The organism is Cedecea sp. P7760 (assembly GCF_013386425.1).
GTDB classification, from domain to species: Bacteria; Pseudomonadota; Gammaproteobacteria; order Enterobacterales; family Enterobacteriaceae; genus Cedecea; species Cedecea selenatireducens.
Map to the genome: position 1 here is coordinate 57,672 of NZ_JACARU010000010.1, position 57,022 is coordinate 114,693.

Below are 57,022 nucleotides of genomic sequence, written 5' to 3' on the forward strand. Positions count from 1 at the left end.
CGGGACATTGGCGAGGGCGCTTATCAGTGCGCACAGTTCCGCCATCGAGGCGCTATCGCCGTCTACTTCGCTGTAAGACTGCTCAAAAGTGATCGATGCAGAGAACGGGATCTGCTGGTCGAGCTGTAGCTCAGCCATCAGAAATGCCTGCATGATCATCATGCCTTTGGCATGAATGTTACCGCCAAGTTCCGCCTTACGCTCAACGTCGGTGAACTCACCGTCGCCTACGTGAACTACGCAGCTAATGCGCGAAGGTTCACCAAAGGCACGCGGGTGACCCGGGAACTCAATCACCGACAGGGCGTTAATCTGGCCGATCGTTTCACCTTCGGTTTCAATCAGGATCTGCTCCATCAGGATTTCATCCTGCATGCGCTCGGCCAGGAAACCTTCACGCCATTCACGCTGTTCGAGCATCTGCTGGAGCTGTTCGGCGTTGAAGCTGTTTTCTTCGGTAAATGGCGCAACTTCACGCAGCTGGCGTGAAATCCAGGATGGGCACAGCGGTAATGTTTCCTGATCGCCCGTGTAGCGCACCGCTTCGCGAATCAGCGGTTGCCAGGCATCTGCAGCGGGGGCTGGCAGAGACTTCTTTTCGGCAATGGCGTAGATCCACTGGCACCAAAGCGCCATCTCGTCTGCAGAGGCGATTTGCAGATTGTCTTCAAATTCACTGTAGATAGCGGCAGAGGCGAGGTCCATTTCCATTTCCTGGAAATCGGCCAGCGAATCGCGCTCGCCAACCAGCACCAATTTAAAGTCGAGCGCCAGAGAAGGAATTTTGACCGGCAGCGGGCGGGTTTCGTCTGGTGAAATCCAGTCAAAACGGCCCTGGATCATCATCTGCTTAAGGCGCAGCCACAGCAGGGGTTGCGCAAGGACGCTGCGCAGGGACAGCACGAGCACGCCACCGTTGGCACGGTGAATCAGTCCGGGTTCAAGGGTGACCGCGCCAGCAAACTGGCGCACGCAGCCGAACAGCTGCTCTGCTTCAATCCAGTCGGCAGCGACAACTTCTCCGCGGGAAGCGAAATTGTCGTCGGCGTGCTCAGCAGGGCGCAGCGTCACCTGGTTTCCTTCAATGAGGTAATGTCCGCCGGTGAGCACTTCGGCTTCACCGCACGTTTCTTCAACGGCTGCTGCGATAAGGTCCAGGTATTCTTGCTCTTCTGGTGCTTTCACCAGCATCAAATCGACAGAAGAGACGGAAAGGTTGAGTTGCTCAATCCCGTAAAGTAAACGAGGTTGAACCGCAGAAAGAGGGGCAGAGTCGGTATCATAAGGCTGTGCAAAAATTTCCTGATAGCTTTCGGTATCAGGCACAAGGGCACGCCAGTCAAGTCGATTAGTCGTCAAAGTCGCTATATTTTTTAATGAGATGTCAAAGGCGCGATTATACAAGAATCGTCCGGGTAGCACACGGATAAAGCAGTATCACAGTTTTATCCCCCTCACAGCTTTGATTTTCAGTTCAGCGAATGGCGGAAAAACTGTTATTCTGAACTAAGTTACGCGGTCACACTGAGATCACAATGAAATATCAACAGTTGGAAAATCTCGAGAGCGGCTGGAAGTGGAAGTATCTGGTGAAGAAGCATCGCGAAGGAGAGTTAATCACGCGATACATCGAAGCCAGTGCAGCACAAGAGGCTGTGGAGCAGCTCCTGACGCTTGAGAACGTGCCTGTTTTGGTTCAGAGCTGGATCGATCAGCATATGAACCCAGCGCTGCATAACCGCATGAAGCAGACGATTCGTGCCCGGCGTAAAAGACATTTTAACGCCGAGCATCAGCATACCCGTAAGAAATCCATCGATCTTGAATACCTTGTCTGGCAGCGTCTGGCCGCGCTGGCACAGCGCCGGGGCAATACGCTTTCAGAAACCGTTGTTCAACTGATTGAAGACGCGGAACGTAAAGAGAAGGTGGAAAATAAGATGTCGACGCTTAAGCAGGATTTGCAGGCAATGCTAAGCAAAAAGTGACGTCGTGAAGAAAGGGGGGCGATAAAGTTCCCGCGGTATTCCAGCCAATAAAAAACCCCGCCTTGGCGGGGTTTTTGTTCAAGGAAGGGTAACTTATGCCGCAGGCTGAGTTACAACTTCTTTGATACCTTTAACTTCGATCTCAACGCGACGATCTGGAGCCAGGCAGTCGATCAGTTTAGCTTTAGGCGCTACTTTGTCACAGGTGTTGCCTGTAACTGGGTTAGATTTGCCCATGCCACGTGGAGAGATTTTGTTCGCCGGGATACCTTTAGAGATCAGGTAATCAACAACGCTCTGTGCACGTTTTTCAGACAGTTTCAGGTTGTACTGCTCAGAACCGATACGGTCGGTGTAACCCAGAACAACGACGGAACCGTCTTTCGGATCCAGGTTGCTCAGCTGGGTGTACAGCTGATCCAGTGCCTGCTGACCTTCTGGTTTCAGGGTTGCTTTGTTGAAGTTGAACAGAACGTCAGACTTCAGAGTGAAGTGCTTGGTCTGTACTTCTGGCGCTGGAGCCGGAGCTGGCGCTACAACTGGAGCAGCAGCTTCCTGCTGGCCGAAGCGGTAGGAAACACCTACGCTCAGCATGCCGTTGTCTGGACGAGTACCAACGGTCTGTGCATCACCGATGTTGTTAACCCACTGGTATTCCAGACGGGTAGCGATGTCACGGGTAACAGCCCACTCAACACCACCAGCGAATACTGGAGAAACACCGGTGTCGTGGTCTTTCAGACGCTCACCAGCCGCGTTGTTTGCGGTGGAGTCTGCACGCCATACCATGCCGCCCAGACGGGTGTAGATGTCCAGATCGTCAGTGATTGGGTAACCCAGTTTAGCGGTCAGCTGCACGCCCTGAGCTTTGAAAGCACCGTTTTCTGGAGTGCCTTTGTAAGGCATACGGCCCAGCCAGTCATAACCCATTTCGAAACCAACGTACGGGTTAACCTGGTAACCACCGAATGCGCCAGCACCCAGTTGGCTTTCGTGGGTCGGACCACTGCCGATACCACGGTCGTAGCCGTTACCGTAGAAACCGGTGTCGTGGTACTGGGACCAGCCCAGTTTAGCACCAGTATACCAGGTGTTATCTTTCGGTGCGGCCTGCGCTACGGTAGCGAAGCCAGCCAGTGCCACTGCAATCGCGATAGCTGTCTTTTTCATTTTTTGCGCCTCATTATCATCCAAAAGGCCATGAGCTCTAAACCAATTTAAAGCCCAGGGTTAAATCCTTCGCCCGGGTTTACGCTCAATTGTTACTCTACCGATATATCGGTGTTATGAAGAGCAACCCTGGCGAGGTAAAGTCTACAACGTAGTTGAAAAGTTACAAGTGTGAAGTCCGTCAGGCATATGAAAAAAAACGACTTGCATACATATCTTTTTACAAATTGGATGCTTTTTTAAGCAAGTACTTTATCCCTTGAACCCCGTCAAACCGCCATATGGCGGGTATTCTTGAATCATGACAGCGGATTATATGGCATGAGTAAAAAAATCCAGGATTTCTCCTAAATTTACTTAATGATACAAACTAGAATGAATTTTTAGGCCGTTTCGTGGTCTTGGACCGGATGTCATGTTGCTGGTTGGGCGCATAATGAACCCCATCGCACTCCCGGTTTCGGCTGCGATCGTTAGCCGTAAATGTTCTTCATCTGTTAATTCTTCCGTTAACCAGCCGATGACAACGCTGTAATTTCCCGTCTGCAAAGCTTTCACCATCGCGTCTACGGTGCATAAAGGATCTAACTGACTTGCCTGCATCACTTTTGCCAGCGGCAACCCCGCTGCCTGCAGCCATTCACGGCTGAGCTTCTGCTGCGGCGTGAGCCAGAGCTGCCAGCGAGATTGTTGTCCCAACTGCTGTAATAAAGGTAGCAGAATAAACTGCGTAACCCATGGGTTGTCTTCACTGTAGACCATTTCACTGATTAACCCCGGTGCGCTGTTATCAGAGGATGACTGAGCAGGGGAGTGCGCAGCAACTGCAACATGACGAAAGTGAGTTTGAAGGTTATGTGAGTGCATAGTGAGTCCCGCCTAATGGGTTACTGTATGAATATACAGTAATGCCTGTACGAACAAAGATCAACCGAAATTTCGGAAAGTGTCTCGCAATTTCTTCATGCAATACCGCTCCGGATGAAATTGTCGTTGCCATTACCTTTAACCTTACTTATTTTCTGGTGTTAGGAGGGAAAGTAACTACAGTAGCTATTTAACAGTTGATATATAAGGACATATTATGAAGGATGTTACGTTTCTTAGAATTCATAAATCACAGGAATATCTTTCTTCGCTGGGTAAAATTGGTTGTCGGCCGCTATTTGGTGGTTACAGCCTGACTGTCGAAGGGGTCGTCTTTGCTATGGTGGCGAAAGGCGAGCTTTATTTGCGTGCCTGTGAACAGTGTGCAGATTATTTCAGCCAAAAATCGTCATCACCTCTCATGTACAGGAAAAGAGGACTTCCTGTGGCATTAAATTACTATCATGTGGATGAAGAACTCTGGGAGAACCCGGACAAACTTGTCGAGCTTTCCATTCTGGCATTACGAAACGCCCAGCGTGAGAAAACGCAGATAAAGATACGTTCCCGGCGGCTTAAAGATCTCCCTAATCTTTCTTTAAATATAGAAGTCATGCTTTGCGAAGTGGGGATCAAAGATCCGCAAACTCTGCAGCTTTTCGGTGCCAAAAGGTCATGGTTAAAAATACGCAGCACGAGGGCAACTGTGGGTATTAAAGTACTGCTTGCACTCGCGGGAGCCATTCAAGGTGTCCATGAGGCGGTACTCCCTTTAGAGGTTCGAAATGAATTGACGGAGTGGTGGCGCCGCTATGAGCAGCGCCAGCCTTCCTATTCGGAGCACTGAGAGATTTGCTGCTGAAGGCGAGAGATTTCTGGCAGCAGAGCAATCAAAAGTCCGACTTGCTGCAGAACAAGGGGTTCTTTTGTTTCTGCTCGGGCCTCAAGATGTGAGATGCGGGCAGAAAGACCCCCGAGAGCTCTCTGAACGCGTTCTTCATCAACCGGTAGGTGATGAAGAGCATCATCCACATAGCAAACGGCATCATCAAGCAGCATGAGCGTATCACCGTGGCTGAGTTTTTCCCTGTGCGCGCCTAACGCAGAGATGTAGCTATTAAAGGAGTGATTCAGACAGAGCAGGCGGAATGCCGCTTCTCGCATCTCTTTTGATACGTGAGGTTCAGAGGACATATTTGAAACCACTGAAGCCAGCTCGGCATCTTTGTTGTGCGCATCTCGCCGGGCTATACGGTATTCAAGACGATTATCCCGCCCCTGGTGATACTGCTCGAGAATGGCATCGAGATAGCGGCAGTTGGCGTTGAATGCACGTTCAACGACCAGCGATAACCGACGGAATCGCCAGTCTGGCCAAATGAAACTTACCGCGGCCCAGGCTATAGCACAGCCCAGTAACGTATCAAAAACGCGAGGGAGAGCGACTTCGAAACCTTCGCCCAGCAGGTTAAAGCACAGCAGTACCAGCAGCGTAATAAACATGGTGGCATGAGCGTACTGGACGTTGCGGAACGCGAAGAACAGCACGCCGGTAATGACAATCAGTATTAGCTGGCCTTCCAGGGATGGGACCAGCCAGAGTAAAGGCAGGCCAATCGCCACGCCGACTAACGTGCCGATGATACGCAACGCTAAGCGCCGCCGGGTAGCGCTGTAGTTCGGCTGGCAGACAAAGAGGCTGGTCAGCAGTATCCAATATCCGTGCTGCAGGCCAGTAAATTGAATAAAGGCATAGCCAACGCACAACACCAGCGACATGCGCACCGCGTGACGGAAGAGCGCGGACTCCGGCGTGAGGTTCAGCTTTAGCCGCTGCCATATATCATCGAAGCCCGTCAGCCTGTCGTCGGCAAGGCGGTTTTCCGGATCGTTTTGCGGCTCGGCAATGGCCTGTTCAGACTCAATGTTTGCCAGTTGGGCATCAATCGCCCGCAGGTTTGTAATCAGAAATCCCAGCGCTTTTATTTCTGCAGCGGTTGCGTGGCCTGCTCGAATACGATCCAGAGCGGAATCAAGATGGGTAAAAGCGCGCTCAAAACGAGGATCGTGCTGATAAGGGATGCGCAGCAGGATAGAACGCGAGAGTTGCTGGCAGGCCTGAGATTGCATCGTTAGCAGGCGTTGGAAACGGAACATCACATCGCTGTAGCGAAATTTATCGCGCAGAGCCTGGTATTGAATATGGGATGAGCTGGCTCTCTCATGAATATCCTGGGCTACAAAATAATAGTGCAGCGTGCGGCGAGTCCCCCTCTGACCACGGTCCCCGCGAAGGCGCGTCAGCAATGAGCTCTTGGTCTGATTCAGGGTGGTAACCAGCTGACTGTTCGCCATGGCCAGCTGCAGCATCGGGGCCTGGGTTTCATCTTCAATGTCGGGGTCAAACAGCGTCGCTTTAATTTCCAGAAAGCTCGCAAGGCTTTCATAGCAGCGCGCCAGATTGTCCTGTAGCGGGCGAATAGGGAAAATTAAGTGGCCTGCCAGCGTCAGCAGGTTGTACCACACCGCGCCTGCCAGGAGGAACAGCGGCTGCTGATACCAGTGCTCATAGAGGGAAATTCCGAGCATGGTATAAATGGCTATCAGCAGCGCACCAAAGGCAATAGTGGCATAGCGTTGACCCAATCCACCGAGGAGGATAAACCCGCTGGTTGAAACCGTTAAACCTAATGCAAACAGCCATGGCCAGGGGAACAGCAGTTCGACAGATACCGAGGCGATAAAAAAGCTGACCAGGGTTATCAGTAAATTGCGTAACCTTCCGCTTACGCGGTCGTCAAGATCGGCCAGCGCCGCAGCAACAACGCCAAGCGTGAGCGGAATGGTCAGCTTCACTTCACCGAGCCACCACGGCAGCGCCACGGTGCCCGTAAGAGCAATAAATATGCGCAAGTTATAAAGCCAGGCGCTGTTCCAGGTATAACGGCGTACAAGTGGGCTTAGGGTCAGCACGAATGCTCCTTACTGGAAACGGCGACGTGCGTTAGCTTCACGCGCGGCTCGCGCCACTTCAACTGGCACAACACGGCGGCCAACGGGCCATAATGCAATGGCCGCAATCTTGAAATTAGCAATGCCTACCGGGATCCCAATAATCGTGATGCACTGCGCGATCCCTGCCAGAATGTGCATAATGCACAGCCACCAGCCGAAGAAGATCAGCCACAGTATATTCAGCACCGTGCCGCCGGTATTCAGCAGCGCATTTTTACCCTGTGGATTAAGCTCATCGACGTGAACGGCTTCGTTTCCGTAAGGCACAAAGGAAAGCTTGGTGATTTCCCAGCAGGAACGGGTCAGCGGCAGGGTGAAAATCAGCACAATGCTGACCAACGTGGCAAATAACCATGAAAGGGTGGTCAAAAAACCCCCCAGCACGAAGTTCAGAACATTTAATACGGTACGCATAGTGACGCTTCCCTGGCAGAAAATAACAGAATGATTAACCACAGCAATTGTAACGCGTTTTTACTCTGGAGCGTCATTCCATCGGCAGTTAAACTTGGGCCACAACCTCCTCATCGGATCGGGCAACGTAATGGAACTCAAAGCAACTTCTCTCGGCAAGCATTTAGCACAGCACCCTTATAACCGGGTCAGGCTGCTGTCGGCCGGCGTTGAGGTCAAAGGCGATCGCCACGAATATCTTATCCCATTCAACCAGTTAATCGCGATCAACTGCAAGCGCGGGCTGGTATGGGGCGAACTGGAGTTCGTGCTCCCTGATGACAAAGTCGTTCGCCTGCACGGCACCGAATGGGCTGAAACCCAGCGCTTTTTCCACCATCTGAATTCGCTCTGGTTTAACTGGAGTACGGAGATGAGCGAGGTTGCCGCTGAAGTGCTTGCCGCTCAGCGAGAGGAGATAGAGAAGCGCACCCGCAAAGAGGTGTGGTTCAGGCACAGCGATATGCAAGCGCTACAGGATAATCTGCGCGCCGCCATCGCAGCGCTTCCGCTTCCGCACGCCAGGTTGGGTGAATTTGAAAATTGCCGCGAAGCGTGGGCAATATGCAAAGCCTGGCTTGAACAAGGTGAGGAACGCCGTCATCAGCGGAATAGCGCTTATACCGACCGTATGCTGGAAAAATACGCCACTTTCTTTGAGCAGGTAGAAAGCTCGCCGTTAAACCCTTCCCAGGCACGTGCCGTGGTTAATGGGGAAGATTCGCTGCTGGTATTGGCCGGGGCAGGCAGCGGTAAAACCTCGGTGCTGGTGGCTCGTGCAGGCTGGCTATTACAGCGTGGCGAAGCCACCGAAGATCAAATCCTGCTGCTGGCCTTTGGCCGCCAGGCCGCACAGGAAATGGATGAGCGTATCGCGAGCCGCCTGCATACCGAGGCTATTTCCGCCAGAACGTTCCACTCATTAGCGCTGCATATTATTCAGCAGGGCAGCAAAAAAGTGCCTCGGGTGAGCGAGCTTGAGAGCGACACCGCCGCTCGCCATCAGCTGTTGATTGACAGCTGGCAACAGCAGTGTCGCGAGAAAAAGGCGATGGCGAAAGGCTGGCGGCAATGGCTCAGCGAAGAGCTTGAGTGGGATATCCCTGAGGGCGAGTACTGGCAGGATAAACGCCTGGCGAAGCGGCTTGCCAGTCGCCTGGATCGTTGGCTTGGCCTGATGCGAATGCACGGCGGTTCACAGGCGGAAATGATAGAAAGCGCCCCTGAACAGGTTCGTGAACTTTTCACTAAGAGAATCAAGCTGATGGCCCCGCTGCTGAAAAGCTGGAAAGCCGCCCTTAAAGCCGAAGAGGCGGTTGATTTCTCCGGGTTGATTCACCAGGCGATCAATGTGCTTGAAAAGGGGCGGTTTATCAGTCCGTGGAAGCATATTTTAGTGGATGAGTTCCAGGACATTTCTCCGCAGCGGGCGGCCTTGTTAGCGGCTTTGCGGCGGCAAAACTCGCATACTTCTCTGTACGCCGTGGGTGACGACTGGCAGGCCATTTACCGCTTTAGCGGGGCAGAAATGACGTTAACCACCGCATTTAACCAGCATTTCGGTGAGGGGGACAACTGCGCGCTGGATACCACCTATCGCTTCAACGATCGTATCGGTGAGATAGCCAACGGGTTTGTGCAGCAGAACCCTTACCAGCTACGTAAGCCACTGAACAGCCTTTCAAAAGGTGATAAAAAGGCCGTTACCCTGCTTGCCGATGACCGGCTGGACGATTTGCTGGACAAGCTTAGCGGCTATGTACTGCCGGAACAGCGCATTCTGGTCCTGGCGCGCTATCACCATTTAAGGCCAGACAGCCTGGAAAAAGCCGCCACTCGCTGGCCAAAGCTCAATATCGATTTTATGACCATCCATGCCAGCAAAGGGCAGCAGGCGGACTACGTCATTATTCTTGGGTTGCAGGAAGGAAAAGAAGGTTTCCCTGCCCCTGCCCGGGAGTCAATCATGGAACAGGCGCTCCTGCCGCAGCCCGAGGATTTTCCGGATGCAGAGGAGCGGCGTTTGCTTTATGTGGCGCTGACCCGGGCACGCCACCGCGTCTGGCTTATGTTTAATAAACAGGAGCCTTCAGTCTTTGTTGACGCGCTCAGGCGGCTCGGCGTGCCGGCAGCGAATCGCCCCTGATTACTTCAGGCGTTCGCTAAGATAGCGTTGGTAGTCTGGAATCAGAATATCAACGCTTTCGTTAAAGCCCGGGGAGTGAATGATAAAGTCCGCGGTGGAGAGGTTGGTGGCGACCGGAATGTTCCAGACGGTCGCCAGGCGCAGCAGGGCTTTAACGTCGGGATCGTGAGGAACGGCATTGAGCGGATCCCAGAAGAAAATCAGTACGTCAATTTTGCCTTCAGAAATTAAGGCTCCTACCTGTTGATCGCCCCCCATAGGGCCGCTGAGCATGGCATTGACCTCAAGGCCCGTCGCTCGCTGAATCAAATTACCCGTTGTCCCGGTGGCATATAATGTGTGCCTGGCAAGGGTTGCTTTATGACGCTGTACCCACTTTAAAAGTGCATCCTTACAGTGATCGTGGGCAACCAGTGCGATATGTTTATTTACCGCAAGGGTGCGGGTTGTTAATTCCATTGTCTTTTCCTGGGCAGTTTTAGGCTGCGGACAGATTACTAAAAGTGCCCGATGCTGCAAGAGTACGGCATCAAAAAAGCGAACTGGCTCGTCGGTTTATTACGGCGCGGGCGTCTCGTTTGCCCAGCGTAAAAAGCGCGCTCGCGTCGGCTTGTCGGCCTGGCTAAACCAATACTTCAGCCGCTGTTCGGTCAATGTTTCGGGCTGAGCTGACGGGAAGTCTGGCTGAGCTGCGGCAAAGCGCTGCGCCTCGTCACCGGCTTTTAGCACGGCGAATTCCGGCATTGACGCCTTTTTTCCTGATTTATTATAGCGTTGAGTCTCTTCTTCGTAATCCTTCCCGGTTGATTCTGGTTTAGTGTTCAGGGAATCGGTGCGAACGGGAACAGGCTGCGCATGGCCATCAAGAAGCCTAATTTGAGGAGAAGTGACGGGATGCACGGCGTCTTTGGGCGACAGAACAATGTTTACCTGGTCTATCTCTTTGGTGTCAAAGCTTATAATTAACGGTGAAGACAGCCCCGGAAACCTGCCGCGAGGAGGGGGGCTGAATCTTTTTTCTAGTTTCAGGACTAGCTGGTGCGGGCCATTGTCTATTTCAATGCTGTCTGCGCCTTTTAATAGAGAACTGGAAACTCTTTTTCCGTCCAGAACCAGTAAGTCGACCTCGGCCGAAAGGCGCAGCGTGGTCCCCCATACCAGGGCTGGCATCATCAATATTAACGCTGCAATTGGCAGACCGACTCTCATTTCACTCTCCCTGATGAGCATGCTGAGCGGATGTTTCAACGTTTTTCCAGAATACCGTCTATTAACATATAGACATATTTCCAGAAATTGCCCTCCTGAGTTTCCAGTTCAAAGATGGCCGGGTGGCCGGCTTTGACATACACTTCAAACAACAATTTAGGGGGCGCTATGAAACAAAGTGATATCGAAAATATCCTGAAAACAACTCGCACCATTGCGCTGGTGGGGGCAAGTGACAAGCCCGATCGCCCGAGCTATCGGGTTATGGATTACCTGCTAAAACAGGGTTATGAAGTGATTCCTGTCTCGCCAAAGGTGGCGGGGAAAACGCTGCTGGGGCAGCAGGGCTACGCCACGCTAGCTGACGTGCCGAAGAAAATTGATATGGTTGATGTGTTCCGCAACTCCGAGGCGGCCTGGGGCGTGGCGCAGGAAGCGATAGCCGTTGGGGCGAAAACGCTGTGGATGCAGCTGGGCGTGATTAACGAGCAGGCCGCGGTGCTGGCGCAGAATGCAGGGTTAAGCGTCGTGATGGATAAATGTCCGGCGATTGAAATACCGCGGCTTGGACTGGCGAAATAAGAAAAACCCCGCTTCGGCGGGGTTTTTAATCAGTTACGCAGGCGTGGAGCCTGAAGCTGCTGGCGTATCGAGGCAGCCAGTTCATCCATAGACGGCTGTTCAGGGTGCTCGTCGTCATCCTCAGAACTGAGCTGAGCTTCTGCGAGATAGGTATGAATCGCCTGGCCATCGTCATCTTCCATCACCACGTGGTACCAGGGCGCCGCGCGAAGTGCGCTATTGTCGGCCAGGTCATCTTCCTGCGGCTCATCGAGCGAATACTCAGGGTCAATGTCGACCACTACGCCCAGATAGCCCAGTAAAGAATGACGAACCTGCTGGCCAATACCGTATTTGCTGGCAATCATAGTCACCTCCCGGGAATATTACTCTGCATAGGGATATGCGGGCAATTTCCCCTTTTTCAAGCTACATGACTCGACAGGCAAACCCTTTCAGATACAGCCCTTCCGGGTAGGTTGCGATCACCGGGTGATCGGCCGCCTGACGGAACTGCTCTATAAATTGTACATCACGTCCGGCATCTACGGCGGCGTCGGCGATGATTTTCTGGAATAAATCTGTGGTCATCAGCCCGGAGCAGGAGAAGGTCATCAGAATGCCGCCGGGATTCAATAACTGAATGGCTAACATATTGATATCTTTGTAACCCCGGCAGGCACCCGCCAGCTGGTTTTTGTTTTCAACAAACTTTGGCGGATCCATGACGATAACGTCGAACTTTTCGCCCTGGTCGCGGTATTTGCGCAGCAGTTTGAATACGTCGTCACGCAGGAACTCTGCTTTGCTGAGGTCAAGTTTGTTTAGCTCAACGTTTTGTCTGGCGATGTCTAATGCGTCCTGGGAGGTATCCACGCTCACCACCTGGCTGCAATTCCCCATCAGCGCAGAAACGGCAAAACCGCCGGTGTAGGAGAAGCAGTTCAGCACCCGCTTATTATCGACGTAGCGGCGAGTTGCAAAGCGGCTGTCGCGCTGATCGAGGTAATAGCCGGTTTTATGCCCGCCCTGAATATCAACCAGCAGCTTCATGCCGTGCTCTTCAATCGGCAGCAGGGCAGGTGGCAGCTCACCGCTCACCGGTCCCTGAGTCAGCTCCATACCTTCTTTCTTACGCACCGTCACGTCAGAGCGATCGTAAATAGAACACTCTGGATAGAGAGACTGCAGGGCCGCAACCAGTGCCGGGCGCTGGTACTCTGCGCCTGCAGACAGCAGTTGCAGAACCAGGAAGTTACCGAAACGGTCGATGGTCACGCCAGGCAAACCGTCTGATTCACCGGCAATCAGACGGTAGCTGTCCAGACCGTCACGTTTAGCCAGCCAGTCACGCCACTGCTGCGCCTGCTGCAGGCGGCGGGTGAAGAAGGCGATGTCGATGCTTTCATCCTGGTTAAAGGTCCAGACGCGGGCGCGAATTTGTGACTCGGGTGAAAACGCAGCGCGAGCTAACCATTTCCCCTGGCTGTCTACCACATCAACCGTTTCGCCGAGACTGGCCTTACCTTCCAGACGCGCAACCGCGCCGGAGAAAACCCATGGATGACGGCGCAATAACGATTTCTCACGCCCTTTGGCTAACACTAAACGTACGCTCATAATTTTTTTGCTGCTTTGCTAAGAAATGGGCGCCATTTTCAGGTTTAGGGCGGGTAATTGCAATGGAATAACGCGAAAAGTACCGCCGGACTGCAACAGAATATCCTGTGATTATAATTGAATATATATGCTTAATTTCGGTATTTATATTTATTGTGATATTTTTAATTGGTTGATGAGCATGGCATTTTGTTTTTATAAATGTGGGTATAAATGTTCTGCGTATTATTCGAACCGTTCATTTCTCAAGGAGAGACACCATGTCTATTTTTTGTGCGCGTCGCCTGGCATTAACGGCTGGCTCGCTGCTGCTGACAAGCCTGCCTGTTTTGGCAGCACTGCCTCAGGCACCTGGTTATGTTGACGACGCAGGCGCAACGGCAGCGGCGAAAACCCGCATTCTACCTCCGATGTTTGAGCAGGCTCTGACCAGCACTAAATTCCTCGCAGACGCTAAAAACCCGCTAATTACGCTTGCTGAGAGCAGTGATTTTCATAAAACCAGCAACTATCTGCAAACCGTGGAGTACATGAACAAAATTGCGGACGCCTCTGGTGGCCTCATCAGGCTGGAGTGGCTGCCGGAAAAAAGCGCGGAAGGTTATCAGATGATGCTGGCGGTAGCCTCGACTTCGCAGGATAAAAGTGCCGCAGGATTAAGGGCCTCAGGAAAACCAACGGTGCTGATTGAGGCGGAAATTCACCCCGGCGAAGCTAACGGCAAAGATGCTATGTTCATGCTGTTGCGGGATATGAGCACCGGCGACAAGCCGCTGGCAGCGCTGCTCGACAAGGTCAATATTCTGTTTATTCCGACGGTGAATATTGATGGTGATATGCGCACCAGCGCGTATGGCAGAATTAACCAGAACGGCCCGGACATCACCGGCTGGCGGGTTAATGGCCAAAACCTTAACCTGAACCGTGATTTCACTAAACTCGACAGCGCCGAAATTCGCAATATCGCCTGGGTGTTCAATCAATATGACCTGAGCTTTTTCGCCGACACGCATTCTACCGACGGCGCTATGTATCCCTATGACAGCTCATACTGCAACAACGGTCAGGGCTGGTCACCCGCCGCTACGCGCTGGATGGACAGCGTGATGCAGCCTCATGTTTACCAGCAAGTACAAAGCTACGGGCATCACATTCATGAATGCATCAGCCTGAACAGCAACCAGGACCCGACCCAGGGCTATTACCCGTATCGCACCGACCTCGCTCGTTTTTCTAACCAATATGGCGATATTCGTAGTGTGCCTTCTATCCTGATTGAGCAGCATGCGCTCCATCCCTACAAAACTCAGGTGCTGGGCAATTACGTCATGCTAAAAGCGATGTTTGAGTCCATCGGCGATAATGCTGATTCGCTGAAAAAAGCTATCGCAGCGGACAAGGAAAAAGCGCTGACCGACAAAGACGTCATCCTGACATGGAAGCCGGGAGCGCCAACGCAGGTGCCGTTTATTGTGGGTGACTGGCACTACGAAGTCTCTCCGATAACCGGGCAAAAGACGATTAAATGGAGTAATAAACCAAAAACTATAACCGTGCCGGTGACCGCCAATGACGTACCTGATTTAACCCTTTCACGCCCGACTGAGTACATCGTTCCGGCCCAATGGGGAACGGTGATTGAACGGCTTCGGGCCCACGGCATTCAGATGAAAACTCTGGAGAAGGCTACGCCTGTTGAGGTGACTTTGTATCGCATGAATAACGTGAAACTTGCGGATGGCTTTGAGCCAGATCGTGCGGCAAAAGGGCAGATCCCGGGTTATGAAGGGCATCTGTTAGTGAGCGGTGAGGCTGAGCCTTTCAAACGTCTGCAAACCTTCCCTGCGGGATCGGTTGTTATCTCTACCCATCAGCCGTTAGGCGTTCTGGCGATGGACCTGCTTGAGCCAGCCAGCCCTGACTCCTTCTGGGCCTGGGGATTCTTTAACGCCACGCTGGTTTCTGCCGAAGAGCCGGAAGAGTATGTTATGGAGCCGATGGCCCGCAGGATGCTGGAGCAGGACCCGAAACTGAAAGCCGAATTCGAGCAGAAGCTGAAATCGGATAAGGCGTTTGCCGCCGACGGCAGCGCGCGGCTGGAGTGGTTTTATAAACATACGCCGTTTTACGATGCCAATGCCTGGGTCTATCCGGTAGGACGAGTCGAGGTAAAATAGCTTTCCGTCTCGCAAAATGGCCGTGCCGGTGGCGCGGCCGTTCCTATTACGGATGAAAAAACCTTACGGGCTGTTAGACTTGAGTCAGGTTTATGTGCGGGAGTAAATGATGGCAAACGACTCACAAAAGCAGTGCATAAAGTGCTGGGTTCACGGAATGGTGCAGGGCGTGGGCTTTCGCTACAGCACGCAGCGGGAAGGCGAGAAACTTGGCTTAACCGGGTACGCCCGTAACCTTGACGACGGCAGCGTCGAAGTGGTGGCCTGCGGAGAGACGGAGCAGGTTGAAAAGCTGCTGGCCTGGCTGAAAGCCGGCGGGCCACGTAGCGCCAGGGTTGATAAAGTCCTCGTTGAGCCTCACCAACCCGAGCGTGAATGGGTCAACTTTGGTATCCGCTATTAGATGCACTTCACTGGTTTAGGTAATCCCGCGATTTTGGTGGCCTGCTTCGCCGGGCCCTTCGGGAACAGGCGATAGAGATAACGGCTATTGCCTTTCTCTTCGCCAAATTTATTTGCCATGGCTTTAACCAGCATGCGAATGGCCGGGGAGGTATTAAACTCCAGGTAAAATTCGCGCACAAAACGCACCACTTCCCAGTGCTCCACCGCGAGGGTAATGCCTTCTCCGGCGGCAATCACTTCCGCCAGCGGCTCGCTCCACTCCTGGCTATTTTTCAGGTAGCCATCGGCGTCTGTCTCTATTTCTCTGCCTTCAAAGGTCAACATAGTTATCCGCTATTTACGTCAAATCGGGCGAAGTGTAGCAAATTTTCTCCGTGGGCTTAAGGATGGAATGTGGTGGAATTGAGGGCAAAAAAAAGAGAATGCGCAGGGCATTCTCTTTTTTGGTAAAGCCGTATTAGTTAGTCGCGGCTGGCAAAACCAAGGATGCTCAGCAGGCTAACGAAGATGTTGTAAAGAGAAACATACAGGCTTACGGTCGCGCGGATGTAGTTGGTTTCACCGCCGCGAATGATGTTGCTGGTCTCAAACAGGATGGCACCTGAGGAAATCAGGATAAACACCGCGCTAATCGCCAGGTGCAGAGCAGGCAGCTGCAGGAAGATGTTAGCCACCATACCAATCAGCACCACCACCACGCCCGCCATCAGCATACCGCCGAGGAAGGACATGTCTTTGCGGGTCGTCAGCACATACGCCGAGCAGCTAAAGAACACCAGCGCGGTACCGCCCAGCGCCATGCCAATAACGTCGCCCATGCCGGCGGACAGATAGGCATTCAGCATTGGTCCCAGGATATAGCCCAGGAAGCCGGTAAAGGCGAATGCAGATAAAATGCCTACCGGTTTATCCGCGGTTTTATAGGTCAGGAACATCAGGCCGTACATACCAACCAGCGTCAGAATCAACCCTGGAGAAGGCAGCATCAGCACGGTGCTGGCCGTTGCAGTCAACGCGGAAAATGCCAGCGTTAAACTCAGCAGGAAATAGGTATTACGTAGCACCTTGTGGGTGCTGAGCAGTGACGAACGGTCACGCGAGGAGGTAATAATGCGATCCATTCTAAAACTCTCTCTTTTACAGGTGTTTTATGGTCATGAGCATAATGCCCGCCTTTATTAGACAAAAGCCTTTTTACCCATCTTTACCTCGTGCACTTTATCACATTGTACAAAATTAATGCCATAACACCCACTTATAGGTGGCTGAAAAATATTGCTTTATTACCTAAAGCCGACTAAGAGTGTTAGCCGTACCGTCGTTAAATAACATCAATAAGGCGTAGGTCATGAAAGCAAACAACAACACATTTTCAAAATCATTGGTCGCTCTGGGTCTGCTCAGCGCTATTTCTGGCGCATGGGCAGCAGACGTTCCGCCAGGAACCGAGCTTGCAGCCAAACAGGAGCTGGTACGTAACAACGGCAGTGAACCCGCATCGCTGGATCCCCATAAAGTAGAGAGCGACGTTGAGGCTAACATCATTGGTGACTTCTTTGACGGCCTGATTCGCGTCAAAAACGATGGCACCATCGAACCTCATCTGGCGGCAAAGTGGGACAATCAGGACAATAAAGTCTGGACGTTCCATCTGCGCCCGGGCCTTAAATGGTCCAATGGCGAGCCCATTACCGCGCAGGACGTGGTCTGGAGCTGGAAGCGCTTAGTTGATCCTAAAACGGGTTCCCCTTATGCCACTTATCCCGGCACGATGCACATTGAAAATGCCAACGATATTGCCGAGGGTAAGAAGCCGGTAGACAGCCTTGGCGTGAAGGCGCTGGATGCCAACACCGTGCAGGTCACGCTCGATCAACCAACCTCGGCCTTCCTGCTGATGCTCGGCCACACGTCAATGGTACCCGTGAGCGAAGCGGCTGTAGAAAAATTTGGCGATAAATGGACCCAGCCGGCCAATTTCGTGAGCAGCGGCCCGTATAAGCTGTCGCAGTGGGTAGTAAATGAGAAAGTCGTCGGCGAGCGTAATAAACAGTACTGGGACGACGCTCACACGGTGATTAATAAGGTGACTTACCTGCCGGTCACTTCTGGTACATCGGATATCAACCGCTACAAGGCGGGTGAAATTGATATCACCTATACCGTGCCGGAAACGCTCTTTGCCTCACTTAAAAAATCTATTCCGGATCAGGTCCATATCACGCCTTACCTGTCCACCTACTATTACGAATTCAATACCACCAAAGCGCCGTTCAATGACCCACGTGTCAGGCTCGCGCTGAATTTGGCGCTGGATAAAGACATCATTGCCGAGAAAGTATTAGGACAGGGGCAAAAGCCTGCGTGGCTGGTTAGTCAGCCTAAAATTGGCGGCATTGAGCTTAAACCAGCCGAGTACGGCAGCTGGAGCCACGATAAGCGCATTGCGGAAGCGAAAAAATTACTGGCAGAGGCGGGCTTCAACGAGAAACACCCGCTGCAGTTCAACCTGCTTTACAACACCTCTGAATCTCACCAGCGCATTGCCATTGCTGCCAGCTCGATGTGGAAGAAAAACGTTGGCGTCGAGGCTAAGCTGCAAAACCAGGAATGGAAAACCATGCTGGACACCAAGCGTACCGGTAATTACGAGCTGGTGCGTTATGGCTGGATTGCCGACTACGATGATGCGGCTACCTACCTGAACAACTTCCGTACCGGCGACAGCCAGAACAGTTCTAAGTACAGCAACCCGGCCTATGACGAGATTATTGCCAAAGCCTCTCAGGCCAGCAGCCAGGAAGAACGCGCCAGATACTATCAGCAGGCTGAAGATATCCTTGCTAAAGACGTGCCGACCATTCCTATTTACCACTATGTGAAGGTCCAACTGGTAAAACCTTACGTTGGGGGTTATGCACCGAGCACGCTGGGTAAATATCTAACCCAGGATCTCTACATCAAAAAACACTAATGCCAATGCTGCCCTCCACCCGGGGGCAGCAAAAGCGGTTTTAAACTGAGCATGTTGCTGCTGTTTCAGGCAAATAACACAAATGTGATGAAATTTCAGGCGATTGAACAAAATCGTGCTTTACATGAAGTATGGCTATGTTTATAGTTCGCCTCGTTGGAAGTGTGGCCGAGCGGTTGAAGGCACCGGTCTTGAAAACCGGCGACCCGAAAGGGTTCCAGAGTTCGAATCTCTGCGCTTCCGCCAACATTCGAAGGGGTTGCCGAAAGGCAGCCCCTTTTGCTTATGTGCGGGGCAATCTGCGCGGCAAAATTGGCACCAAACATCCCCCCCCCTCATAAACTCTTTTTCTTTCGGTAGTTTCCGGGAGACATCTTGAAGCTTCGGGTAAAAAGTCGGTTAAAACTCTGCTGCGAATCAAAGCCGTACTTTACTGAAATGTCTACGATCCGCTCTTTGGTGTTTTTGAGATCCTGCGCGGCAAGCTGTAACTTTCTGCTCCTGATGTACCGGCCTATGCTTTCGCCTTTATAATGTAAAAATATTCTCTGAAAGTGCCATTTGGAATAACCCGAGTAGCGGGCCACATCTTCGATACGCAATCGGCGGTGAATATTATTGTCAATCCAATATGAGATGGTTTCTATTACCTTTGCAGAAAGGTTCACGTAGTTATCCTTCATTGTTGACAAGCATTTCTATGCGAGAGTTAGTGGGTAAGTGATTTTATTAAATAACGCAGGTGGCGAGCTGAAACATAACGATCGATCCGCGTTATCTTCGGTGAATGACAGTGTTTGTGCTTTGCCAGGATGGTTCTATTTTGACATTGCACATTCATCTTTTTCACGCATGAAATGTTACAGATATTAAATTCATGTTTAGCATAAAAACACATTTTAAAGTCATGGGTACACCTGGGCGAAAAAAATGCCGCAAAAATGAAAGTCATCACAAGTGCGATCTTCATAGCTGTGCTTTATTTCTGCAAGTCAATCATGATGTTGTCAGATATCAGGTTAACGGTCAGAAAGTATAATTGACGGCGAGCGTGCCCGTTGTGCCGTCCCGTCGCATCACAATAGGGCTATTGGCGGCATTCTTGTTCAGCCAGGCATAGCTCAGGCTGAGCCATGCTCCCCAGTGCTCGCTGAACTGATGGGTTAGCGTCAGGCTGGTATCCGTGCCGTAAAACCCACCGGCGCTGCGGTAGTGCGAGAAACCGGAACGGCTGTGCTGCTGCTCATTGACCCCATACCAGGTATTCATGTAACGGGCATCGCCGAATAACGCGCTGGCCTGAAACGTAATAGAATTATCTTCATTCATAATGGGGATGTAATCAACTGAAGTGGAATAAGACACGCCCTGGCCATCGTTCAGCGGCAGCGTTGTTTTTCCTTCTATTACCAGCCAGGGGGCCAGCGCCCAGCCGAGTGCAATACCCGAATTAACCGTGGATGAAATATTACCCATGCCTTTAAGTTTATCGGACCCTTTGCGCCAGCCTGAATTTTTATCCGTGCGGCCGGAGTCATAACCCAGCGTCGGCTCTATATATAAACCATTATCGTTTTGAAGATGTATGCCAAGCCCATTCATCGAATCAAAGAAAATATTGTTCTTCTGGATATGAATTAGCGGAATAACAGTAGAGCTCTGCTCATTGGCACCGCTATAGCGCGGAGAAGACACGGCGCCAAGACCAAAAGTAATAGCGGTTTCATCAGCATTAAATTCACTTGCATATACAGATGAAATACCTGAGATTAGCAGCAGTGCGATTATGTATTTTGTGCTTTTCTTCGTTAACATTATGATTCTCATTGTCAGGTGTTTATATTTTCGTGCATGCTTAACTCAGTAAGTAAAAGGATTATGCTGAGGGCTTATCAATGAACTGCCAGGGATTTGTGAAGAAACTGTCAAGGTAACATTAAATGAAAAATAAACGGGTCCTGGTCATTGAAGATGATGCCGATGCGGCAAATGTGTTAGAGGCCTATCTCACGCGTGAAGGGTATAGCGTCTCGGTGGCGGGTGACGGCCTGGCGGGCATGAATACGGTGTTAACGTGGAAGCCCGATCTTATCCTGCTGGACGTCATGCTACCCGGCATGAACGGCACAGAAATCCTTGCCGCCGTGCGGCGAAGGGGCAACACGCCGGTCATTATGATAACGGCGATGGGCGAGCCCTACGACAAGATTGGCGCTTTGCGTTACGGCGCCGATGACTACGTGGTGAAGCCCTACAATCCCGGTGAAGTCATGGCCCGCGTGCAGGCGGTGTTAAGGCGTAGCCAGGTCAACCAAAGTCCTGTAGAAGATGTGCTGCGCTGGGGGCCGCTTGAAGTTGACGTTACCAATATGGTGGCGCAGGTGAAGGCAAATGGCGACGGCGCTCTGCGTCTGGACTTAACGCTCACCGAGTTTTCTATTTTGAAGACGCTAATGCGGGCGTCGACCAGGCCGTTAAGCCGGCAGTATCTGCTTGAAGAATGCCTCCCTGAAAGCGATGCCCTTGAGCGAGTGGTGGACACGCACGTCTACAACTTAAGAAAAAAGCTTGAGGCCGCGGGCGTTGATAACCTGATCCTGAACGTACGCGGGATCGGCTACCGGTTCTGCAAACCATGAAAGACAAAAAGAGCAAATCACTGCTGCTATGGATATCGATTCGAATCATCGTGGTGGCCGTCAGCGTGCTGTTTTTCATTGTGCTGGCGATGTGGAGTATCTACGCGGTTCAGTATTACTGGGTTGTGCATCATATGTCCCCGGCGGCCTATCAGGAGTTTCTGACGCTGCGGGCAAACCCTGATTTAAACATTGTCCGTTTTCATGACATCGTGGATGCCCGGTGGGGGATTGAGTACAGTACGCCTTCCATCAGCTCGCTTAACTGGGGCTGGCTGTTCATCTTTATTTCGATGGCGACGCCGTTTGTTATCGTCAGCTGCTTGCGCGCCACGCGCCCGCTTGCGGCGCAGTTTCGCAGCCTGACGGACGTGGCGGAGAACGTCACTCAGGGCGACTTCAGCCAGCAGGCGAAGCTGGTGGGCGAATGCCCGGAAGAGGTGATTCGCTTCGCCAGCAACTTCAATAAAATGATTAGCCAGCTGGCGCTGTACGAACGCGAACTTAAGGCCTCGCACGTGGCCGCCGCGCATGAACTGCGTTCACCGTTAACCGCAGCAATGGGGCGGCTCCAGGGCATGATAGACGGCGTGTTTCCTGCCGATGAAAAACAGCTGAATATGGTGATGACGCAGTTAAAAAACCTCAGCCATCTTACCGACGATTTGCATTTTCTCTCCCTGGCGAGCGCGGGGCAATTAACGCTCCACCGCAGCGTATTTACTCTCCGTGAGACGTTAATAGAACGCGTTTCATGGTTAAAACCCCAGCTGGAAGCCGCCGGGATGTTTGTTTCCGTTGAGGCGGGGGATGAGTTTTATTACGTCGGCGACGAAGCCAGGCTGGGGCAGGTTTTCACCATCATTATCGAAAACATGCTTCGCTATTGCGGCCGGGACGATCGAATGTTTATTCGTTTTCGCCACTTCGAGCAGCACATTGAGATAACGTTTCAGGATACCGGGCCAGGCGTCGCCGTGGATTATCTGCCCCACATTTTCGAGCGCTTCACGCGTGGAGAGCGCTCAAGAGCCAGAGACTCAGGCGGCAGCGGGCTGGGGCTTTCCATTGCGAGAGAAATTTGCGGCGCGCATGACGGCAGCATTCGCGCCAGCCTGCCTGCCGAAGGCGGACTGTTAATCACCCTCAGTTTGCCCGTGCCGCTTAGCGAGGAGGGAGCCTGATTTACTCGTACCAGCCAGGCGCCAGCGTGAACTGCGGCCAGACGTCGGGATCATGGCCGGGGATCGGTTTCGCCGCGTGTTGCTCGGTTAACGCCCGCAGTTTTGCGACTGAGCGCGCCGCCTCGCTGGCCGAAGTCATAAAGCCCGGAAGCGCGCGATCGTAAAAATGATCCAGCGTATAGGCGGCATCAATTGCCAGAGTGAAGCTCAGGCCGCTGGCAAGCGTAATCAGGAATGACTGATGGCCGGGGGAGTGGCCCGGCGTAGAGATACAGCGCAGCGTTCCGTCGCCGTACAAATCAAAGGCGTCCTCATCCAGCAGCTGCCAGTTCAGGTTCGGACGGGCAAAATCATTGCGGCAGTATGCGCCTGCGGCGAACCAGTCGGGCTTAAAGGCATAGTCGTATTCCCGGCGCTGCACAATATGCAAAGCATTCGGGAAGCGTCCAATCGCGCCGGTATGGTCGGAATGCAGGTGGGAAAGTAAGACATAGCGAATATCTTCTGGCTGAATGCCCAGCGAACCCAGCTGTGCCACGCATCCCTGTTCCTCCGTCATGAATGGCTGATAGTGATCCACCGCATCTCCCCAGTATGCATGAGGATTGGCCAGCCCCTCGGCGGCAAGTCCCCCATCGATAATGACGTGGCCCCTGGGGTGTGTCAGAAGGAACCAGGGAACGGGGATTTCGTAGCTTCTGCCTTCCCCCTGATTCATCCTGATATCGTGATACTTGCAGCGTTGAGTGCCGGACTGAAACAGATAAAGCCTGATCTCTGACATAATTATTCTCCTGATTAATAAGGGCTACAAGCGCGCCATAAGCACCACCAGGCATCAGTTTTATCTAAATCGTACTGGCGCAGTAGGCCTCTGCCGCTGCTTTCATCTATCGGATAAACCGATATACTGAGCGAATGGATCTTTTGGCGGCAATGCGCATCTATGTGCGGGTGGTAGAGCGGGGCAGTATGTCCGCCGCCGCGCGTGATATTGGCATCGGACAGCCGGCGGTGAGTGAGAGGATAGAGCGGCTTGAGGCTCACCTTGGCACCCGTCTGCTGCGGCGAAACACGCGCCGAATGTCCCTGACCGACAGCGGCGCTTTGTTCTATGAGCGCAGTAAAGTCGTGATTTCAGCGGCGGATCTTGCGCTGGCGGTCGTGGGCGACCAGGCGACGTTAAAAGGGCTTATTCGTATCGCCGCACCTTATGGCGCCGGGGAGGAGATCCTGATGCCTGCCTTGCTCAAGCTCAGGGCAAAGCATCCGGAGTTGAATATTGAGCTAATCCTGAATGACCGCGTCATCGATCCGGTGACGGAAGGCGTCGATATTTCGTTGCGGCTTGGCGACCCGGGTGAAGGGGATTTTGTGGCGCATCCGCTCGGCGCCGTGCGGCGCTTTCTGGTTGCTTCTCCCGACTATCTGGCACGAAGCGGAACGCCAGCTTCTCCCGATGAACTTATCCATCATGCTTTTGCGCGTGTATCCGGCCTGTTTAACGACAGCCGCCTGCCTCTTTTCTCACCAGATAACCAGATTGTTAGCGCCCGGCTGGATGTGGTGTTCAGCGCTAATCACTGGCGGCCGCTCTACACGGTTCTCATGGCGGGCCAGGCCCTCGGCGTTCTGCAATACCCGGTGTGCCGACAGGCGCTGGAAAGCGGCCAGCTCGTCACGCTGCTGCCGGAATACACCGTCCCGTCGTTCAGCGCCTTTTTGCTTTATCCGCCGATCAATAAAGCCTCTCGCGAGGTCAGCGCCTGTGCTGCTTTTCTGAAAAGCGCGCTCGCCGAGAGGTTGCAGGAGAATATTACCTAATCTCTCAGGCTACGAAAGCCGGTGGATCAAACGCGGTTATCGGCGGTAACGCTTCGCGCCAAAGCTCGATTTCCACCCGGCAACTTTGGGCGCTGCAGCCCTGGCCGAGGCGTGAAGAGCCTCGATCCTCGGTCAATACGTTCGGGTTGCCGTGTTTATCCAAAGAGCCCGGCGTGGAAGGATCCATCGGGTCATACCATGCTCCGGTAGAGATCTGAACCACGCCCGGCAGGATTTGGTCGCTGATATGAACGCCCGCCAGTATCGCCCCCCGGTTATTAAAGACTTTCACCACTTCACCTTCCTGGATCCCGCGCTTTTGTGCATCTGTGGGGTGCATCCACAGCGGCTCACGCCCGTGAATTTTGGTTGCACGGCTTACGCTGCCGTGGTCGTACTGACTGTGAAGCCGGGTCCGTGGCTGGCTGGAAAGCAGATGCAAAGGCCACTTTTGCGCCTGATGTTGCTGATAAGCCGCCTCTTCGGCGTCCCAAAACGGATAGCCCGGACATTCCCGGTAGCCGAATCCGGCCACGGTTTCTGAATAAAGCTCGATTTTTCCCGACGGCGTGGACAGCGGAAAGCGATCGGGATCGGCGCGAAAATCGGCCAGCAAGATTTGTGGCTCAGCGGGAGGCGTGAACTCTAGTTTTCCCTGTTCCCAGAAGGTGCCAAAAGAGGGAAGCTCCACGCCATCTTCCTGCGCTCTCTCCCGCGAAGATTCATACAGGTGCGGTAACCAGTCAGCGGCTGTACGCCCTTCGCTGAAGGTGTCGTAAAAGCCCAGCCTTTTCGCCAGCCCGCAGAAAATGGTGTAGTCATCCTGAGCTTCAGCCAGCGCCGGTATTTGCCGGCGCATGGCAATCATAAAGCCGTCGTGGCTGCCGCTGCCGATATCGTCACGCTCGAGGGAAGTGGTCACCGGCAGCACAATGTCGGAAAACTTCGCCTGCGCCGTCCAGTACTGCTCGTGGGCAACAACGGTTTCCGGGCGACGCCAGGCCTCAACCAGGCGATTGAGATCCTGATGATGGTGGAAGGCGTTGCCGCCCGCCCAGTAGACGAGGCGGATGTCGGGATAACGGCAAAGCTTGCCATCAAATTCATATTCACCGCCGGGATTCAGCAGCATGTCCGATAAGCGAGCTACAGGGATTGCCGTTTTTATCTTGTTCTCACCGGCGGGAAGGCGAGGCCCGGAAAAAGGCACTCGTGCAGCCCCGGCAAGGTTGGTACAGGCGTAGCCGAAAGCCAAACCTCCACCAGGCGTGCCTATCTGGCCAAGCAGGGAAGTCAGCGCCACGGTGGCCCAGTACGCCTGTTCTCCCTGGCGGGCGCGCTGAATGGACCAGGAAATATTGATCATGGTGCGCTTGCCCGCCATGGTACGAGCCAGCGTTAAAATTTGTTCGGCATCAATGCCGGTAATGCCCGCCGCCCAGCCGGCGGTTTTTGGCACGCCGTCGTGCTCGCCGAAAAGATAGCGGCGCAGCTGCTCGAAGCCGACGGTATGGCTGCTGATAAAGGCCATATCGTGCAGGGACTCCGCAATCAGCGTATGGCACAGCGCCAGCAGCAGCGCCGTATCTGTGCCGGGGCGAATCGCCAGCCAGCGGGCGCTTTCGACGGCGCTGAGATCGTTTTGCACCGGGCTGATATTCACGAACTGCACGCCGTTTTGCTCAAGGCGTTCCAGCCAGTGCTTCAGCATGTGGTCGTTTGCGCCGCCGCCGTTGACCTGGGCGTTTCTGAGCGGCAATCCCCCGATGGCCACGAACATCTCGCAATGTTCTGCCAGCACCGAGAAATGAGTGTGTTGCTTATGCAGCGGGCTTAACGGGCCAAGAATATGCGGCAGGATCCGTTCTCCGGCCGCGCTGCTGTAGGTATTTGTACTGGCGGTGTAGCCGCCAAAGCCTTTAAGAAAACGGTGCAGCTGGCTTTGGGCATGGTGAAAGCGCCCGGCGCTGGCCCAGCCATAAGAGCCGCCAAAAATCGCCTCGTTGCCGCAGCGCTCCTGCACCGAGCGGAGGTCCCGCGCCAGCAGATCCAGCGCCTGCTCCCAGCTCACCTCGACAAACGGTTCTTTCCCTCTGCCTTCACGAGAGGCCGGGCCGTTTTGCAGATAGCCGAGACGAACCGCCGGGCGGCGAATGCGCGTATTGCCGGTAACGGCGTCAGCCAGAGACTGGCCGATACGGGAAGGATTTTTGTCCCAGGAGACGGGAGAAATGGCGGCAATACGCTCGCCCTCGGTGGTGACCTGGTAGGTTCCCCAGTGCATTACCGCCAGCTGATGTTCCGCTTTCATGCTTGTACCGTGCGTTATCGATAGGGCTAAAGCGGCATCATACGGGGAGGTGGGAGCAAAGAGGAAATTCATCTGGCGATGAAAAATCAGGTAAACAGGCAGAACTTTAGCGAATACTGTTTCATTTATATTGGCTGGCAGGATTTATAATTAACTGGCGAGGATATATCGCCGTTTAATTTTATTTTAAGGCGTTTTGTTTTCGCCAAAAAATAATTAAATCCTTGTCTTTGATGTGGTTGAATTATTTTCTTGTTGTATGTTTTACATGTGTTTTTTTCATGTTCATTCGCCGCATTCTAAAGTGACTTAATGACATGGCTGTGAAAGTATAAGATATATCTATTTTTTATTTTGGCTTGATAAAGCTTGTTGTCATGCTGTCGCTTTAGTGAACGATGAATACAGGATAATTATAGCAATGAAGGTTCAAACAAGACTTTTATCTGCGGCTATTGGGCTGGTGTCACTGGCATCGGGCGCTGCTTTTGCCGCAGACACCCTTTCGTTACAGGGGAAAACAATCGGCGTTGCCGTGGTGGGCACTCAGCATTTTTGGGATCGTGAAGCCTACAAGGGCGCGACCGAAGAGGTGGAAAAGCTGGGCGGGAAGGTTATCGGCGTTGATGGCGGCAGGGACAACCAGGTTCATGCCAATAACCACGATATTCTGCTGTCCCGTAAGGTTGATGCGGTAATTAGTATTTTGGGCGACAGTGCCGTTGAGCCAAAATTCAAAGCATTACGTGATGCCGGTATTCCGGTATTTACCGTTGACCATGTTTCGCAGTATTCCGTGAATAACACTACGTCCGACAACTACACGTTGGGTTCAACGATTGGCCGTTATATGGCCGATGCGCTTGGCGGGAAAGGTAACGTTGCGGTATTTAATGCGTTCTCTAACTCATTACGCATTTGCGGCATACGTTATGACCAATGGAAATATGTCCTGCAGGACTACCCTGGCATTAAAATTATTCAACCGGAGCTGGCAGAGCAATTTGCTAACTCGCCGGAAGATGCGCGTAAGAAAACCCTTGAGTTACTCAGCCAGTATCCGAAAGGCAAGCTGGATGCTATCCACGTAGCCTGCTGGGACCAGCCGGCTATCGGCATCGTTCAGGCGCTGGAAGAGACCGGACGTGATAAAGACGTGAAGGTCACTGCTATCGACGCAGGCCCGGAAACGCTGGAAATCATGGCCGAAAAAGACAGCCCGCTGGTGGCCAACGTTGCCCAGCAGCCGCACCTGATTGGCCAGACTTCTGCCGAGAACGTGGCGCGCTACTTCGCAGGTCAGAAGCTGCCAGCCCAGACCTTTATCCCGGTTATCCCGGTGAAAGGCCCGGATGAAGCCAAAGCGGTGTACAAAAAACTGGGTTACGGTGAGCTGAAGTAGTGAACGCTGCAAAAACGCAACGCGGTCTGGTAATGGACCGCATCAGTAAGCGCTTTGCCAATGTGACCGCGTTAAACGCGGTCACGCTGACGATTGGCCCAGGTGAAATCCACGGGCTTATCGGTGAAAACGGCGCGGGCAAATCCACCTTAATTAAAATTCTTGCCGGGGTTTACCAGGCCGATGGCGGCACGGCCACGCTCGACGGCGTCCCGCTTCCGCTTGGTAAGCCCGCGGCTATTGAGGCCCAGGGAATACGCGTTATTCATCAGGAACTCAATTTAATCCCACACTTTACCGTGGCCGAGTCGGTGTTTCTGGGGCAGGAATATCGCCGTGCCGGTGGGCTGCTGGACAGCCGCCGTATGCGGCAGGCGACGAAAGACTTTTTCCTCCGCACCTGGCAGCTGGAGCTCGACCCCGATCGCCTGATCCGGCAGCTGAGCCTTGCCGAACGCAAGCTGGTGCAAATTGCCAGAGCGCTGATCGACGGCGCGGCTAAGCTGGTGGTTTTTGATGAACCTACGGCCCCGCTTGAAGCTCATGAGGCAAGCCTGGTGTCCGATGCGATACTGCGGCTCAAAGAGCAGGGCATCGCCATTCTTTACATCTCCCACTACCTCAACGAAATCGCCGCGCTGTGCGATGCGGGCACCGTGCTGCGCAACGGTGAAGTGGTGGGCTATCCGGATCGTGAAGTACTGCAAAATACCGATGCCGTCATCCACATGATGGTGGGCAGAGAAATCGACAGGCTTTATACCCCCCGCGAACATGAGGCTGATGCCCCGGCGGGCGAGCAACCTTTGCTTGCCGTGAGATCGCTTTCTGACGGGCAGCAGCTGCAGGACATTAGCTTTGAGATCCGCAAAGGCGAAATTGTTGGCGTGGCGGGGCTGCTGGGCGCGGGGCGGGACGTGCTGGTGGATACGCTTTATGGGCTGAATACGGCGAAAAAGGGCGAGATAGTGATAGAGGGGCGACCACGTCGAATCCGCTCGCCGCGACAGGCTATCCGGGCCGGTATGGCGCTGGTGCCGCGTGATCGCCGTCATCAGGGGCTGATCCTGCCGTTTTCGGCTACCGATAACATTAACCTTGCGTCGCTGCCTGACACGGCAACGTTTGGCTGGGAGCACCGCTCACGGGCGCTGAAAAAAGCCCGGGACTGGATTGAGCAACTGAGTATTCGCCCAGGGGTCCCGGAGCTGCCGGTGCGCTTTATGAGCGGAGGGAATCAGCAAAAGGTGATTCTTGCCCGCTGGCTGGGTACCGACGCCCGGCTGTTTATTCTCGATGAGCCTACGCTCGGCGTCGACATTGGCGCACGCAGCGACATTTATCAGCGCACCCGTCAGCTTGCCGAACAGGGGCGTTCGGTGCTGGTTTCTTCCAGTGACGCGACCGAACTGCTTGGCCTGTGCGACCGTATTCTGGTGATGTGGCGTGGTGCGCTGGTGGCGAATTTACCGACCCAGGGGCTGACGCTTGACGCGCTGCTGGCGACGATTAACGGTGGGCAGGAAAATCCGCTATGAGGACTGAAATTCGTCGTTTTGCGACACGTCGTTCCGTCGCGCTGTTTGAAAAATTCCCGCTGCTGCTGTTTGTCGGCCTGCTGGTGTGGTTGAGCATTCAGTCGCCGTGGTTCCTGAGCTGGCAGAACATCAGCCTGATGCTGGTGCAAAGCGTTCCGCTGGCTATTCTCAGCTTCGGCCTTGTTTGCGTGATTGCTGCCGGGGGAGATGACGTCGTCTCCGGCGGCATAGACCTTTCGCTCCCGGCCATCGCGGTGTTTGGCGTGGCGCTGCTCAGCCTCGGTATGACCGAGTGGTTAACGCCCTGGCCGCTGTTATTGCTGCTGGTGGCGGCCCTGAGTTTGCTGTGCGGGGGGATTAACGCGCTGCTGGTACTCGTCGCCGGGCTGCCGCCGCTGCTGGCCACGCTCTCTACGTCGGTGGCGTTTACCGGCCTCACCGATCTGCTTACCGGGCAGCGCCGGATTAGCGTCAGCGACCCGCTGATGGTGGCGTTTCGCGACGGAAGCGTGCTGGGCCTGCCCTATGCGCTGGTTTATCTGCTGTTGGCGTTCGTTGGCTTCCAGCTTTTGCTGCATCACACCCGCTTTGGCCAGCATTTGCAGGCGACGGGCGGCAGCAAAGATATGGCGCAGATGTCCGGGCTTAACGTGCGCCGTCTGATCCTCTCGTCCTGGCTTATCGCCGCCGTTGCGGCGGGTCTGGCAGTCTTCCCGCTGCTGGCTCAGGGCTCGGGCAGCTCCAGCGGAACCGCCACGCCTTTGCTGATGGAAACGGTGCTGGCCACCTTCCTTGGCGCGGCATTTTCACGCCGCCGCGTAGTCACCGTTTGGGGGGCGCTGCTGGGGGCTATCCTGGTCAACGCTTTGTCTAACGGTCTGGGGCTGCTGGGGGTAAATATCTTCTGGGTGGGCGCCATTAAAGGCGGACTGATTCTCGTGGTGCTGGCGGCTTCTGCCCTGCAGCAGAAAGGGGCCAATAAATAATGAAAGTTTTTTCTGCTCTGGCGGCAACGCTTCCGGCCGGTGAGTCCGGGAGAAAACCACTGGCCTGGCTATCTCGCGCGGGCTTTGCGCTGGTCACGCTGTTTTTTATCGTCCTGTTCAGTTGGTCTAATCCGGTCTTCCTGACGCTGGATAACTGGAGCAATTTGCTTCAGGGCAGCGCCATTCTGCTGATTGTGGCGCTAGCGATGACGCTGATTGTCAGCGCCGGCGCGATCGATCTTTCCGTCGGCGTGGCTATCGACTTTGGCGCCATGCTGGCCTTGATTGCCCTCAAAACCTGGCAGCTTCCCTGGCAGGTGGCGGTGCTGTGCGCCCTGCTGGGCGGCGTGATGATAGGCCTGGTTAACGCTTTTCTTATCCTTGCCTGCCGCATCAAGCCGTTTCTGGCCACGCTCGGTACCTGGTTTATTGCCAGCAGCGCCGAGCGTATTTATACCGACGGCGGCGGGGCGATTTCCTGGCGGCGCATGGCCCCGGAATATCATGATTTAGCGGTGGGCAATGTTTGGGGGATCCCCACGCCGGTGCTTATCGTGCTGGTGGTCTGGCTGGCGGCCTGGCTGCTGACCGAGCGAACGCTGTTTGGTAAGCGGGTACGTGCGATTGGTCAAAACAGCGAAGCCGCACGCATCGCCGGGATAGCCGACAAGCGAACCTTGTTCTGGGTGTTGATTGCCGCCTCGGCAATGTGCGCCGTCGGCGGCATTATTTTGTCCGCCAACCTGCGCCAGTTTACGCCGCTCGCCGGGCAGTCTTACCTGATGGATGCCATTGCCGCCGTGTTTATCGGCACCGCATTCCAGCGGCAGGGGCGCGTCAGCATGGGCGGCACGCTTGGCGGCGTGCTGTTCCTGGCTATTATTGATAACGGCCTGAACCTGATGGGGCTGAACTACCTGGTGAAAGACGCGCTGGTGGGCGTGATTCTGGTGGTGGCGCTGGCCGTTTCCTTCTGGCAGGCTCGCCTGCGTCAGCAGCACCGGTGAGGGCGCTATGAGCAAATTCGATGCCGTTTTTGTGGGCCTGACCATCCTTGATATCGCTGGCCGCCCGGTGGTGGAGATCCCACCGGGCGGCGGCGTGCAGTTTATCGAGCAAATCCGCCTGAACCCGGCGGGGACAGCGGCCGGGGCCCTGGTGAACGCCGCTAAACTGGGGATTCGTACTTCAACCGTGGCCTGCCTTGGCGAGGACGAAAAAGCCGAGTTTATTCTGGGCAGCTATCGCCGGCTGGGCATTGACCGTTCGCTGATCCAGCGCACGTCACACAAAGAAACGTCGGCGACGATTTTGCCCATTCGCCCCAACGGCGAGCGGCCCGCGCTGCACTGCCGTGGCGCGTCAGACGAGCTGTTCGTCGCCGAGGCCGATTTCGATAAGGTGCTGGACACGCGTTACCTGCACCACGGCGGCACCGGGCTGCTGGCGGCCATGGACTCTGGCCAGAGCGTCCGTTTGCTGGCCGCGGCGAAAGCGCGGGGCGTCATCACCAGTTTTGATTTAATCGCCCCTGATGAAAATACGCTGGCGTTATTACGCCCGCTGTTGCCGCATGTGGATTATTTTATGCCCGCGCTCGAAGAAGCGGCGTTTATCTCCGGGCTGGAGGAGCCGGCAGAGATCGCCGATTTTTTCCTCTCGCTGGGTGCCGGATGCTGCATTTTTAAAGACGGAGTGCGCGGTTCCTGGCTGTTCAGCCGGGAGGAAACACACCTTATCCCGACCTATAGCGTGATTGCCAGCGACACAACCGGCTGTGGCGACGGCTACTGCGGAGGGTTTATCGCTGCGCTCGTGCGGGGGCTTTCCGTAAAAGAGGCCTGCAGGGTGGCTTCCGCAACCGCTGCGCTGGTAGCGACCGGATTAGGCTCCGACGCTGGCGTGGAGAACTGGGAACATTTGCAGGACTTTATGGCGACCACGCCTTTGCTGGCGTAATAAAAAACAGGCCTTTACGGCCTGTTTTTTTGGTTAGCGCCAGGCGTACAGCAGCGGCTCTCCGGCAACAAAGCGCTGAAGATCGGCGGCAATCATCGCGGTGTGCTTCTGGATGCTCTCGCGGGTGGCTCCGGCGATGTGCGGCGTAATAATGACGTTATCCAGCTCGCTGATAAACGGGTGATTACGCCACAGCGGTTCCTGATGGTAAACGTCCAGCGCCGCGCCGCCGAGTGGCCCATGGCGTAAGGCTGCGATAAGATCGGCTTCCACAACCACGGAGGCGCGGGAGGTATTAATCAGCTTCGCGCCCGGCTTCATGCTTTGCAGCAGAGACGCATTGACCAGGCCCTCGCTGTGCGGCCCGCTGCTCAGGTGCAGGCTAACAATATCTGACTCGCGGAACAGCGCTTCCAGCGTGGTTTTATGCAGGCCTGGCTCGTCGATATCCTCGGCGGCGACAAACGGATCTACCACCAAAATATTCATCCCGAAAGCGCGGGCAATACGCGCCACGCGGCGGCCAATATTGCCGTAGCCAATCAGCCCCAGCGTTTTATTCCGCAATTCTCCGCCCTTAAAAACTTCGTACGGGCTTTCCGGGCTAACGTCCCACACCACGTCTTTGCGCAGGCCGGACTGGGTTTGCTGCTCGCTTTGGTTTTCACGGGTAAATTCCCCGCGCTTAAGGGCAGCATGCGACTGCGGAATGTGGCGCATCAGGCCGAGCATCAGGCCTAGCGTGAGCTCGGCTGCGGCATCGGCATTACGCCCCGGCGTGTAAAGCACTGTGATGTTACGTGCCCGAGCAGCCTGAACGTCAATGTTGACCGGGTTAGCGCGGGTGCAGGCGATAACCTTCAGGTTTGGGCAACTGTTAATCACTTCGGCGGTAATGTCGTCATAGCTGGTGACAATCACCCCGGCGTCGTGGGCTAAGTCGATAATCTCTGATGCCTGAAGCTTAGGTTTGCCGATGGCCCAGCCCTCGACAACCAGCTCGCCTAGCTGGCTAAAAGGTTCAAGGCTGCCTGCATACTCGGCGGTAAAGACGATTTTCATTGTGCATTATCCTGAGAGAGACTTTGTAAGGCCTGGTGCCTGGCCTGCCAGACCGGCTGGAGCTGTTCGCGCAGCAGGCGGAATACCGGGAACAGCGCCCGATAGGCGGCATGGGCCTGAGGCTGGGGCAGATAACGGGTTTGTTCGATAGCCGGATAGCGTTCCAGCGCGCCAACGCTGCGGGCGGCAAGCAGCGCCGCACCTCGGGCGCTGAGTTCATTAAAGTGGCTGGCGATGACCGTGCGCCCGGTACAGTCGGCGATAATTTGCAGCCAGGTGGCGGAAGCTGCGCCGCCGCCGGTGAGATACAGGTCGCCTTCGCTGGCATAGCCCGTCAGCGAATCCACAATGGCATAGGCCAGCCCTTCAAAAACGGCACGCTGAAGCGCCGCGCGGGACGTGTGCTGGTCGACGCCAAAGAACCCTGCGCGGGCGGTCGGGCTGTAAAACGGGGCGCGTTCACCGTTCAGGTAAGGCTGCCAGAAAACGCCGCCGCTGCCCGGTGGAATAGCGGCAATCTCTTTTTCCAGCGCCACTAAGTCTGGCGTCAGAGAAATGTGCTGCTGCAGCCAGTCGATGTTTGGCGTGCCGGCCTGCATCGGGAACAGGTTAATAAAGCTGCCCCGTTCGGTATGGGTCACAAAACGGGTGCCGCTGCTGACGGTTTCTCGCCCGTGGCAAACCACGCCCGTGCAGCAGGTAGTGCCGAGAATGGTGTAAATATCGCCGTCATGAATCGCGCCGCAGCCTAGCGCGGCGCTGCATACGTCCAGCGCGCCTGCGGCAACCGGCGTCCCCGGCGGCAGGCCGCAAAGCAGGGCGGCGGCTTCGCTTAAGCTGCCTGCCTGGGCGTCAGGGCGAAGCAGGGGCGGAAAACGTGTTTTCAGATGATCAATACCCAGAGCCTGCAGAGCGAAATCGGAAATCTCGCCGGTTGACTGGTTCAGCAGCGAAGCGCTGGTATCGGTCAGCTCAAGGGCGGCAACCTGGGTCAGGCGAAAGCGAATCCAGTCCTTGGCGAAGAAAATATAGTCGGCGGCGGCCAGGCGTTCGGGCTGATTTCGCTTGAGCCAGCAGAGCTGCAGGCTGGTGTTACAAGGCTGTAGCTGAGAGCCGGTTTCATCGAACAGGGCTTTGTCCAGGTCCGGGGACTGCAGAAGTTCTTCCATCAGCGCCCGGCTGCGGGTGTCGCTCCAGAGTATGCCTGGGCCTACCGGATTACCGTTTTTGTCGCTCAGCCAGACGCCTTCGCCCTGGCCCGCCAGACCGATTGCTTTGAGTTTGCCCTGTTGTAATGCCGGGCTGTCGGCCACTTCCCGCAGCGTGCGCACGATCGACTGCCAAAGTTGCTCCATGTCCTGCTCGGCGTAGCCCTGAGGGGAAAGGGTTGGCGAGGTGTTTTCCGCCGCGCTGGCTACCGCATGGAAATTGCTGTCAAACAGCACGGCTTTTACCCGCGACGTGCCGATATCAATACCCAGGAAATACTCCATACCGCAAGCCTCACGCTATCGAACAGAAACAGGAATACGACGGTTAATCACGCTCGTACAGGCGGCGCTGCATTTCGCATTCAAACAGGAATTCAAGCCCTTCGAGCTGGCGGCGCGCTTCGGCGACGTCTTTGCCCCAGCAGGTCAGGCCGTGGCCACGCAGCAGGAAACCGTATTTCAGGGGAGTCTGTTCGGCATGCTGTTCAATGCGTTTTGCCAGCGCGTCGATGTCCTGATCGTTATCGAAGATGGCAATCGGCACCGTGTTGAGGTGCGACTGCTGGCCGGTAAGGGTTTTTTGCATTTCATAGCCGCTGATGTTCAGGGCCGGGCCTTTCTCAATCCGCGACAGGACGGTGGCGTTCACGGTGTGGACGTGAAGCACGACGTTTGCCTCGGGGAAGAGACGATAAACCAGCGTGTGCAGCCCGGTTTCGGCAGAAGGTTTACGCCCCGATGGCGCCTGGTTGGTGGCGATATCTACCTGAAGAAAATCCTCGCTGGTCAGGCTGCCTTTGTCGCGCCCGGATTCACTCAGCCAGCACCACCCGGCATCCTGACGAATGGACATATTGCCGCCGGTTGCCGGGGCCCAGCCCTTAGCGCCAATCCAATGACAGGTGGTGACCAGTTGCGCGAGTCTTTCTTGCCACATACGGTATTCCTCAATGCTTTTTAGTTTGACTGTCTAGCCGTCTAAATGGCTGTTTACATGATGCTATCATTGTGTGAACAGACGAGCAACACTTGCCGGGCGATAAGATATATCGAGTCAATCCGCGGTTTTTCACCGAGTTTTCTCCTGTTAGTGGGCGTTTTTTCCCTGGAGGGAAAAAGAGTCGCTTTGCATCGCTGATTATTGTTATGTTATAACGTAACAAATTAACGATAAGATGACGCATTCCTATGACGGTAACCCCGGCGCTTTGCCCCAAAACCCTGCCTGATATTCAGTCACTCAGAGGCCACGAATTCGACACGGCCCTGTCCTGGGTCGGCATGGAACAGATCGATCTTCCGGTTGAAATTGCCGGACGCCCGCTGGCGGCGAAAGTGAATGCTGGCATTAATCTGCTCAGCACGCCGGAAGCCGAGAAGGGGATCCACATGTCCCGACTTTATCTGCTGCTGGATGAGTTAACTCAAGGTGAGGTTACGCCTGCCACGCTGCGAAATTTGCTGGGTAAATTTCTGGTTTCTCACCAGCGCAGCAGCAACCGCGCGAGCGTTGAAATCTCGGGTGAGCTGCTGCTGTCCCGCCGATCTTTAACCTCTAATCACTTTGGCTGGAAGGCTTATCCCATCCGCGTGCAGGCCGAGCGTGGAGAAACGTTTACCGTCACGCTGCGGGTCGGGATCCCGTATTCATCCACCTGTCCGGCATCGGCGGCGCTCAGCCGCAATCTCGCCCAGCAGCAGTTTCAGCGGGACTTTGCCGGGCGAAGCGACAGCATCTCTGTTGAAGAAATGATGGCCTGGCTGGGCGAGAAGGGGATGCCGGGCACGCCCCACAGCCAGAGAAGCTGGGCGTGGGTTAGCTGCCAGCTGAAGCCGGATGTTGCCACGCTGCCTTTTCTGGAGCTTATCGACCGCAGCGAGGCCGCGCTTGGAACGGCGGTGCAGACGGTGGTTAAGCGCGGCGATGAGCAGGCTTTCGCCTGGGCAAACGGGCAAAACCTGATGTTTTGCGAAGACGCCGCCCGCCGTTTGAACAAGGCAATGCTGGACGCGCCTTTTAGCGCTGCTTTTAGCCTCCGGGTTGAGCACCAGGAAAGTCTCCATGCTCACAACGCGGTGGCTCGTATTCACTGGACAGGAAATCACCATGCTGCGTAAAAACCCCTCCGGCCACCTGCCACAGGTCTCGACCAAAGCTTACATAGACCCTACGGCGGTCATTTGTGGCCGGGTCATTATTCATGACTATGTGTATGTCGGGCCTTATGCGGTGATCCGCGCCGACGAACTGAACGCCGAAGGGGATATGGATCCTATCGTTATCCATTCCCATTCGAATATTCAGGACGGCGTAGTGATTCACTCTAAAAGTGGTGCCCCGGTCACTATTGGCAGCGGCACGTCAATCGCTCACCGGGCAATTGTCCACGGCCCTTGTCGGGTCGATGAACGCGTATTTATCGGCTTCAACAGCGTGCTGTTCAACTGCCACGTACAAACCGGCTGCGTCATTCGGTATAACGCGGTGGTGGATGGCGTTACGCTGCCGAAGCAAACCTATATTCCGTCCACCGAACGCGTGGGGCCGGAGTCTGATTTAGCCCAATATTCACGCGTTGACCCTGCCTCGGTGCAGTTTTCAGAAGAGGTGGCGAACACCAACGTCAAGCTGGTGGAAGGCTACCAGCTGCTGCGCAATGAGTTCTGAGTATGCCTCTTTCATCCTCGAAAATTATGCCCGAATTAAAGGTTGCCCTGCGGTCGATTGCCCGTCCGCAGGGCGAGTCCTGGCCGGTAGCGATAAATTTTCAGCTGCTTAAAGGCGAGCGGCTCACGGTGATTGGGCCCAACGGTAGCGGCAAAACGTCGCTGCTGCGGGCGCTGAGTCAGGAGCTAAAGGTTGAAGGGGAGATAACGCTTGCGGGTCGCCCCTTAAATAAGCTCAACCCGCTGCTGCGGGCAAAGCTGGTGGCGGTCATGTCGCAAAACGATCTCCCTGATTTGCGCCTGTCCATCGAAGATTATGTCGCGCTGGGGCGGCTCCCGTTTGCCCGGGATATGCCTGAGCCAGAACACCGCTGTATTGTCTGTGGGGCGATGAAAGAGGTTGGTGTTCTCGGGCTGCGGCATAAATCGCTGGCCTGCCTGTCCGGTGGTGAACGGCAGCGGGCTATTCTGGCGCGAACGCTGGCGCAAACTTCACGGCTGCTGCTGCTGGATGAACCGACCAATCATCTTGACCTGGCGGCAAGAGAAGAGCTGCTGATGCTGGTGAAAGCTCGCGGTACTACGGTTATCGCCGTCCTGCACGATCTCAATCTGATTGAAGGGTTTGCCGACAAGGTGCTTATTTTGTCTGCGGGCCAACAGCGGGCTTTTAATGCTCCCGAAGCCGCTCTGAATACCGAAACCCTTCGCCCCGTCTTTGGCCTCGATAGCTTTACCGTGGAGCATCCCGGCCAGCAAGGAAAACGAGTCCGTTTTTTTGAATCTTCACGCCACCAGTAAACCTTCAGGGACCGCTATGATGTTAAAAATTGCCTCCGGCATGCTGCTTGTTTTTGCTTCCTCCGCGGCTTTGGCCTCGGGGTTCCCCGTGACCATTACTAGCTGCGGTAAACCCGTGGTATTCACCTCGGCGCCAAAGCGGGCGGTGATCAACGATCTGAACATGTCGGAGATGGCTTTTGCGCTCAACCTGCAAAAGCAGATTGTAGGCCTCACCGGCATTTCCGGCTGGTACAAAATGACCCCCGAGTTTAAGCAGAAAATGGGGGCTATTCCCGAACTTGCGCCGAAATATCCCTCGCTTGAAACGCTGCTGGCCGCCGAACCCGACTTCTTCTTTGCCGGCTGGAATTACGGCATGAAGGTGGGGGGCGACGTCACGCCCCAAAGCCTTGCGAAATACGGCATCAAAACCTTCGTGCTCAGCGAAAGCTGCGCGATTTCCGGCGAGAGCAAAGCCAAAGCGACGATGGACTTGCTCTATAACGATGAGCTTACGCTTGGTAAAATATTTGGTAAGCAAGAGGCTGCGCGGAAGCTGGTTGATGGCTGGCAAGCGCGGCTGGCGGCACTCCCTAAAGCGAAACAGGGTACTCAACCGCTGAAAGTCTTTGTCTACGACTCCGGTGAGGATAAGCCGTTTACCAGCGGAAAATACGCCATGCCGCAGGCCATTATTGAAGCCGCTGGCGGTAAAAATGCCATGGAAGCGCTGGATACCAGCTGGGGCACTACGTCCTGGGAAAGCGTTGCGGCGACTGAGCCGGACGTGATTATCCTGCTGGATTACCAGAACGGCGGCGGCGCTGATTCGCTCCGCCAGTTCCTTGAGCGCCACCCGCTGATGAAGCTCACCCCGGCGGTAAAACAGCATCGCTACCTCAAGCTGCAGTACGCTGAGCTAACGCCCGGCCCGGCAAACATTGCTGCTGTAGAGAAGCTGGCCAACGTGCTGTATGCGAAAGCTCCACGGTGATGCGGATGGCCTCTCGTTATGGCCGGGCCACGAGCCTGGCCGTGTTTCTGATAGTACTTTTTGCGGCGCTTAGCCTGACTGAGGGCGCTGTCCGGCTGAGTCTGCATCAGGTGGCAAGCGCGCTGCAGCCCACGGCGACGGACGTTTCCCCGATGATTCGCGGCATTGTGCTTGATATCCGGCTCCCAAGAACGCTGCTGGCCCTGATGACCGGGGCGGGGCTTGCCGTGGTCGGCGCTTTGCTACAAACCGCCACGCGCAATGAGCTGGCGGATCCTTTTTTGTTCGGGCTATCTTCCGGCGCTTCTGCCGGGGCCGTGCTGGTTTTTACCCGCTTTGGCGACTTCTTCGGCGCCTGGACGCTGCCGGTGGCGGCCTTTTGTGGCGGGCTGCTCTCTTCCGTTGCGGTGTTGTCTTTGTTCCAGCTGAAGCGCGAGCGGGGGCCGGAAACGTTGATTATTTGCGGGCTGGCCATCTCCTTTTTGTTCGGCGCGTTAACCAGTTACCTGATTTTTGCCGGCGATCAGCGCACGGCCAGCTCGGTGTTGTTCTGGTCGCTCGGCGGCCTGGGGCTGGCACGCTGGGACAATCTGGGCTTTGCGCTGGCCGGACTTTTGCTGCTGGCCGCGTTTTGCCTGCTGCGGTGGCGCTCGCTTGACGGGCTGCTGGCGGGCGATCGCACGGCATTTTCGTTGGGTATTAACGTTAACCGTCTGCGCACCGAGATCTTCCTGTGCTGTGCCTTTTCGACCGCAATTTTTGTGGCGCTGACCGGCGTCATCGGTTTTGTCGGGCTGATGGTGCCGCATCTCTGCCGACATTTTTCGGCAATCAGGCACGTGTGGCTTTTGCCGTTGTGCGCATTAGCGGGGGCGAGTTTACTGTGCGGGGGCGACATCGTCAGCCGGGTGCTGGTCGCGCCGCAGGAGCTGCCCATCGGCATTATTACCGCAGGCATTGGTGGGCTGTTTATTGTGGTGATGGTTGCCCGACGCTAGCGTTCGCCGGGTTTAAACAGATCTTCTATGTAATGCATCAACGCTCGCCAAAGTATGCACAGGGCAGATGCCGCCTGACATCTGCCCTGAATGATTAACGCGTATAGCGAGGTGCCGGAATGCCCGTGCGAGAAGCACCAAATAAAGCGAGGCGAGCTTTTTCGTAGGCTTCCCAAAGTTGTTCGTCATGCAGTGGGGGCATGGAAATCGTTTCTCCTTTGTCCAGGCCGACCAGGGCCGCATCAACCATATCTTCAGCAGTCATTATTGAGCCTTCTGGTAATGTTTCCATCGGCATGCCGGATAGCGTCCAAATTTCCGTGGCCGTAGCGGCAGGAAGTACGGCCTGGATATGAATGTTGCTCCCTTCAACCTCTTCTTGTAACCCGCGGGTGAAGTTCAGCACATATCCTTTCGTTCCGCTGTAAACGGCACTTCCCGCCCGGGCATGCAGTGAAAGAACCGACGCGATATTAATCAGTGTCCCACGATGTAATGTTTGAAATAGTTTTAGCGCCGCCAGGCTAAGTCGGGTTAATGACGTGATATTTAACGTTATATCGCTCTGGTGTAATTCGGCATCCCCTGAGGTGAAAGGCGCCATATGCGCGGTACCGGCGTTATTAACCAGCACGCTGATGCGTGGATCTTTAAGCGCTTCTTCGACTGCGGCAATATCCCGATCGTTAACCAGGTCCGCCTTTAGCGTGACCACGGTAATGCCGTGCTGAGCCTCAAGCTTCGCGGCAAGATCGCGCAGGCGATCTTCGCGCCGGGCAACCAGCAGCAAATCAAAACCTCTGGCTGCAAAACGATCGGCATAAACCGCACCAATACCGGAAGACGCGCCGGTAATCACCGCGACGGAACGAGAGTTAGCCATAAAACACCTCATAAGAAATAGAGTAACGTTGATTTGGTTTCATTATGAAACCTTGTGGAAAATGTAGAGGTAATGGTTTTATTATGCAACTAATTTGCAGGTTGTTTTTTCGTTATGCGCAGGAATTGGTAAAGAGGGAATTGCTAAGCACCTGAACAACAGGTGCTTACTTGTCAGGAGGCATGGCGTGCCCGAGTGACGATTTCGCCCGGCTGCAGCTCGCGGCCGTCTTCGGCCTGCAGGGTTAGCTTGCGGATGGGGCGATGCTGCTGGCTGTCTACCAGCACGCTGCGTGTCTCATCCTTGGCATACAGATTTTCGCAGCCCCACTGGGAAAGGGCGGCCAGCACGGTTTGCAGCGCCCGGCCTTTCTCCGTCAGCACGTACTCGCTCCAGGCGCTGCCGTCCGAGGCCGGGCGAAGCTCAAAAATGCCGTTGTCGACGAGCTGTTTGAGGCGAAGGGTCAGCATATTTTTGGCGATGCCGAGGTTCTTTTGGAATTCACCGAAGCGAGACATGCCGTTCAGCGCATCGCGCACGATAAGCAGTGACCACCAGTCGCCGATCACGTCCAGCGTGCGGGCAACCGAACAGACGCTGTCTTCAAGGCTTTTACGTTTCATCATTCCTCCTGGTGGGATCTACAGGTTCTATTATAAAACTTTTTGGTCGGGAAACTGAGCGACAATTTCAACGGTACCAGGCGGTGAGCGCGCGGCGCAGGCTGGCTATCAGCCGGAGCTTCCATTCCACGGTTGACGTCCGGTACTGCAAAAACAGGCTGCCGATGGCCTGGTCCCCGGAAAGCGGCAGCGTAAAAAGCTGTTCTTTGTCGTTGAGCGTGGCAAACCACGGGGCAGGCACAATAGCCATCAGCGGGGCGTGACGCAAGGCGGGCGCAAGCTGGCCGTAATCGCTACAGGTAAACGCCAGCCGACGCCCGAGCCCGGCTCGCGCCTGCTGGCGGTCCAGCTCGTTAACGTCCTGCGGCCAGGGGTGGCAGTAGAAGTGCTCAAACTGCGCCAGCTCGTCGAAGGCCAGAGCTTCACGCCCGCTAAGCCTGGCGTACAGCGGCTGGCCGAAAACGGCGATCAGCCGCGTGCTGCCTATGCGGTCATACTGCAGCGCGCTGACGCGCTTTTGATGATCGCCGACGGCAAGCAGCAAATCTATTTTGCCTTCCAGCAGCTCATCCCGCCAGGCTCGCCGTTCAAAGGTCAGGCACTCGATGATGGCACCGGCCTGATGGCCTTTGCTGGCAAGTTCAGGGGTTAGCAGCACGTTTAGCGCCGGAGGCAGCACAAGGCGAAAGCGCCGCTCTTCCGCGTGCTGTTCACCAAACAGTTCTTCATTGAGCGAAACGAACAGCGGGATTAAGCGCTCTTTAATGCCCAGCGCAAAGGGCGTTGGCACCTGGGCGTTTCCCTCTCTGCGAAAAAGCGGATCGCCCAGCGCCTCACGCAGGCGGGCGAGGGCGTGGCTAACCGCCGACGGGCTAAGCGCGAGCTTCTGTGCCGTTCGGCTGGTTGAGCCGGTGCTGAGCATCACGTACAGCACTTTCAGCAAGTTCATGTCTAATTGCAGGATGTTCACGATCGCGGCTCTCAATTGCATCACACTAAATTGCCCGGCATTATACTGCGCCTCCTGACAAAAAGGAGCCACCCGTGAACCGTTATAGCCTGTTGTTTATCTGCATGATTTCGACCTTCTCTGCCGGCAGCATTGCGGCGCTAAACCCGACCCAGCCGCTGTCCGCCGCGCCGCCTTATTCGCTGTTTGAAGGCTGGGCAAAGCCGGTCAAGCCGTTCCGCATGGCGGAAAACGTCTGGTATGTCGGGACCGAAAATCTCTCGTCCATTCTGATTACCACGCCTGAGGGTCATATCCTGGTGGACGGCGCGCTGGATGCCAGCGCAGAGGGAATAAAAAATAATATCGCCGCACTTGGCTTCAATATTCGCGACCTGCGTTTCATCCTCAATAGCCATGCCAGGTTGGATCAGGCCGGCGGCATCGCCAGACTAAAGCTGTGGAGCGGGGCGAAGCTCATTGCCAGCAAGGCGAATGCGGAGCAAATGGCGCGAGGAGGAAAAGAGGACTTTGCGCTTGGGGACGCGCTGCCGTTTCCGCCGGTAAGCACGGATAAAATTATTCACGATCGCGAGACGCTGACCCTCGGCGGTGTGTCCGCGACGGCGCTGCTGACGCCGGGGCATCTGCCGGGCAGCACTTCATGGCTGTTTACTCTGCCCGACGGCAGCAAGCTTATCTACGCCGACAGCCTGGCTACGCCGGACTATTATCTGGTGGCGAATAAAAATTATCCAACGCTGGTGGACGATATTCGCCATAGCTTTGCCACACTTGTCGCGCAGAAGGTCGACATTTTTGTGGCGAACAAAGGGGAGCGCTTCGGCCTGGCGGATAAACAGGCCCGACTGGCCGCCGGAGATAGCAGCGCGTTTATCGACAGGGACGGGTTACAACGCTATGTAGAACTCTCCCGGCAGCGCTTTGAAGCGCAGCTGAAACAACAAACGGAACAATAGGGCTTTTTGCGATCCGCCGGGCAGGTCGGCTGTCATTTTTCTGTCACAATATATTCTTCACATTTTATTAATCACTCCCTGAGGAATAAGTAATGAAGAAAAAAATTGTTGCCTCATTGCTGGCCGTCGCCTGTATTGCCCCAGGCCTGGCGAAAGCGGAAACCGTGCCTGACGGCTACCAGCTGCAGCAGGTCCTGCTGATGAGCCGTCATAACCTGCGTGCGCCGCTGGCCAACAACGGCAGCGTGCTTGAGCAGTCTACGGCTCAGGCGTGGCCGGAATGGGACGTGCCTGGCGGGCAGCTCACCACCAAAGGCGGCGTGCTGGAAGTGTATATGGGGCATTACATGCGTGAATGGCTGGCGAGCCAGAAGCTGGTGACCAGCGGTGAATGCCCGGCGCCGGAAAGCGTTTATGCCTATGCCAACAGCCTCCAGCGTACCGTGGCCACCGCGCAATTCTTCATTACCGGCGCCTTCCCAGGCTGTGACGTGCCGGTACATCATCGGGAAAAAATGGGCACCATGGACCCGGTGTTCAACCCGGTGATCACCAACACCTCGCCTGAGTTTAAAGACAAAGCCGTGCAGGCGATGGAAAAGCAGCGCACGGAATACAAGCTTGCTGACAGCTACAAACTGCTGGAGCAAATTGTCGGCTATAAAAACTCGCCAACCTGTAAAGAGAAGCAACTGTGTGACCTGTCCGGGCCGAAAGATGCCTTTAGCGCCAACGCCACTCAGGAGCCGGGCGTAAACGGTTCGCTGAAGGTGGGCAATGCCCTGGTGGATGCTTTCACGCTGCAATACTACGAAGGCTTCCCGATGGATCAGGTGGCATGGGGAAAAATCAAGACGGCAGAACAGTGGCGCGTGCTTTCGCAGCTGAAAAACAGCTACCAGGACACCCTGTTCACTTCGCCGGAAGTAGCCCGCAACGTCGCGGCCCCGCTGGTGAAATACATTCAAAGCGCGTTAACGTCGAAAGAGGCGACTTCCGGGCCGAAAGTGACGCTGATGGTGGGGCATGACTCTAACATCGCTTCGCTGCTGACCGCGCTGCAGTTCAAGCCTTATCAGCTGCCGGGGCAGTACGAGCGCACGCCGATTGGCGGCAATATTCTGTTCCAGCGCTGGCACGATAAGAGCAATAACCGCGATCTGCTGAAGGTGGAATACGTTTACCAGAGCGCCGAACAGCTGCGTAATGGCGATGTATTAACCCTGAAGAATCCGCCAAAACGCGTTACGCTGCAGCTGGAAGGCTGCCCGACGGACGCCAACGGCTACTGCTCGTGGGATAAGTTTAGCGAAGTGCTGACTCAGGCCGTGAAGTAAGAAGATGCTGCCCCCGGAAGGGGGCAGCGGAGAGTTTAAACGTTTTTGCGCTCTATGGTTTGTTCGCCCCAGAAGAGCGAGTCCTTATCCGTTTTAGCAAAGGCGAGCGGTAAAACCTCATCGCTCCCTTCTTCCCAAATTTTTTCGGCCAGCTTTTCGTCGTACTTTGCCAGCTCAAAAATGGCTTCTGCAATTTCTGGTGAGGTGTTGCGTAGACTTGCCCATTCGCCAACGTGATGGGCTTTTGCTTGCGTCGTTGTCATCTCTCCTCCCGTTAACCGTTGAGTTTTACAGCCAGACCTGCGACATGTTCCCCCTGGTAGCGGGCTATCGCCAGCTCTTCCTGGCTTGGCTGACGTGAACCGTCGCCGCCGGCAATGGTTGTGGCCCCGTAAGGCGTACCGCCGCGCACCTGCGAGACATCAAACAGTTCCTGCGCCGCGTAGCCGATAGGCACAATCACCATCCCATGGTGGGCGAGCGTTGTCCAGGTCGAGGTGATGGTCTGCTCCTGGCCGCCGCCGGTGCCGGTGGAGCTGAACACGCTGCCCAGTTTTCCGTAGAGCGCGCCGGACGCCCAAAGGCCGCCCGTCTGATCGAGGAAGGTACGCATCTGGCCCGCCATATTGCCAAAGCGGGTAGGGGTCCCGAAGATAATGGCGTCGTAATCGGCCAGCTCCTGCGGCGTGGCGACCGGCGCAGTGTGGGTTTTGCCACCGGCTTTAGCAAAGGCTTCCGGGGCCATGGTTTCGGGCACGCGCTTTATTGTCACTTCCGCACCATCGACCTTTTGTGCACCTTCTGCCACGGCCTTAGCCATGGTTTCGATGTGTCCATACATTGAATAATAAAGCACCAGTACTTTAGCCATCTTGCTTCACTCCTCAGTTGAACTGCAGTTTTGCTGCACTCCTTTAAAGATATGACTTGTGGCGCAGAGTGCAAACCTGAGTGTTCCTTCCTTGATGCATCACAAGCGCAGGCGAAATTTTCACCCTGTAGCATTAGCTAACATTTTTCCGGGTGTTTTTTGACCAGCTATAAGAGGGTGTTATGACCTCGGGTTTGCAGGATAAAACCCCAAGCTCACCGGCATGTTTCTGGATGTTTCTGAATGGAGGTTTAATCGCGTCGGTACACTAAGCTTAGTCCCACGCGGTAACGTTGACGGCATGCTCGTCTGGCCGCGCAATGAAAGACTTCTCTTTTATTGAATGCAAGATGATGTCCTAAATCCGGAGGTTAGAAATGGCAAACCATCGTGGTGGTTCAGGTAATTTCGCTGAAGACCGTGAAAGAGCATCAGAAGCAGGCCGTAAAGGTGGCCAGCACAGCGGCGGTAACTTCAAAAACGATCCGCAGCGCGCCTCAGAGGCTGGTCAAAAAGGGGGTAAAAACAGCCACGGCAGCAAGAATAAATAGCCGTAGCTACGTTCAGTGCGCGCAGGGTAATCCTCGCGCCGACGGTGCCCCAACCGCCGGTTTATCCGGCGGTTTTTTATTTTCTCATTGCAACAAAATGTGACTGGAAGCACTATAGACCCTCGACTTTCACCCTGATGTATCCGGTCTCCCTCATGTCTGCGCCATTAAGCCGTTATAAATTCTCCGTTAAGCCGCAGGAAGCGCTGCTTATCCTCATCACCATGTTCTGGGGCGGCACTTTCCTGGCCGTGCAGTACGCCATGACGATGAGCGACCCGTTCTTCTTTGTTGGCCTGCGCTTTGCTACCGCCGCCGTGGCCGTGGGGCTGCTGTCGCTGAAATCGCTGCGCGGATTAACCTGGCTTGAAATCAAGGCGGGAGTAATGATTGGCGTGGCTATCGCCATCGGCTACAGCATGCAGACCTGGGGGCTGCAAACCATCCCCAGCAGTAAATCCGCCTTTATTACCGCGATGTACGTTCCCGTTGTGCCGCTTTTGCAGTGGATCTGCCTTGGCCGTATGCCGGGCCTGATGTCCTGGATTGGGGTGATCCTGGCGTTTGTGGGCCTTATTTTTCTTGCCGGACCGGAGGGCACCAGCCTGTCGCTGGGTGCCGGGGAAATTATCACGCTGATTGGCGCCGTAGCGATTGCCGCAGAGATAATCCTGATCAGCGTCTGGGCAGGAAAAGTGGACATTAAACGCGTCACCGTGGTGCAGCTGGCGACGGCATCGCTGGTGTCATTTGTGGCGATGGTGCCCGCTGGGGAAAGCGTGCCGCATTTCAGCCCCGGACTGGTGATGATTGCCCTGGGGTTGGGAATTTTCAGCGCCATCATTCAGGTGACGATGAACTGGGCGCAGCGCAGCGTATCGCCGACCCGTGCAACGGTAATTTATACCGGCGAGCCGGTTTGGGCGGGGATCTTTGGCCGCATGGCGGGGGAGCGGCTTCCCGTACTCGCGCTGCTGGGCGGGGCGTTGATCGTGCTCGGGGTGCTGGTTAGCGAGCTGAAGCTCAAGCGCAAGAAAGCAGCGAACGCGGAGCGCGACTGGCAGGAAGATACCGAAGGCGAGGGCGTCTGAGCTATAATTCATGCCAGCGATCAACAAGGAGAGCTCGCATGGCTGAAGCCGCAACTGACAGTAAAACCCCTGGGCGCCGCTCGAAAGCCGTAGCGGCCAAAAAACAGGCCATTCTTGCCGCTGCGCTGGCGTTCTTTTCTCAATACGGCATCCACGGCACCAGCCTTGAGCAGGTGGCCGAGCGGGCCGAAGTTTCAAAGACTAACCTGCTTTATTACTACCCGTCCAAAGAAGCGCTCTACGTTGCGGTGCTCAAGCAGATCCTCGACGTCTGGCTTGCCCCGCTGCGAGCCTTTCGCGAGGACCTGCAGCCGCTGGTGGCGATTGGGGAATACATTCGGCTCAAGCTGGAGGTTTCGCGCGATTATCCGCAGGCGTCTAAGCTCTTTTGCCTGGAGATGCTGCAGGGCGCGCCGCTGCTAAAAGGGGAACTGACGGGGGACCTGAAAGCCCTGGTGGATGACAAGTCGGCGATCATTGCCGGCTGGGTTGCCAGCGGTAAACTTGCCGCCGTTGACCCGCATCATCTTATTTTTATGCTCTGGGCCACGACCCAGCACTACGCGGATTTTGCCAGCCAGGTTGAGGCCGTAACCGGCAGCACGCTGCAGGATGAGGACTTTTTCCGCCGCACGGTGGAAAACGTGCAGCGGATGATTATTGAAGGTATTCGGGTTCGTTAATCAGCTCTATTTCGGGGGCAAGACGCAGCTGACGTCGCCCTCTTCGCATTCCAGCGTGCCCTTCAGCAGTTCGGTGCGTTCGAGCGTTTTATCCGCCAGGCAGTTGGCGCGCACCATCGGGTAGACCGATCCCTGTTCAGCGCCAGAACTCATAAAGTCACAGTCCGCATCGCGGAAGGCTATCCACGCATTCTGCGCTTTTTTAAGCTGCGCTTTTTGCTTGTCGGTTGCCCGGGACATAACTTCTTTATAGGTTTTGTTCAGCTGCTCGTCCTGCTTTTTATACTCTGCGGCATAGCACTGATTCATATCGGCCTGGGTGGTGGCTGCATCACAGCCATCGGCCATCGCGGCCCCGCTCAGCAGCAGCCCGCCAACAAGTAAACACACGCGTTTCATTTCGCTGTCCTCAAATAAAAAAGGGCTCTCAGATGAGAGCCCTCGTATCCTGGCAGACTGTTAGCCGATTGTCATCAGGCTGGCGTTGCCGCCTGCGGCCGCGGTGTTTACGCTCAGTGAACGCTCCACATAAAGACGCTCAAGCAGGATATTGCTTTCGCCACGGGCAAAGCCTTGGACGGAAACAATCGCGCCCGTGCGGGCGGCCACGGCTTCGCAGAGTTTGCGCAGCTGGTCAGAGTCTCCATGGTAAATCACCGCGTCGAACGGCTGTTTCAGCAGCTCTTCCTGCTTCGCAAAATCAATCTGCTGCTGCACGGCTTTCGGCAATTGCTTAGCCAGCTCGCGGTGCAGGCTGTCATCCGCCCACAGCGCACGGCTGCCCACGCTGGTAACCGCCGCAAGCTGCACTAACGCATCGCGTTCGTCGTCGGCAACGCACAGAATGCGTTCACGCGGCAGCAGGGCGTAGGTGTTGCGCTCGCCCGTCGGGCCAGGCAGCACGCGCAGCGTCCCGCTCTGCGCCAGTTCGCCAAACTGCAGGCAAACGGATTTCAGCTCTTCACGGTTGGCTGCCCACTCGCTTAGCGCCTGATGGGCAACCTGCAGGTCACTCTTCAGAGATGCATCCACCGGGGTTTGGGCATCGTGACGGTTAAAGGTGGTTTGTAGCGCATTTTCCGGGCGGTTAGCCAGCAGGCGATACAGATACAGCGGGCCACCGGCTTTTGGACCGGTGCCGGACAAGCCTTCACCGCCAAACGGTTGAACGCCGACCACGGCGCCGACCATATTACGGTTAACGTACATGTTGCCGACGTGGGCGGAGCCGGTGACCAGGGCAATCGTCTCGTCGATACGAGTATGCACGCCGAGCGTCAGGCCATAGCCCGCCGCGTTGATCTGCTTAATTAAGGATTCAAGGTTGTTACGGTTGTAGCGCACCACGTGCAGAACCGGGCCAAACACCTCTTTCTTCATCTCGTCGAAGCTTTCCAGTTCGATAAGGGTCGGAGCGACAAAGGTGCCGGACTGCCATTCGCGCGCGTCCACGCTGTTTTCACGCACGGCCTGGAAGACGGTGCGGCCTTTGGCGCGCATAGCCTGGATGTGCTTCTCAATATTTTGCTGAGCTTCGGCGTCGATAACCGGCCCGATGTCGGTGGTCAGGCGGCCTGGGTTACCCATCCGGCATTCCGCCATCGCGCCACGGAGCATTTGCAGCGTGTGCTCGGCTACGTCTTCCTGCAGGCACAGCACGCGCAGGGCGGAGCAGCGTTGGCCTGCGCTGTCGAACGCAGAGGAGACCACGTCCACAACCACCTGTTCGGTCAGCGCGGAGGAGTCAACGATCATCGCGTTGAGACCGCCGGTTTCCGCAATCAGCGGCGTTGGGCGCCCTTGAGGATCGAGGCGGTCAGCGATATTGCGCTGTAGCAGGGAGGCCACTTCGGTTGAACCAGTGAACATCACTCCGCGCACGCGCGGGTCACCCGTCAGCTGCGCGCCTACGGTTTCACCGCGGCCCGGCAACAGCTGCAGCACGCCCGCAGGCACGCCAGCTTCCAGCAGAATCGCTACGCCCTGAGCGGCAATCAGCGGCGTTTGTTCCGCAGGTTTCGCCAGCACGCTGTTACCGGCGGCAAGCGCGGCGGCAATCTGGCCGGTGAAGATAGCCAGCGGGAAGTTCCACGGGCTGATACACACGACGGGGCCGAGAGGACGATGAGTTTCATTGTCGAAGTCGTCACGTACCTGGCCCGCGTAATAGTGCAGGAAGTCCACGGCCTCACGCACTTCGGCGATGGCGTTGCTGAAGGTTTTACCCGCTTCGCGCACCAGAATGCCGATCAACTGCTGCATACGGCTTTCCATCATCACCGCCGCGCGTTCAAGAATAGCGGCACGCTCCTGCGGTGGGGTGGCAAACCAGATTGGCGCGTGGTTAACGGCATTTTCGAGCGCGAGGGAAACCTCTTCAGTCGTGGTTTCGCGAGTGTAGCCCACGATGTCGGTCGGCTCAGCCGGGTTTTTCACCGGCGTTAATTCGCCTTCAACAACCGGCTGTTCCAGCACAGGCGTGGCCTGCCACTTCTGCGCGGCGCTGTTCAGCAGGGCGGAAGAAAGCGATGCCAGGCGGTGTTCGTTCGCCAAATCCAGGCCGCTGGAGTTGCTGCGTTCCGTACCGTACAGCGCTTTCGGCAGGGCGATTTTAGGGTGAGGCAACCCAGGCTGGCCTTCTTTAACGGCCATAGCTTCAACCGCGCTGACCGGGTCGGCAACCAGCTCGTCCAGCGGCAGGGTTGCGTCGGCAATGCGGTTGACAAAGGAGGTGTTGGCGCCGTTTTCCAGCAGGCGACGCACCAGGTAAGCCAGCAGCGTTTCGTGGGTGCCGACCGGGGCGTAGATGCGGCAAGGGCGGTTCAGCTTGCCGTCAGCCACTTTCCCGACCACCTGCTCATAAAGCGGCTCGCCCATGCCGTGCAGGCACTGGAATTCGTACTGGCCAGGATAATAGTTCTGCCCGGCAAGGTTATAAATTGCCGCCAGGGTGTGGGCGTTATGGGTCGCAAACTGCGGGTAGATAAGGTTCGGCACGGCCAGCAGCTTTTTGGCACACGCGAGGTAAGAGATATCGGTGTACACCTTGCGGGTATAAACCGGGTAACCCTCCAGGCCATCAACCTGAGCGCGTTTAATTTCGCTATCCCAGTAAGCGCCTTTTACCAGGCGAATCATCAGGCGGCGACGGCTTCGGGTGGCCAGGTCGACCAGGTAATCAATCACAAACGGGCAGCGCTTCTGGTAGGCCTGAATAACAAAGCCGATGCCGTTCCAGCCCGCCAGCTCAGGCTCAAAGCACAGCTTTTCCAGCAGATCGAGGGAGATCTCCAGGCGATCGGCTTCTTCGGCGTCAATGTTAATGCCGACGTCATACTGGCGCGCCAGCAGCGTCAGGGATTTCAGGCGCGGGTAAAGTTCTTCCATTACGCGGTCGTACTGCGCGCGGCTGTAGCGAGGGTGCAGGGCGGAAAGCTTGATGGAAATCCCCGGACCTTCATAAATGCCGCGGCCGTTGGAGGCTTTACCGATGGCGTGAATCGCCTGCTGATAAGAGACCATATAGGCCTGAGCGTCGGCGGCGGTCAGCGCGGCTTCGCCCAGCATGTCGTAAGAGTAGCGGAAGCCTTTTTCTTCCAGCTTGCGCGCGTTAGCCAGCGCTTCGGCGATGGTTTCGCCGGTTACGAACTGCTCGCCCATCAGGCGCATGGCCATGTCCACGCCTTTACGCACCAGCGGCTCGCCGCTTTTGCTGATGATGCGGTTCAGAGAGCGGGAAAGGCTCGCTTCGTTATGGGTTGACACCAGGCGGCCGGTAAACAGCAGGCCCCACGTCGCGGCGTTCACGAACAGCGAAGGGCTGCGGCCAATGTGCGAGTGCCAGTTCCCGTTGCTGATTTTGTCGCGGATCAGCGCGTCGCGGGTGGCTTTATCCGGGATGCGCAGCAGCGCTTCCGCGAGGCACATCAGCGCCACGCCTTCCTGAGAGGAAAGAGAGAACTCCTGCAGCAGGCTCTGAACCATGCCCGCGCGGCCAGAAGCCGTTTTCTGATTACGCAGTTTATCGGCCAACTGATAAGCCAGCTTTTGCGTCTGTTCGGCGATGGCCGGAGCCAGGCGAGCCTGCTCAAGAATCATCGGGACTGCGTCGGTTTCAGGGCGGCGCCACGCGGCGGTGATCGCGGCCCGGCTGACGGACTGCGGCAGAATTTGCTCGGCAAAGTCGAGGAACGGCTGCGCCACTTCTTCAGGCTGCGCCGGGGACTCTTCACTCTCATTGGCCGCACCGGCCAGCAGGGCAGGGAGCTCAGGCAGATCGTCGCTGCTTTCCAGGCGTTCCAGGTAATTAAAGATGGCCTGCTTAATCAGCCAGTGTGGCGTGCGGTCAATGCGCGAGGCGGCCTCTTTAATGCGGTCGCGCGTCGCTTCATCCAGTTTTACGCCCATCGTGGTGGTGCCCATACGACAGTCTCCAGGTTAAGGATTATTCGGGGGTTTACTTTGTTAGCCAGCAATATCCATGAAGTTGCAACTTTGTGCAACCTTGTTAAATCGAAGCCGATAATGGGCTCGCAAAAAAGGCGATTTGTTGCCAGTAAGATAAGAAAATCGTCTGGCAGGGCGATAAGCGGAACGCTAGATTTATCGACGAAGTTAACACTTTTTGACGGTGCAACCGTAAAAAATGTGAGCAAGTGCAACCTGGTGAAAAATGCTTACCTAAGGCAGATGCAAACGATGTAAATGCCGTGTTAAATCGTTTGTGAAAAATAAAGGGTTCCGGCAGGATGCATTCCCCATTACATCACGATAACAACACAGCGCCTCGTTCCGGCGCGAAGCAGCCTGTTCAGAGAGAGCAGGCGTAATAGCTATGGAGAAGTCTGAATGACAATAAGCACACCGATGCTGGTGACCTTTCTCGTTTATATCTTTGGCATGATTCTCATCGGTTTTATCGCCTGGCGATCCACCCGCAGCTTTGATGATTATATTCTTGGCGGCCGCAGCCTCGGGAGCGTGGTCACCGCGCTGTCGGCGGGCGCCTCCGATATGAGCGGCTGGCTGCTAATGGGCCTGCCGGGCGCGATTTTTATTTCCGGTATTTCTGAAAGCTGGATAGCCATCGGCCTGACCTTAGGGGCCTGGGTTAACTGGAAGCTGGTTGCCGGGCGCCTGCGCGTTCACACCGAAATGAACAACAATGCGCTGACGCTGCCCGATTACTTCACCGGGCGTTTTGAAGACTCCAGCCGCCTGCTGCGCATCATCTCCGCGCTGGTGATCCTGCTGTTTTTCACCATCTACTGTGCTTCCGGCATCGTGGCCGGGGCGCGGCTGTTTGAAAGCACTTTCGGGATGAGCTACGAAACGGCGCTGTGGGCCGGGGCGGCAGCGACCATCATCTACACCTTTGTGGGCGGATTCCTTGCGGTTAGCTGGACGGATACCGTGCAGGCCAGCCTGATGATCTTCGCGCTGATTCTGACGCCGGTGATGGTGATTGCGGCGGTTGGCGGCCTCGATGATTCTCTGCTGGTGATTAAGCAGAAGAGCATCGAAAACGTCGACATGCTGAAAGGGCTGAACTTTGTCGCCATCGTTTCCCTGATGGGCTGGGGCCTGGGCTACTTCGGCCAGCCGCATATTCTGGCGCGCTTTATGGCGGCAGACTCACACCACACCATCGTTAACGCACGTCGCATCAGCATGACCTGGATGATCCTTTGCCTGGCGGGTGCCTGCGCGGTGGGCTTCTTCGGGATTGCCTACTTTAATAACAACCCTGAGCAGGCCGGAGCTGTGACGCAGAACGGCGAGCGGGTGTTTATCGAGCTGGCGCAAATTCTGTTTAACCCGTGGATTGCCGGGGTGCTTCTCTCCGCGATTCTGGCGGCGGTAATGTCCACGCTGAGCTGTCAGCTGCTGGTGTGCTCGAGTGCAATTACCGAAGACCTTTATAAGGCGTTCCTGCGTAAAGGCGCGAGCCAGAAGGAGCTGGTGTGGGTGGGGCGCATGATGGTGCTGGTGGTCGCGCTGGTGGCGATTGCGCTTGCCGCTAACCCGGAAAACCGCGTGCTGGGCCTCGTCAGTTATGCCTGGGCAGGATTTGGTGCCGCATTTGGCCCGGTGGTCCTGTTCTCCGTAATGTGGTCACGCATGACCCGCAACGGGGCGCTGGTGGGGATGATTGTTGGGGCAGCCACCGTGCTTATCTGGAAGCAGTTTGGCTGGCTGGGGCTGTACGAAATTATTCCTGGCTTCGTGTTCGGGAGCCTGGCAATTGTGGTGGTAAGCCTGATGGGCAAAGCGCCGTCGGCCTCCATGCAGAAGCGTTTTGCCGAAGCGGATGCGGTGTACCACACTCCGCCTCCGGGCAAATTGCAGACCGACTAACAGACGATGTTTTACAGGGGCCGGATCATCCGGCCCTTTTTACATCTGGTCATAAATATGTCATCCCCCTCTCTTGTTTTTCTTATCAGCGCTAATGATAATCACAATCGTTATGGTTTACTTTTCTTTACGTCAATTGACTTGTATTCACATCTGAGGTGTCAGGCATGTTTGTTCCATTTCTCATCATGTTACGCGAAGGGCTGGAGGCGGCGCTCATCGTCAGCCTGATTGCCAGCTACCTGAAGCGTACCCAGCGCGGCCAGTGGATAGCCGTGATGTGGATTGGCGTCTTTGCCGCCGCCGCGCTCTGCCTGGGCCTCGGTATCTTCATCAATGAAACCACCGGTGAGTTCCCGCAGAAAGAGCAGGAGCTGTTTGAGGGGATTGTGGCGGTGATTGCCGTGTTTATCCTCACCTGGATGGTGTTCTGGATGCGTAAAGTGTCCCGCAACGTCAAAGTGCAGCTGGAGCAGGCGGTTGATAACGCGCTGCACAGCAAAGGCAACCACGGCTGGGCGCTGATCATGATGGTCTTTTTCGCCGTGGCGCGTGAAGGCCTGGAGTCGGTGTTCTTCCTGCTGGCCGCTTTCCAGCAGGACGTCGGTATTTGGCCGCCGCTGGGCGCGATGCTTGGCCTGGCTACCGCGGTGGTGCTTGGTTTCCTGATTTATTGGGGCGGGATTCGTCTCAACCTTGGCGCATTCTTTAAATGGACCAGCCTGTTTATTCTGCTGGTGGCCGCAGGCCTTGCCGCCGGTGCCGTCCGTGCATTCCACGAAGCCGGACTGTGGAACCATTTCCAGGATATCGCTTTTGACATGAGCAACACGCTCTCCACCCACTCGCTGACCGGCACGCTGCTGGAGGGGATTTTCGGTTATCAGGAAACCCCAACCGTGAGCGAAGTGGCGATGTACTTCATCTATCTGATTCCGGCGCTGGTGCTGTTCTTTATACCGCCGCGCGTGAACAACCAGGCGACCAATACGGCTCGTTAATTGATTTACGGCGGGCCGCCCGCCGTTTAGTGATAACTACTCATTGCTTAATAGGGATAGGTCATGACCAAACATTTTCGTCTGAAGGCACTGCACGTTGCGCTGCTCGCGCTTGTCTCTTCTTCGTTTGCCGCGCAGGCGGCAGATATTCCCCAGGTAAAAGTCACCGTCACCGATAAACAGTGTGAGCCGATGAGCGTCACCGTGAATGCCGGGAAGACTCAGTTCATCATCCAGAACAATAGCCAGAAAGCGCTGGAATGGGAGATCCTGAAAGGGGTGATGGTGGTGGAAGAGCGTGAAAACATCGCGCCGGGCTTCTCCCAGAAGCTGACCGCCAACCTGCAGCCGGGCGAATACGACATGACCTGCGGCCTGCTGACCAACCCGAAAGGCAAGCTGGTGGTGAAAGCTTCCGGCAAGCAGGAAGCGCCTAAAACCGATCTGCTGGCGCTGACCGGCCCAATCACCGAATACAAAGCCTATGTGACCGCCGAAGTCGCCGAGCTGGTGAAAGGCACCAAAGCCTTTACCGACGCGGTGAAAGCCGGTGATTTAGAGAAAGCGAAATCCCTGTATGCGTCAACGCGCCAGCATTACGAGCGTATTGAACCGATTGCCGAATTGTTCTCCGATCTCGACAGCAGCATCGATGCCCGCGAAGACGACTTCGAGAAAAAAGCGGACGACCCGAAATTCACCGGCTTCCACCGTCTGGAGAAAATCCTCTTTGGCGATAACACCACCAAAGACGCCGCGCAGTTTGCCGACAAGCTGAACGCCGACGTGCTGGATCTACAAACTCGTATTTCCGAGCTGGCCTTCCCGCCAAGCAAAGTGGTTGGCGGCGCTGCCGGTCTGATAGAAGAAGTAGCGGCCACCAAAATCAGCGGTGAAGAAGATCGCTACAGCCACACTGACCTGTGGGACTTCCAGGCGAACGTTGACGGCGCGCAGAAAATCGTTGATCTGCTGCGTCCTCAGCTGACCAAAGAGAACCCGGCGCTGCTGGCGAAAATAGACGCTAACTTCAAGAAAGTTGACGCCATTCTGGCGAAATACCGCACTAAAGACGGGTTTGAAACCTACGACAAGCTGACGGATAACGATCGCAAAGCGCTGAAAGGGCCAATCACCACGCTTGCGGAAGACCTGTCCCAGCTGCGTGGCGTGATGGGTCTGGACTGAGCATCATGAGTGATAAGGACAACACCGGCGCGCACCAACCGGCGCGCCGCCAGCTTCTGAAAACACTGGGCGCCCTTGGGGGCGCTTTTGCCGTGGGCGGCGGTTGCCCGATGACGGCTCACGCGGCAAATCCTGCTTCTTCCCCCGGCACGCTGCCGCCGGACGGTCGCCTTGAAAACCAGCCGCTTTATGGCGAGCACCAGGCCGGTATTCTGACGCCTCAGCAGGCCGCGATGATGTTGGTCGCCTTTGACGTGCTGGCCAGCGACAAAGCCGAGCTTGAGCGCCTGTTCCGCCTGCTGACCGCGCGTTTTGACTTCCTGACCAGCGGTGGCCCGGCGCCGGATACGCCTAATCCACGACTG

General features: G+C 55.5%; 54 protein-coding genes and 1 tRNA gene (2 of these 55 only partly in view). 30 read left to right on the forward strand and 25 right to left on the reverse strand.

Annotation, left to right across the window (positions count from 1 at the left end; translation table 11 throughout):
• Positions 1-1,359, reverse strand: the 5' portion of a protein-coding gene (locus HX778_RS04095; RefSeq protein ID WP_176981345.1) for a Lon protease family protein. It extends 396 nt beyond the left edge of the window; 1,359 of the gene's 1,755 nt are visible here — the first part of the coding sequence; its start codon is at positions 1,357-1,359; its stop codon lies off the left edge, out of view.
• Positions 1,360-1,535: 176 nt separating this feature from the next.
• Here HX778_RS04095 and matP point away from each other — a divergent pair, with 176 nt between their 5' ends.
• Positions 1,536-1,988 carry a macrodomain Ter protein MatP gene (gene matP / locus HX778_RS04100; RefSeq protein WP_038473939.1) on the forward strand — a complete coding sequence of 151 codons (453 nt, stop codon included), beginning with the start codon at positions 1,536-1,538 and terminating at the stop codon, positions 1,986-1,988.
• A gap of 93 nt (positions 1,989-2,081) precedes the next feature.
• Here the strand turns inward: matP and ompA are convergent, their stop codons facing one another.
• On the reverse strand, positions 2,082-3,158 hold the full coding sequence (ompA, locus tag HX778_RS04105) for a porin OmpA (protein WP_038473936.1): 1,077 nt from the start codon (positions 3,156-3,158) through the stop codon (positions 2,082-2,084).
• Positions 3,159-3,515: 357 nt separating this feature from the next.
• Complete coding sequence (gene sulA / locus HX778_RS04110; RefSeq protein ID WP_038473934.1) at positions 3,516-4,025, reverse strand: SOS-induced cell division inhibitor SulA; 510 nt, start codon at positions 4,023-4,025, stop codon at positions 3,516-3,518.
• Positions 4,026-4,242: 217 nt separating this feature from the next.
• On the opposite strand from sulA, the gene HX778_RS04115 reads away from it, so the two are divergent.
• Positions 4,243-4,872, forward strand: a complete 630-nt coding sequence (locus tag HX778_RS04115) for a TfoX/Sxy family DNA transformation protein (protein WP_176981346.1) — start codon at positions 4,243-4,245, stop codon at positions 4,870-4,872.
• On the opposite strand, the gene yccS is transcribed toward HX778_RS04115, so the two are convergent.
• Entirely contained in the window at positions 4,857-6,998 is a 2,142-nt protein-coding gene (yccS, locus tag HX778_RS04120; RefSeq protein WP_176981347.1) for a YccS family putative transporter, read from the reverse strand. The two genes, HX778_RS04115 and yccS, sit on opposite strands and share 16 nt — an antisense overlap.
• A 9-nt stretch (positions 6,999-7,007) precedes the next feature.
• Positions 7,008-7,454: a YccF domain-containing protein gene (locus tag HX778_RS04125; protein WP_038473925.1), complete on the reverse strand. Its 447-nt coding sequence runs from the start codon at positions 7,452-7,454 to the stop codon at positions 7,008-7,010.
• A gap of 130 nt (positions 7,455-7,584) precedes the next feature.
• On the opposite strand from HX778_RS04125, the gene helD reads away from it, so the two are divergent.
• Complete coding sequence (gene helD / locus HX778_RS04130; RefSeq protein WP_038473922.1) at positions 7,585-9,639, forward strand: DNA helicase IV; 2,055 nt, start codon at positions 7,585-7,587, stop codon at positions 9,637-9,639.
• Here the strand turns inward: helD and mgsA are convergent, their stop codons facing one another.
• Positions 9,640-10,098 carry a methylglyoxal synthase gene (mgsA, locus tag HX778_RS04135; RefSeq protein ID WP_038473919.1) on the reverse strand — a complete coding sequence of 153 codons (459 nt, stop codon included), beginning with the start codon at positions 10,096-10,098 and terminating at the stop codon, positions 9,640-9,642. It abuts the gene before it with no gap.
• Positions 10,099-10,197: 99 nt separating this feature from the next.
• Positions 10,198-10,887, reverse strand: a complete 690-nt coding sequence (locus tag HX778_RS04140) for a DUF2057 family protein (RefSeq protein WP_370527343.1) — start codon at positions 10,885-10,887, stop codon at positions 10,198-10,200.
• A 129-nt stretch (positions 10,888-11,016) separates the two neighbouring features.
• Here HX778_RS04140 and HX778_RS04145 point away from each other — a divergent pair, with 129 nt between their 5' ends.
• Complete coding sequence (locus HX778_RS04145) at positions 11,017-11,430, forward strand: CoA-binding protein (protein WP_176981348.1); 414 nt, start codon at positions 11,017-11,019, stop codon at positions 11,428-11,430.
• Positions 11,431-11,459: 29 nt separating this feature from the next.
• On the opposite strand, the gene hspQ is transcribed toward HX778_RS04145, so the two are convergent.
• Positions 11,460-11,777 (reverse strand): heat shock protein HspQ, encoded by a 318-nt coding sequence (hspQ, locus tag HX778_RS04150; RefSeq protein ID WP_038473914.1) that lies wholly within the window; start codon positions 11,775-11,777, stop codon positions 11,460-11,462.
• A gap of 61 nt (positions 11,778-11,838) precedes the next feature.
• Positions 11,839-13,029, reverse strand: a complete 1,191-nt coding sequence (gene rlmI, locus HX778_RS04155) for a 23S rRNA (cytosine(1962)-C(5))-methyltransferase RlmI (protein ID WP_038473912.1) — start codon at positions 13,027-13,029, stop codon at positions 11,839-11,841.
• A 260-nt stretch (positions 13,030-13,289) separates the two neighbouring features.
• Between rlmI and HX778_RS04160 the strand changes: the two genes are divergently transcribed.
• Entirely contained in the window at positions 13,290-15,206 is a 1,917-nt protein-coding gene (locus HX778_RS04160) for a M14 family metallopeptidase (protein WP_176981349.1), read from the forward strand.
• A 106-nt stretch (positions 15,207-15,312) separates the two neighbouring features.
• On the forward strand, positions 15,313-15,609 hold the full coding sequence (gene yccX, locus HX778_RS04165; protein ID WP_176981350.1) for an acylphosphatase: 297 nt from the start codon (positions 15,313-15,315) through the stop codon (positions 15,607-15,609).
• Here the strand turns inward: yccX and tusE are convergent.
• Both tusE and yccA read right to left on the reverse strand, forming a co-directional pair.
• Positions 15,606-15,935, reverse strand: coding sequence for a sulfurtransferase TusE (gene tusE / locus HX778_RS04170; protein WP_176981351.1), 330 nt, complete (start codon positions 15,933-15,935; stop codon positions 15,606-15,608). The two genes, yccX and tusE, sit on opposite strands and share 4 nt — an antisense overlap.
• A 137-nt stretch (positions 15,936-16,072) precedes the next feature.
• The gene (gene yccA, locus HX778_RS04175; RefSeq protein WP_016535682.1) at positions 16,073-16,732 is read right to left on the reverse strand and encodes an FtsH protease modulator YccA; all 660 of its coding nucleotides are present in this window, start codon (positions 16,730-16,732) and stop codon (positions 16,073-16,075) included.
• Between the two features lie 227 nt (positions 16,733-16,959).
• On the opposite strand from yccA, the gene HX778_RS04180 reads away from it, so the two are divergent.
• The gene (locus HX778_RS04180; RefSeq protein ID WP_176981352.1) at positions 16,960-18,585 is read left to right on the forward strand and encodes an ABC transporter substrate-binding protein; all 1,626 of its coding nucleotides are present in this window, start codon (positions 16,960-16,962) and stop codon (positions 18,583-18,585) included.
• Between the two features lie 158 nt (positions 18,586-18,743).
• A tRNA-Ser gene (locus tag HX778_RS04185) sits at positions 18,744-18,831 on the forward strand.
• A gap of 89 nt (positions 18,832-18,920) precedes the next feature.
• On the opposite strand, the gene HX778_RS04190 is transcribed toward HX778_RS04185, so the two are convergent.
• A complete protein-coding gene (locus HX778_RS04190) occupies positions 18,921-19,253 on the reverse strand; it encodes a RamA family antibiotic efflux transcriptional regulator (RefSeq protein WP_176981353.1) in 333 nt (110 codons plus the stop codon).
• A gap of 358 nt (positions 19,254-19,611) precedes the next feature.
• Entirely contained in the window at positions 19,612-20,400 is a 789-nt protein-coding gene (locus HX778_RS04195; RefSeq protein WP_176981354.1) for a MipA/OmpV family protein, read from the reverse strand.
• A gap of 125 nt (positions 20,401-20,525) precedes the next feature.
• Between HX778_RS04195 and HX778_RS04200 the strand changes: the two genes are divergently transcribed.
• Entirely contained in the window at positions 20,526-21,224 is a 699-nt protein-coding gene (locus HX778_RS04200; protein ID WP_038473897.1) for a response regulator, read from the forward strand.
• The gene (locus HX778_RS04205; protein ID WP_176981355.1) at positions 21,221-22,408 is read left to right on the forward strand and encodes a cell wall metabolism sensor histidine kinase WalK; all 1,188 of its coding nucleotides are present in this window, start codon (positions 21,221-21,223) and stop codon (positions 22,406-22,408) included. The genes HX778_RS04200 and HX778_RS04205 overlap by 4 nt, the downstream gene beginning before the upstream one ends.
• A gap of 1 nt (position 22,409) precedes the next feature.
• Here the strand turns inward: HX778_RS04205 and attM are convergent, their stop codons facing one another.
• The gene (attM, locus tag HX778_RS04210) at positions 22,410-23,192 is read right to left on the reverse strand and encodes an N-acyl homoserine lactonase AttM (protein WP_176981356.1); all 783 of its coding nucleotides are present in this window, start codon (positions 23,190-23,192) and stop codon (positions 22,410-22,412) included.
• A 152-nt stretch (positions 23,193-23,344) separates the two neighbouring features.
• On the opposite strand from attM, the gene HX778_RS04215 reads away from it, so the two are divergent.
• Positions 23,345-24,232: a LysR family transcriptional regulator gene (locus HX778_RS04215; RefSeq protein WP_176981377.1), complete on the forward strand. Its 888-nt coding sequence runs from the start codon at positions 23,345-23,347 to the stop codon at positions 24,230-24,232.
• Positions 24,233-24,236: 4 nt separating this feature from the next.
• On the opposite strand, the gene HX778_RS04220 is transcribed toward HX778_RS04215, so the two are convergent.
• A complete protein-coding gene (locus HX778_RS04220) occupies positions 24,237-26,543 on the reverse strand; it encodes a molybdopterin-dependent oxidoreductase (protein WP_176981357.1) in 2,307 nt (768 codons plus the stop codon).
• Positions 26,544-26,964: 421 nt separating this feature from the next.
• On the opposite strand from HX778_RS04220, the gene HX778_RS04225 reads away from it, so the two are divergent.
• Genes HX778_RS04225 through HX778_RS04245 form a run of 5 tightly spaced genes read left to right on the forward strand, consistent with a single transcriptional unit; the run spans position 26,965 to position 32,428 of the window.
• Positions 26,965-27,945 carry a sugar ABC transporter substrate-binding protein gene (locus tag HX778_RS04225; RefSeq protein WP_176981358.1) on the forward strand — a complete coding sequence of 327 codons (981 nt, stop codon included), beginning with the start codon at positions 26,965-26,967 and terminating at the stop codon, positions 27,943-27,945.
• Positions 27,946-27,977: 32 nt separating this feature from the next.
• Positions 27,978-29,483 carry a sugar ABC transporter ATP-binding protein gene (locus tag HX778_RS04230; protein WP_176981378.1) on the forward strand — a complete coding sequence of 502 codons (1,506 nt, stop codon included), beginning with the start codon at positions 27,978-27,980 and terminating at the stop codon, positions 29,481-29,483.
• Positions 29,480-30,469 carry an ABC transporter permease gene (locus HX778_RS04235; RefSeq protein WP_038473880.1) on the forward strand — a complete coding sequence of 330 codons (990 nt, stop codon included), beginning with the start codon at positions 29,480-29,482 and terminating at the stop codon, positions 30,467-30,469. The genes HX778_RS04230 and HX778_RS04235 overlap by 4 nt, the downstream gene beginning before the upstream one ends.
• Complete coding sequence (locus HX778_RS04240; RefSeq protein ID WP_038473877.1) at positions 30,469-31,476, forward strand: ABC transporter permease; 1,008 nt, start codon at positions 30,469-30,471, stop codon at positions 31,474-31,476. Before HX778_RS04235 ends, HX778_RS04240 begins: the two co-directional genes overlap by 1 nt.
• A gap of 7 nt (positions 31,477-31,483) precedes the next feature.
• Entirely contained in the window at positions 31,484-32,428 is a 945-nt protein-coding gene (locus HX778_RS04245; RefSeq protein ID WP_176981359.1) for a carbohydrate kinase family protein, read from the forward strand.
• 33 nt (positions 32,429-32,461) lie between these two features.
• On the opposite strand, the gene HX778_RS04250 is transcribed toward HX778_RS04245, so the two are convergent.
• Genes HX778_RS04250 through HX778_RS04260 form a run of 3 tightly spaced genes read right to left on the reverse strand, consistent with a single transcriptional unit; the run spans position 32,462 to position 35,638 of the window.
• On the reverse strand, positions 32,462-33,490 hold the full coding sequence (locus HX778_RS04250; protein ID WP_176981360.1) for a 2-hydroxyacid dehydrogenase: 1,029 nt from the start codon (positions 33,488-33,490) through the stop codon (positions 32,462-32,464).
• Positions 33,487-34,983, reverse strand: a complete 1,497-nt coding sequence (locus tag HX778_RS04255) for an FGGY-family carbohydrate kinase (RefSeq protein ID WP_176981361.1) — start codon at positions 34,981-34,983, stop codon at positions 33,487-33,489. The genes HX778_RS04250 and HX778_RS04255 overlap by 4 nt, the downstream gene beginning before the upstream one ends.
• 43 nt (positions 34,984-35,026) lie before the next feature.
• Entirely contained in the window at positions 35,027-35,638 is a 612-nt protein-coding gene (locus HX778_RS04260; protein ID WP_038473865.1) for a methylthioribulose 1-phosphate dehydratase, read from the reverse strand.
• A 251-nt stretch (positions 35,639-35,889) separates the two neighbouring features.
• Between HX778_RS04260 and folE2 the strand changes: the two genes are divergently transcribed.
• Genes folE2 through HX778_RS04285 form a run of 5 tightly spaced genes read left to right on the forward strand, consistent with a single transcriptional unit; the run spans position 35,890 to position 40,143 of the window.
• Entirely contained in the window at positions 35,890-36,819 is a 930-nt protein-coding gene (gene folE2, locus HX778_RS04265) for a GTP cyclohydrolase FolE2 (protein ID WP_176981362.1), read from the forward strand.
• Complete coding sequence (locus HX778_RS04270; protein ID WP_038473860.1) at positions 36,809-37,369, forward strand: carbonate dehydratase; 561 nt, start codon at positions 36,809-36,811, stop codon at positions 37,367-37,369. Before folE2 ends, HX778_RS04270 begins: the two co-directional genes overlap by 11 nt.
• Positions 37,370-37,395: 26 nt before the next feature.
• Positions 37,396-38,169 carry an ABC transporter ATP-binding protein gene (locus HX778_RS04275; RefSeq protein WP_255483328.1) on the forward strand — a complete coding sequence of 258 codons (774 nt, stop codon included), beginning with the start codon at positions 37,396-37,398 and terminating at the stop codon, positions 38,167-38,169.
• Positions 38,170-38,188: 19 nt separating this feature from the next.
• Positions 38,189-39,145, forward strand: a complete 957-nt coding sequence (locus tag HX778_RS04280) for an ABC transporter substrate-binding protein (protein WP_176981379.1) — start codon at positions 38,189-38,191, stop codon at positions 39,143-39,145.
• Positions 39,145-40,143, forward strand: coding sequence for an iron ABC transporter permease (locus tag HX778_RS04285; protein ID WP_176981364.1), 999 nt, complete (start codon positions 39,145-39,147; stop codon positions 40,141-40,143). The genes HX778_RS04280 and HX778_RS04285 overlap by 1 nt, the downstream gene beginning before the upstream one ends.
• Before the next feature lie 94 nt (positions 40,144-40,237).
• Here HX778_RS04285 and HX778_RS04290 read toward each other — a convergent pair whose 3' ends face one another.
• The 3 genes from HX778_RS04290 to HX778_RS04300 all read right to left on the reverse strand — a co-directional run bounded on the left by HX778_RS04290 (position 40,238) and on the right by HX778_RS04300 (position 42,619).
• Positions 40,238-41,026, reverse strand: coding sequence for an SDR family oxidoreductase (locus HX778_RS04290; RefSeq protein WP_176981365.1), 789 nt, complete (start codon positions 41,024-41,026; stop codon positions 40,238-40,240).
• Between the two features lie 173 nt (positions 41,027-41,199).
• Positions 41,200-41,649, reverse strand: coding sequence for a helix-turn-helix domain-containing protein (locus HX778_RS04295; protein ID WP_176981380.1), 450 nt, complete (start codon positions 41,647-41,649; stop codon positions 41,200-41,202).
• A gap of 67 nt (positions 41,650-41,716) precedes the next feature.
• Entirely contained in the window at positions 41,717-42,619 is a 903-nt protein-coding gene (locus HX778_RS04300; RefSeq protein WP_176981381.1) for a LysR family transcriptional regulator, read from the reverse strand.
• Between the two features lie 74 nt (positions 42,620-42,693).
• On the opposite strand from HX778_RS04300, the gene HX778_RS04305 reads away from it, so the two are divergent.
• Positions 42,694-43,578 carry an HARLDQ motif MBL-fold protein gene (locus HX778_RS04305; RefSeq protein ID WP_176981366.1) on the forward strand — a complete coding sequence of 295 codons (885 nt, stop codon included), beginning with the start codon at positions 42,694-42,696 and terminating at the stop codon, positions 43,576-43,578.
• 92 nt (positions 43,579-43,670) lie between these two features.
• On the forward strand, positions 43,671-44,915 hold the full coding sequence (gene agp, locus HX778_RS04310; RefSeq protein WP_176981367.1) for a bifunctional glucose-1-phosphatase/inositol phosphatase: 1,245 nt from the start codon (positions 43,671-43,673) through the stop codon (positions 44,913-44,915).
• 35 nt (positions 44,916-44,950) lie between these two features.
• On the opposite strand, the gene HX778_RS04315 is transcribed toward agp, so the two are convergent.
• Complete coding sequence (locus HX778_RS04315) at positions 44,951-45,178, reverse strand: YccJ family protein (protein WP_038473842.1); 228 nt, start codon at positions 45,176-45,178, stop codon at positions 44,951-44,953.
• Positions 45,179-45,189: 11 nt separating this feature from the next.
• Entirely contained in the window at positions 45,190-45,786 is a 597-nt protein-coding gene (wrbA, locus tag HX778_RS04320; RefSeq protein ID WP_176981368.1) for an NAD(P)H:quinone oxidoreductase, read from the reverse strand.
• Positions 45,787-46,163: 377 nt separating this feature from the next.
• On the opposite strand from wrbA, the gene HX778_RS04325 reads away from it, so the two are divergent.
• The 3 genes from HX778_RS04325 to rutR all read left to right on the forward strand — a co-directional run bounded on the left by HX778_RS04325 (position 46,164) and on the right by rutR (position 48,111).
• Positions 46,164-46,337 (forward strand): general stress protein, encoded by a 174-nt coding sequence (locus HX778_RS04325; protein WP_008455651.1) that lies wholly within the window; start codon positions 46,164-46,166, stop codon positions 46,335-46,337.
• A 155-nt stretch (positions 46,338-46,492) separates the two neighbouring features.
• Positions 46,493-47,428: a DMT family transporter gene (locus HX778_RS04330; protein WP_176981369.1), complete on the forward strand. Its 936-nt coding sequence runs from the start codon at positions 46,493-46,495 to the stop codon at positions 47,426-47,428.
• Positions 47,429-47,466: 38 nt separating this feature from the next.
• On the forward strand, positions 47,467-48,111 hold the full coding sequence (gene rutR / locus HX778_RS04335) for an HTH-type transcriptional regulator RutR (protein WP_038473837.1): 645 nt from the start codon (positions 47,467-47,469) through the stop codon (positions 48,109-48,111).
• Between the two features lie 6 nt (positions 48,112-48,117).
• Here the strand turns inward: rutR and HX778_RS04340 are convergent, their stop codons facing one another.
• Together HX778_RS04340 and putA are read right to left on the reverse strand one after the other, a co-directional pair.
• Entirely contained in the window at positions 48,118-48,510 is a 393-nt protein-coding gene (locus HX778_RS04340; protein WP_038473834.1) for a lysozyme inhibitor LprI family protein, read from the reverse strand.
• A gap of 60 nt (positions 48,511-48,570) precedes the next feature.
• On the reverse strand, positions 48,571-52,533 hold the full coding sequence (putA, locus tag HX778_RS04345) for a trifunctional transcriptional regulator/proline dehydrogenase/L-glutamate gamma-semialdehyde dehydrogenase (protein ID WP_176981370.1): 3,963 nt from the start codon (positions 52,531-52,533) through the stop codon (positions 48,571-48,573).
• A 426-nt stretch (positions 52,534-52,959) separates the two neighbouring features.
• Between putA and putP the strand changes: the two genes are divergently transcribed.
• From putP to efeB, 4 genes are all read left to right on the forward strand, one after another.
• Positions 52,960-54,468, forward strand: coding sequence for a sodium/proline symporter PutP (gene putP / locus HX778_RS04350; RefSeq protein ID WP_176981371.1), 1,509 nt, complete (start codon positions 52,960-52,962; stop codon positions 54,466-54,468).
• A 167-nt stretch (positions 54,469-54,635) separates the two neighbouring features.
• Complete coding sequence (efeU, locus tag HX778_RS04355) at positions 54,636-55,469, forward strand: iron uptake transporter permease EfeU (RefSeq protein ID WP_038473824.1); 834 nt, start codon at positions 54,636-54,638, stop codon at positions 55,467-55,469.
• A 63-nt stretch (positions 55,470-55,532) separates the two neighbouring features.
• The gene (gene efeO / locus HX778_RS04360; RefSeq protein ID WP_038473822.1) at positions 55,533-56,657 is read left to right on the forward strand and encodes an iron uptake system protein EfeO; all 1,125 of its coding nucleotides are present in this window, start codon (positions 55,533-55,535) and stop codon (positions 56,655-56,657) included.
• A gap of 5 nt (positions 56,658-56,662) precedes the next feature.
• A protein-coding gene (efeB, locus tag HX778_RS04365) for an iron uptake transporter deferrochelatase/peroxidase subunit (protein ID WP_176981372.1) crosses the window boundary here: on the forward strand, positions 56,663-57,022 show its start. It continues 927 nt past the right edge of the window; the window shows 360 of its 1,287 coding nt (coding positions 1-360); it begins with the start codon at positions 56,663-56,665; its stop codon lies beyond the right edge, outside the window.

Coding starts and splice junctions, on each gene's coding strand:
- matP (WP_038473939.1), top strand. CDS start 1,536: ATGAAATATCAACAGTTGGAAAATCTCGAGAGCGGCTGGAAGTGGAAG.
- ompA (WP_038473936.1), bottom strand. CDS start 3,158: ATGAAAAAGACAGCTATCGCGATTGCAGTGGCACTGGCTGGCTTCGCT.
- sulA (WP_038473934.1), bottom strand. CDS start 4,025: ATGCACTCACATAACCTTCAAACTCACTTTCGTCATGTTGCAGTTGCT.
- HX778_RS04115 (WP_176981346.1), top strand. CDS start 4,243: ATGAAGGATGTTACGTTTCTTAGAATTCATAAATCACAGGAATATCTT.
- HX778_RS04125 (WP_038473925.1), bottom strand. CDS start 7,454: ATGCGTACCGTATTAAATGTTCTGAACTTCGTGCTGGGGGGTTTTTTG.
- helD (WP_038473922.1), top strand. CDS start 7,585: ATGGAACTCAAAGCAACTTCTCTCGGCAAGCATTTAGCACAGCACCCT.
- mgsA (WP_038473919.1), bottom strand. CDS start 10,098: ATGGAATTAACAACCCGCACCCTTGCGGTAAATAAACATATCGCACTG.
- HX778_RS04145 (WP_176981348.1), top strand. CDS start 11,017: ATGAAACAAAGTGATATCGAAAATATCCTGAAAACAACTCGCACCATT.
- hspQ (WP_038473914.1), bottom strand. CDS start 11,777: ATGATTGCCAGCAAATACGGTATTGGCCAGCAGGTTCGTCATTCTTTA.
- rlmI (WP_038473912.1), bottom strand. CDS start 13,029: ATGAGCGTACGTTTAGTGTTAGCCAAAGGGCGTGAGAAATCGTTATTG.
- HX778_RS04160 (WP_176981349.1), top strand. CDS start 13,290: ATGTCTATTTTTTGTGCGCGTCGCCTGGCATTAACGGCTGGCTCGCTG.
- yccX (WP_176981350.1), top strand. CDS start 15,313: ATGATGGCAAACGACTCACAAAAGCAGTGCATAAAGTGCTGGGTTCAC.
- tusE (WP_176981351.1), bottom strand. CDS start 15,935: ATGTTGACCTTTGAAGGCAGAGAAATAGAGACAGACGCCGATGGCTAC.
- yccA (WP_016535682.1), bottom strand. CDS start 16,732: ATGGATCGCATTATTACCTCCTCGCGTGACCGTTCGTCACTGCTCAGC.
- HX778_RS04180 (WP_176981352.1), top strand. CDS start 16,960: ATGAAAGCAAACAACAACACATTTTCAAAATCATTGGTCGCTCTGGGT.
- HX778_RS04195 (WP_176981354.1), bottom strand. CDS start 20,400: ATGTTAACGAAGAAAAGCACAAAATACATAATCGCACTGCTGCTAATC.
- HX778_RS04200 (WP_038473897.1), top strand. CDS start 20,526: ATGAAAAATAAACGGGTCCTGGTCATTGAAGATGATGCCGATGCGGCA.
- HX778_RS04205 (WP_176981355.1), top strand. CDS start 21,221: ATGAAAGACAAAAAGAGCAAATCACTGCTGCTATGGATATCGATTCGA.
- attM (WP_176981356.1), bottom strand. CDS start 23,192: ATGTCAGAGATCAGGCTTTATCTGTTTCAGTCCGGCACTCAACGCTGC.
- HX778_RS04215 (WP_176981377.1), top strand. CDS start 23,345: ATGCGCATCTATGTGCGGGTGGTAGAGCGGGGCAGTATGTCCGCCGCC.
- HX778_RS04220 (WP_176981357.1), bottom strand. CDS start 26,543: ATGAAAGCGGAACATCAGCTGGCGGTAATGCACTGGGGAACCTACCAG.
- HX778_RS04225 (WP_176981358.1), top strand. CDS start 26,965: ATGAAGGTTCAAACAAGACTTTTATCTGCGGCTATTGGGCTGGTGTCA.
- HX778_RS04230 (WP_176981378.1), top strand. CDS start 27,978: ATGGACCGCATCAGTAAGCGCTTTGCCAATGTGACCGCGTTAAACGCG.
- HX778_RS04235 (WP_038473880.1), top strand. CDS start 29,480: ATGAGGACTGAAATTCGTCGTTTTGCGACACGTCGTTCCGTCGCGCTG.
- HX778_RS04240 (WP_038473877.1), top strand. CDS start 30,469: ATGAAAGTTTTTTCTGCTCTGGCGGCAACGCTTCCGGCCGGTGAGTCC.
- HX778_RS04245 (WP_176981359.1), top strand. CDS start 31,484: ATGAGCAAATTCGATGCCGTTTTTGTGGGCCTGACCATCCTTGATATC.
- HX778_RS04250 (WP_176981360.1), bottom strand. CDS start 33,490: ATGAAAATCGTCTTTACCGCCGAGTATGCAGGCAGCCTTGAACCTTTT.
- HX778_RS04255 (WP_176981361.1), bottom strand. CDS start 34,983: ATGGAGTATTTCCTGGGTATTGATATCGGCACGTCGCGGGTAAAAGCC.
- HX778_RS04260 (WP_038473865.1), bottom strand. CDS start 35,638: ATGTGGCAAGAAAGACTCGCGCAACTGGTCACCACCTGTCATTGGATT.
- folE2 (WP_176981362.1), top strand. CDS start 35,890: ATGACGGTAACCCCGGCGCTTTGCCCCAAAACCCTGCCTGATATTCAG.
- HX778_RS04270 (WP_038473860.1), top strand. CDS start 36,809: ATGCTGCGTAAAAACCCCTCCGGCCACCTGCCACAGGTCTCGACCAAA.
- HX778_RS04275 (WP_255483328.1), top strand. CDS start 37,396: ATGCCCGAATTAAAGGTTGCCCTGCGGTCGATTGCCCGTCCGCAGGGC.
- HX778_RS04280 (WP_176981379.1), top strand. CDS start 38,189: ATGTTAAAAATTGCCTCCGGCATGCTGCTTGTTTTTGCTTCCTCCGCG.
- HX778_RS04285 (WP_176981364.1), top strand. CDS start 39,145: ATGCGGATGGCCTCTCGTTATGGCCGGGCCACGAGCCTGGCCGTGTTT.
- HX778_RS04290 (WP_176981365.1), bottom strand. CDS start 41,026: ATGGCTAACTCTCGTTCCGTCGCGGTGATTACCGGCGCGTCTTCCGGT.
- HX778_RS04295 (WP_176981380.1), bottom strand. CDS start 41,649: ATGAAACGTAAAAGCCTTGAAGACAGCGTCTGTTCGGTTGCCCGCACG.
- agp (WP_176981367.1), top strand. CDS start 43,671: ATGAAGAAAAAAATTGTTGCCTCATTGCTGGCCGTCGCCTGTATTGCC.
- HX778_RS04315 (WP_038473842.1), bottom strand. CDS start 45,178: ATGACAACGACGCAAGCAAAAGCCCATCACGTTGGCGAATGGGCAAGT.
- wrbA (WP_176981368.1), bottom strand. CDS start 45,786: ATGGCTAAAGTACTGGTGCTTTATTATTCAATGTATGGACACATCGAA.
- HX778_RS04325 (WP_008455651.1), top strand. CDS start 46,164: ATGGCAAACCATCGTGGTGGTTCAGGTAATTTCGCTGAAGACCGTGAA.
- HX778_RS04330 (WP_176981369.1), top strand. CDS start 46,493: ATGTCTGCGCCATTAAGCCGTTATAAATTCTCCGTTAAGCCGCAGGAA.
- rutR (WP_038473837.1), top strand. CDS start 47,467: ATGGCTGAAGCCGCAACTGACAGTAAAACCCCTGGGCGCCGCTCGAAA.
- HX778_RS04340 (WP_038473834.1), bottom strand. CDS start 48,510: ATGAAACGCGTGTGTTTACTTGTTGGCGGGCTGCTGCTGAGCGGGGCC.
- putA (WP_176981370.1), bottom strand. CDS start 52,533: ATGGGCACCACCACGATGGGCGTAAAACTGGATGAAGCGACGCGCGAC.
- putP (WP_176981371.1), top strand. CDS start 52,960: ATGACAATAAGCACACCGATGCTGGTGACCTTTCTCGTTTATATCTTT.
- efeU (WP_038473824.1), top strand. CDS start 54,636: ATGTTTGTTCCATTTCTCATCATGTTACGCGAAGGGCTGGAGGCGGCG.
- efeO (WP_038473822.1), top strand. CDS start 55,533: ATGACCAAACATTTTCGTCTGAAGGCACTGCACGTTGCGCTGCTCGCG.